General features: G+C 38.1%; 55 protein-coding genes and 1 tRNA gene (1 of these 56 only partly in view). 24 read left to right on the top strand and 32 right to left on the bottom strand.

What is annotated here, in order from left to right:
• Window positions 1-112 carry the 3' portion of a peptidoglycan-binding protein LysM gene (locus tag ACNI3T_RS14940; RefSeq protein WP_322300792.1) on the top strand. Its footprint begins 560 nt before the window's first position, so only the last 112 of its 672 coding nucleotides appear in the window; its start codon lies beyond the left edge, outside the window; the stop codon is at window positions 110-112.
• A gap of 2 nt (window positions 113-114) precedes the next feature.
• On the opposite strand, the gene ACNI3T_RS14935 is transcribed toward ACNI3T_RS14940, so the two are convergent.
• From ACNI3T_RS14935 to dnaA, 3 genes are read right to left on the bottom strand one after another with little or no spacing between them, the layout of a single operon-like run.
• Complete coding sequence (locus ACNI3T_RS14935) at window positions 115-843, bottom strand: SAM-dependent methyltransferase (RefSeq protein WP_418228506.1); 729 nt, start codon at window positions 841-843, stop codon at window positions 115-117.
• Window positions 840-1,307: a low molecular weight protein-tyrosine-phosphatase gene (locus ACNI3T_RS14930; RefSeq protein ID WP_418228505.1), complete on the bottom strand. Its 468-nt coding sequence runs from the start codon at window positions 1,305-1,307 to the stop codon at window positions 840-842. The genes ACNI3T_RS14935 and ACNI3T_RS14930 overlap by 4 nt, the downstream gene beginning before the upstream one ends.
• Before the next feature lie 12 nt (window positions 1,308-1,319).
• Entirely contained in the window at window positions 1,320-2,747 is a 1,428-nt protein-coding gene (gene dnaA / locus ACNI3T_RS14925) for a chromosomal replication initiator protein DnaA (protein ID WP_322300789.1), read from the bottom strand.
• 205 nt (window positions 2,748-2,952) lie between these two features.
• On the opposite strand from dnaA, the gene ACNI3T_RS14920 reads away from it, so the two are divergent.
• Window positions 2,953-3,351, top strand: coding sequence for an acyl-CoA thioesterase (locus tag ACNI3T_RS14920; protein WP_322300788.1), 399 nt, complete (start codon window positions 2,953-2,955; stop codon window positions 3,349-3,351).
• Here the strand turns inward: ACNI3T_RS14920 and ACNI3T_RS14915 are convergent.
• From ACNI3T_RS14915 to ribD, 4 genes are read right to left on the bottom strand one after another with little or no spacing between them, the layout of a single operon-like run.
• Complete coding sequence (locus ACNI3T_RS14915; RefSeq protein ID WP_418228504.1) at window positions 3,345-3,962, bottom strand: IMPACT family protein; 618 nt, start codon at window positions 3,960-3,962, stop codon at window positions 3,345-3,347. The two genes, ACNI3T_RS14920 and ACNI3T_RS14915, sit on opposite strands and share 7 nt — an antisense overlap.
• Window positions 3,959-4,831, bottom strand: coding sequence for an EamA family transporter (locus tag ACNI3T_RS14910; protein WP_418228503.1), 873 nt, complete (start codon window positions 4,829-4,831; stop codon window positions 3,959-3,961). Before ACNI3T_RS14910 ends, ACNI3T_RS14915 begins: the two co-directional genes overlap by 4 nt.
• Complete coding sequence (locus tag ACNI3T_RS14905) at window positions 4,828-5,436, bottom strand: HAD family hydrolase (RefSeq protein WP_418228502.1); 609 nt, start codon at window positions 5,434-5,436, stop codon at window positions 4,828-4,830. The genes ACNI3T_RS14910 and ACNI3T_RS14905 overlap by 4 nt, the downstream gene beginning before the upstream one ends.
• The gene (gene ribD / locus ACNI3T_RS14900) at window positions 5,429-6,478 is read right to left on the bottom strand and encodes a bifunctional diaminohydroxyphosphoribosylaminopyrimidine deaminase/5-amino-6-(5-phosphoribosylamino)uracil reductase RibD (protein WP_418228501.1); all 1,050 of its coding nucleotides are present in this window, start codon (window positions 6,476-6,478) and stop codon (window positions 5,429-5,431) included. Before ribD ends, ACNI3T_RS14905 begins: the two co-directional genes overlap by 8 nt.
• Before the next feature lie 28 nt (window positions 6,479-6,506).
• Here ribD and ACNI3T_RS14895 point away from each other — a divergent pair, with 28 nt between their 5' ends.
• Genes ACNI3T_RS14895 through ACNI3T_RS14870 form a run of 6 tightly spaced genes read left to right on the top strand, consistent with a single transcriptional unit; the run spans window position 6,507 to window position 11,813 of the window.
• Window positions 6,507-6,992, top strand: a complete 486-nt coding sequence (locus ACNI3T_RS14895) for a GNAT family N-acetyltransferase (RefSeq protein ID WP_322300783.1) — start codon at window positions 6,507-6,509, stop codon at window positions 6,990-6,992.
• A gap of 13 nt (window positions 6,993-7,005) precedes the next feature.
• Window positions 7,006-7,869, top strand: a complete 864-nt coding sequence (gene prmC / locus ACNI3T_RS14890; protein WP_418228500.1) for a peptide chain release factor N(5)-glutamine methyltransferase — start codon at window positions 7,006-7,008, stop codon at window positions 7,867-7,869.
• A complete protein-coding gene (locus ACNI3T_RS14885; protein ID WP_418228499.1) occupies window positions 7,853-8,455 on the top strand; it encodes an LOG family protein in 603 nt (200 codons plus the stop codon). The genes prmC and ACNI3T_RS14885 overlap by 17 nt, the downstream gene beginning before the upstream one ends.
• A 1-nt stretch (window position 8,456) precedes the next feature.
• Window positions 8,457-9,125: a VOC family protein gene (locus ACNI3T_RS14880; RefSeq protein ID WP_418228498.1), complete on the top strand. Its 669-nt coding sequence runs from the start codon at window positions 8,457-8,459 to the stop codon at window positions 9,123-9,125.
• A gap of 12 nt (window positions 9,126-9,137) precedes the next feature.
• Window positions 9,138-11,135, top strand: a complete 1,998-nt coding sequence (ligA, locus tag ACNI3T_RS14875; RefSeq protein ID WP_418228497.1) for an NAD-dependent DNA ligase LigA — start codon at window positions 9,138-9,140, stop codon at window positions 11,133-11,135.
• Window positions 11,136-11,141: 6 nt separating this feature from the next.
• A complete protein-coding gene (locus tag ACNI3T_RS14870) occupies window positions 11,142-11,813 on the top strand; it encodes a M15 family metallopeptidase (RefSeq protein ID WP_418228496.1) in 672 nt (223 codons plus the stop codon).
• On the opposite strand, the gene ACNI3T_RS14865 is transcribed toward ACNI3T_RS14870, so the two are convergent.
• Both ACNI3T_RS14865 and ACNI3T_RS14860 read right to left on the bottom strand, forming a co-directional pair.
• Complete coding sequence (locus tag ACNI3T_RS14865; RefSeq protein WP_418228495.1) at window positions 11,814-12,719, bottom strand: metallophosphoesterase; 906 nt, start codon at window positions 12,717-12,719, stop codon at window positions 11,814-11,816.
• A 1-nt stretch (window position 12,720) separates the two neighbouring features.
• Window positions 12,721-13,476, bottom strand: coding sequence for a 5'-nucleotidase C-terminal domain-containing protein (locus ACNI3T_RS14860; RefSeq protein WP_418228494.1), 756 nt, complete (start codon window positions 13,474-13,476; stop codon window positions 12,721-12,723).
• Window positions 13,477-13,839: 363 nt separating this feature from the next.
• Between ACNI3T_RS14860 and ACNI3T_RS14855 the strand changes: the two genes are divergently transcribed.
• From ACNI3T_RS14855 to ACNI3T_RS14790, 14 genes are all read left to right on the top strand, one after another.
• The gene (locus tag ACNI3T_RS14855; RefSeq protein WP_418228493.1) at window positions 13,840-14,346 is read left to right on the top strand and encodes a DUF6913 domain-containing protein; all 507 of its coding nucleotides are present in this window, start codon (window positions 13,840-13,842) and stop codon (window positions 14,344-14,346) included.
• A complete protein-coding gene (dapA, locus tag ACNI3T_RS14850; protein ID WP_418228492.1) occupies window positions 14,346-15,221 on the top strand; it encodes a 4-hydroxy-tetrahydrodipicolinate synthase in 876 nt (291 codons plus the stop codon). Before ACNI3T_RS14855 ends, dapA begins: the two co-directional genes overlap by 1 nt.
• A gap of 138 nt (window positions 15,222-15,359) precedes the next feature.
• Window positions 15,360-16,169: an outer membrane protein assembly factor BamD gene (locus tag ACNI3T_RS14845; protein WP_418228491.1), complete on the top strand. Its 810-nt coding sequence runs from the start codon at window positions 15,360-15,362 to the stop codon at window positions 16,167-16,169.
• A gap of 10 nt (window positions 16,170-16,179) precedes the next feature.
• Complete coding sequence (locus ACNI3T_RS14840; RefSeq protein WP_141879238.1) at window positions 16,180-16,506, top strand: DNA-directed RNA polymerase subunit omega; 327 nt, start codon at window positions 16,180-16,182, stop codon at window positions 16,504-16,506.
• A 15-nt stretch (window positions 16,507-16,521) separates the two neighbouring features.
• A complete protein-coding gene (coaBC, locus tag ACNI3T_RS14835; protein WP_418228490.1) occupies window positions 16,522-17,730 on the top strand; it encodes a bifunctional phosphopantothenoylcysteine decarboxylase/phosphopantothenate--cysteine ligase CoaBC in 1,209 nt (402 codons plus the stop codon).
• On the top strand, window positions 17,723-18,613 hold the full coding sequence (porD, locus tag ACNI3T_RS14830; protein WP_418228489.1) for a type IX secretion system protein PorD: 891 nt from the start codon (window positions 17,723-17,725) through the stop codon (window positions 18,611-18,613). Before coaBC ends, porD begins: the two co-directional genes overlap by 8 nt.
• 58 nt (window positions 18,614-18,671) lie before the next feature.
• Window positions 18,672-20,324 (top strand): DNA repair protein RecN, encoded by a 1,653-nt coding sequence (gene recN / locus ACNI3T_RS14825; protein WP_418228488.1) that lies wholly within the window; start codon window positions 18,672-18,674, stop codon window positions 20,322-20,324.
• An 87-nt stretch (window positions 20,325-20,411) separates the two neighbouring features.
• Window positions 20,412-21,233, top strand: coding sequence for an enoyl-ACP reductase FabI (locus ACNI3T_RS14820; RefSeq protein WP_418228487.1), 822 nt, complete (start codon window positions 20,412-20,414; stop codon window positions 21,231-21,233).
• A gap of 75 nt (window positions 21,234-21,308) precedes the next feature.
• Window positions 21,309-22,328, top strand: coding sequence for a glycosyltransferase family 2 protein (locus ACNI3T_RS14815; RefSeq protein ID WP_418228486.1), 1,020 nt, complete (start codon window positions 21,309-21,311; stop codon window positions 22,326-22,328).
• Window positions 22,312-23,259, top strand: coding sequence for a YbbR-like domain-containing protein (locus tag ACNI3T_RS14810; protein ID WP_418228485.1), 948 nt, complete (start codon window positions 22,312-22,314; stop codon window positions 23,257-23,259). Before ACNI3T_RS14815 ends, ACNI3T_RS14810 begins: the two co-directional genes overlap by 17 nt.
• Window positions 23,256-23,846, top strand: a complete 591-nt coding sequence (gene coaE / locus ACNI3T_RS14805) for a dephospho-CoA kinase (RefSeq protein ID WP_418228484.1) — start codon at window positions 23,256-23,258, stop codon at window positions 23,844-23,846. The genes ACNI3T_RS14810 and coaE overlap by 4 nt, the downstream gene beginning before the upstream one ends.
• A 67-nt stretch (window positions 23,847-23,913) precedes the next feature.
• Window positions 23,914-25,491: a sensor histidine kinase gene (locus ACNI3T_RS14800; RefSeq protein ID WP_418228483.1), complete on the top strand. Its 1,578-nt coding sequence runs from the start codon at window positions 23,914-23,916 to the stop codon at window positions 25,489-25,491.
• 3 nt (window positions 25,492-25,494) lie between these two features.
• Window positions 25,495-26,217, top strand: coding sequence for a response regulator transcription factor (locus ACNI3T_RS14795; RefSeq protein ID WP_418228482.1), 723 nt, complete (start codon window positions 25,495-25,497; stop codon window positions 26,215-26,217).
• Window positions 26,218-26,595: 378 nt separating this feature from the next.
• Window positions 26,596-31,350, top strand: coding sequence for an HYR domain-containing protein (locus tag ACNI3T_RS14790; RefSeq protein ID WP_418228481.1), 4,755 nt, complete (start codon window positions 26,596-26,598; stop codon window positions 31,348-31,350).
• On the opposite strand, the gene miaA is transcribed toward ACNI3T_RS14790, so the two are convergent.
• The 8 genes from miaA to ACNI3T_RS14750 all read right to left on the bottom strand — a co-directional run bounded on the left by miaA (window position 31,337) and on the right by ACNI3T_RS14750 (window position 40,406).
• Complete coding sequence (gene miaA / locus ACNI3T_RS14785) at window positions 31,337-32,248, bottom strand: tRNA (adenosine(37)-N6)-dimethylallyltransferase MiaA (protein ID WP_418228480.1); 912 nt, start codon at window positions 32,246-32,248, stop codon at window positions 31,337-31,339. The two genes, ACNI3T_RS14790 and miaA, sit on opposite strands and share 14 nt — an antisense overlap.
• Window positions 32,241-33,065: an ion transporter gene (locus ACNI3T_RS14780; protein WP_418228479.1), complete on the bottom strand. Its 825-nt coding sequence runs from the start codon at window positions 33,063-33,065 to the stop codon at window positions 32,241-32,243. Before ACNI3T_RS14780 ends, miaA begins: the two co-directional genes overlap by 8 nt.
• A gap of 24 nt (window positions 33,066-33,089) precedes the next feature.
• Complete coding sequence (locus tag ACNI3T_RS14775; protein ID WP_418228478.1) at window positions 33,090-35,069, bottom strand: DUF3857 domain-containing protein; 1,980 nt, start codon at window positions 35,067-35,069, stop codon at window positions 33,090-33,092.
• The gene (locus tag ACNI3T_RS14770) at window positions 35,062-36,435 is read right to left on the bottom strand and encodes an exonuclease domain-containing protein (protein WP_418228477.1); all 1,374 of its coding nucleotides are present in this window, start codon (window positions 36,433-36,435) and stop codon (window positions 35,062-35,064) included. The genes ACNI3T_RS14775 and ACNI3T_RS14770 overlap by 8 nt, the downstream gene beginning before the upstream one ends.
• 18 nt (window positions 36,436-36,453) lie before the next feature.
• A complete protein-coding gene (locus ACNI3T_RS14765; RefSeq protein ID WP_418228476.1) occupies window positions 36,454-37,113 on the bottom strand; it encodes a YggS family pyridoxal phosphate-dependent enzyme in 660 nt (219 codons plus the stop codon).
• A gap of 63 nt (window positions 37,114-37,176) precedes the next feature.
• The gene (locus tag ACNI3T_RS14760; protein WP_418228475.1) at window positions 37,177-38,412 is read right to left on the bottom strand and encodes a DUF1015 domain-containing protein; all 1,236 of its coding nucleotides are present in this window, start codon (window positions 38,410-38,412) and stop codon (window positions 37,177-37,179) included.
• Between the two features lie 73 nt (window positions 38,413-38,485).
• Window positions 38,486-39,376 carry a 3-hydroxyacyl-CoA dehydrogenase family protein gene (locus ACNI3T_RS14755; RefSeq protein WP_418228474.1) on the bottom strand — a complete coding sequence of 297 codons (891 nt, stop codon included), beginning with the start codon at window positions 39,374-39,376 and terminating at the stop codon, window positions 38,486-38,488.
• Window positions 39,377-39,440: 64 nt separating this feature from the next.
• A complete protein-coding gene (locus ACNI3T_RS14750; protein WP_418228519.1) occupies window positions 39,441-40,406 on the bottom strand; it encodes a Gfo/Idh/MocA family protein in 966 nt (321 codons plus the stop codon).
• 136 nt (window positions 40,407-40,542) lie between these two features.
• On the opposite strand from ACNI3T_RS14750, the gene ACNI3T_RS14745 reads away from it, so the two are divergent.
• Window positions 40,543-41,184 carry a protein-L-isoaspartate(D-aspartate) O-methyltransferase gene (locus tag ACNI3T_RS14745; protein ID WP_418228473.1) on the top strand — a complete coding sequence of 214 codons (642 nt, stop codon included), beginning with the start codon at window positions 40,543-40,545 and terminating at the stop codon, window positions 41,182-41,184.
• Between the two features lie 78 nt (window positions 41,185-41,262).
• On the opposite strand, the gene ACNI3T_RS14740 is transcribed toward ACNI3T_RS14745, so the two are convergent.
• The gene (locus tag ACNI3T_RS14740; RefSeq protein ID WP_418228472.1) at window positions 41,263-42,285 is read right to left on the bottom strand and encodes a M28 family metallopeptidase; all 1,023 of its coding nucleotides are present in this window, start codon (window positions 42,283-42,285) and stop codon (window positions 41,263-41,265) included.
• 196 nt (window positions 42,286-42,481) lie between these two features.
• Window positions 42,482-43,108: an SGNH/GDSL hydrolase family protein gene (locus ACNI3T_RS14735; RefSeq protein ID WP_418228471.1), complete on the bottom strand. Its 627-nt coding sequence runs from the start codon at window positions 43,106-43,108 to the stop codon at window positions 42,482-42,484.
• A 217-nt stretch (window positions 43,109-43,325) separates the two neighbouring features.
• Between ACNI3T_RS14735 and ACNI3T_RS14730 the strand changes: the two genes are divergently transcribed.
• Window positions 43,326-43,410, top strand: a tRNA-Ser gene (locus ACNI3T_RS14730).
• Window positions 43,411-43,493: 83 nt separating this feature from the next.
• Here ACNI3T_RS14730 and ACNI3T_RS14725 read toward each other — a convergent pair.
• The 13 genes from ACNI3T_RS14725 to ACNI3T_RS14665 form a co-directional block, all read right to left on the bottom strand.
• Window positions 43,494-44,753, bottom strand: coding sequence for a Y-family DNA polymerase (locus tag ACNI3T_RS14725; RefSeq protein ID WP_418228470.1), 1,260 nt, complete (start codon window positions 44,751-44,753; stop codon window positions 43,494-43,496).
• The gene (locus ACNI3T_RS14720; protein WP_418228469.1) at window positions 44,753-45,169 is read right to left on the bottom strand and encodes a LexA family protein; all 417 of its coding nucleotides are present in this window, start codon (window positions 45,167-45,169) and stop codon (window positions 44,753-44,755) included. Before ACNI3T_RS14720 ends, ACNI3T_RS14725 begins: the two co-directional genes overlap by 1 nt.
• A gap of 82 nt (window positions 45,170-45,251) precedes the next feature.
• On the bottom strand, window positions 45,252-48,110 hold the full coding sequence (locus ACNI3T_RS14715) for a DNA methyltransferase (RefSeq protein ID WP_418228468.1): 2,859 nt from the start codon (window positions 48,108-48,110) through the stop codon (window positions 45,252-45,254).
• An 84-nt stretch (window positions 48,111-48,194) separates the two neighbouring features.
• A complete protein-coding gene (locus ACNI3T_RS14710; protein WP_051201387.1) occupies window positions 48,195-48,683 on the bottom strand; it encodes a Mov34/MPN/PAD-1 family protein in 489 nt (162 codons plus the stop codon).
• Window positions 48,680-50,254: an E2/UBC family protein gene (locus tag ACNI3T_RS14705; protein WP_418228467.1), complete on the bottom strand. Its 1,575-nt coding sequence runs from the start codon at window positions 50,252-50,254 to the stop codon at window positions 48,680-48,682. Before ACNI3T_RS14705 ends, ACNI3T_RS14710 begins: the two co-directional genes overlap by 4 nt.
• A gap of 152 nt (window positions 50,255-50,406) precedes the next feature.
• Window positions 50,407-51,486, bottom strand: a complete 1,080-nt coding sequence (locus ACNI3T_RS14700; protein ID WP_051201386.1) for a CBASS cGAMP synthase — start codon at window positions 51,484-51,486, stop codon at window positions 50,407-50,409.
• Entirely contained in the window at window positions 51,473-52,543 is a 1,071-nt protein-coding gene (locus ACNI3T_RS14695) for a CBASS cGAMP-activated phospholipase (RefSeq protein WP_026914957.1), read from the bottom strand. Before ACNI3T_RS14695 ends, ACNI3T_RS14700 begins: the two co-directional genes overlap by 14 nt.
• A gap of 228 nt (window positions 52,544-52,771) precedes the next feature.
• The gene (locus tag ACNI3T_RS14690; RefSeq protein ID WP_418228466.1) at window positions 52,772-52,903 is read right to left on the bottom strand and encodes a hypothetical protein; all 132 of its coding nucleotides are present in this window, start codon (window positions 52,901-52,903) and stop codon (window positions 52,772-52,774) included.
• 708 nt (window positions 52,904-53,611) lie between these two features.
• Window positions 53,612-54,139: a hypothetical protein gene (locus ACNI3T_RS14685; RefSeq protein ID WP_026914955.1), complete on the bottom strand. Its 528-nt coding sequence runs from the start codon at window positions 54,137-54,139 to the stop codon at window positions 53,612-53,614.
• A 282-nt stretch (window positions 54,140-54,421) separates the two neighbouring features.
• Window positions 54,422-54,922 carry a cyclic-phosphate processing receiver domain-containing protein gene (locus ACNI3T_RS14680; RefSeq protein WP_418228465.1) on the bottom strand — a complete coding sequence of 167 codons (501 nt, stop codon included), beginning with the start codon at window positions 54,920-54,922 and terminating at the stop codon, window positions 54,422-54,424.
• A 454-nt stretch (window positions 54,923-55,376) separates the two neighbouring features.
• Window positions 55,377-55,784, bottom strand: a complete 408-nt coding sequence (locus ACNI3T_RS14675) for a hypothetical protein (RefSeq protein ID WP_418228464.1) — start codon at window positions 55,782-55,784, stop codon at window positions 55,377-55,379.
• On the bottom strand, window positions 55,756-56,196 hold the full coding sequence (locus ACNI3T_RS14670; RefSeq protein WP_026914951.1) for a GreA/GreB family elongation factor: 441 nt from the start codon (window positions 56,194-56,196) through the stop codon (window positions 55,756-55,758). Before ACNI3T_RS14670 ends, ACNI3T_RS14675 begins: the two co-directional genes overlap by 29 nt.
• 27 nt (window positions 56,197-56,223) lie before the next feature.
• Window positions 56,224-57,504 (bottom strand): Glu/Leu/Phe/Val family dehydrogenase, encoded by a 1,281-nt coding sequence (locus ACNI3T_RS14665; protein WP_418228463.1) that lies wholly within the window; start codon window positions 57,502-57,504, stop codon window positions 56,224-56,226.
• Window positions 57,505-57,671: the final 167 nt, after the last annotated feature.

Below are 57,671 nucleotides of genomic sequence, written 5' to 3'. Positions count from 1 at the left end.
ATTTGGTACTACAATAAAGACTTATATGAAGCGTTTTGGTGGTTACGATACATCATTTGTAACTACTACCAAAAATGCCAGAGTAGATTTTGGAAATTTAAACGAAGCTTAAAATTACAGATCCTTTTGGATGATAAATATAGCCGGTCTCTTATGGAGGTCGGCTTTTATATTTTTCCAGTCTGCTGCTGTTGCCGTTTTAATGAATTCAGTACTTAGGGTAAGATCGCAGGCAACGCATATCCTGGTAGCTGGATGTAGCGTTTGAACTAGGTCTTCCAGAAATTTATTATTCCTGTACGGCGTTTCTATAAAGATCTGAGCTTGATTTTTATCTGCTGAAATCCTTTCCAGGTTTTTGAGTTCGTTCTTCCTTTCTTTTTTATCGATAGGAAGATATCCATGAAAAGTAAAGCTTTGACCATTCATTCCGCTAGCCATCATAGCAAGTAGAATAGAACTGGGGCCTACCATTGGAACCACCTGTATGTTGGTGTCATGAGCCAGTCTTACAATTTCGGCACCTGGATCTGCTACTCCGGGACAACCCGCTTCACTCATTAATCCCATGTCTCTTCCGGCTTTAGCAGCATCAAGAAATGTTGTAATTTCTGAAGCTTCTGTAAATTTATTCAATGCTGAAAGATTAAGGGAAGGTTGTGATTTTTCAGGAATAATTTCTTTGATAAATCTTCTAGCGGTCTTTTCATTTTCGACAATAAAATCATCGATATTCGAAATGATTTCAGCGTTGATACCCGGGAAAATTTTATCTGCGTCTGAAGCGCCTAGACCAACGGGTATTAGGTAGAGTTTACCTGAATTTGAAGCATCAGAACTCATAATTCTCCGGATTCAAGTTTTCTTTTTAGTTCATCTGTTGCTTCATCCAACATCATATAAACGTTTTCAAAACCCTGATCACCTCCATGATATGGATCTGGTACATCTACATTTTCTGATGGGAATATTTCTTCGAGAATCAAATGTACTTTCTGGCGTTCCTCGTCAGTTTCTGCCATGGCGATCACATCCTTAAAATTAGAATTATCCATTACGAAAATATGATCGAAGTCCTGGAAATCTTTTTTGCTGAATTGTCTTCCTCTTTGCTGGGAAATATCGAGACCATTTTTGCTAGCAATGGCGATCGATCTTCTGTCTGGTTCAGAATCAACATGCCAGTCACCGGTTCCTGCAGAATCCACAAAAACAGTTTCTGGGTCAACTTTAGATTTAAGAATACCCTCGGCCAGCGGCGATCTGCAGATATTCCCGAGACACACCATCAATACCCTGGTTTTCATAAATATATAATTTTATAAAGTGAGCTTTTTGTTGAGGTCTTCAACAAATTTCTTGAATTGCTTATCTGTAGAGGCAAGATTATCTACGGTCTTACACGCATGTAGAACGGTAGCATGATCCCTGCTTCCAATTTGAGAACCAATACTTGCCAATGAAGCTTTTGTGAACTTCTTCGCAAAGAACATTGCAAGTTGCCTGGCTTGTACAATATGACGTTTTCTCGTTTTGGATTGTAAAGTATCTACATCCATTTGAAAGTAATCACTTACAACCTTCTGAATGTAGTCTATGGAAACTTCACGCTTCGTATTTTTCACGTAGTTATCTACGATCTTTTTCGCAAGTTCCAGAGTGATGTCTTTCTTATTAAAAGAGGAGTGAGCAATTAATGAAATAATAGCACCTTCCAGTTCCCTGATATTAGTTTTGATATTATTAGCCAAAAATTCCACGATATCTTCAGGCATTTCTACGCCATCACGATAAAGTTTATTTTTAATAATGGAAACGCGAGTTTCAAAATCTGGATTTTGAAGTTCAGCAGATAGTCCCCATTTAAATCTAGATAACAGGCGTTGTTCGATATCCTGCATGTCAACCGGAGCCTTGTCACTGGTTAAAATAACCTGTTTCCCGTTTTGATGTAAATGGTTGAAAATATGGAAGAACACGTCCTGTGTTCCTGCTTTCCCAGATAATAGCTGGATATCATCGACCACCAGAACATCTATGATCTGGTAGAAATGAATGAAATCATTACGATTATTCTTCTTGACAGATTCAATGTATTGCTGGGTAAATTTTTCCGCAGAAATATAAAGAACTGTTTTCTCTGGGTATTTATCTTTGATCTCAACACCAATAGCGTGCGCCAAATGCGTTTTCCCCAGTCCTACACCACCAAATATCAATAATGGGTTAAAGGAAGTCCCTCCGGGCTTATTCGCAACAGCGAGTCCAGCGGAGCGGGCAAGTCGGTTTGACTCACCTTCAAGGAAATTATCAAAATTATAATTTGGATTTAGCTGAGACTCGATCTTTACATTCCGAATTCCAGGAATAATGAAAGGATTCTTAAGTTCTGGACTCTTGTTCTTTACAGGGACATCTACTTCCTGAGAAGCCATCTGCGACCTTTGTGTGCTAGGGATCTTCTCTGTAAAAGGTAATTTGTTACCGTACGTATTCTCCATTTTGATCACATAGACCAATTTCGCCTTATCTCCTAGTTCACGTGTAAGAGAAACCTTTAATAACTTCACATAATGTTCTTCCAGCCATTCGTAGAAAAATTTAGAAGGCACCTGGATACTCAGGGCACAATCCGTTAGTTTCACTGCTTGGATAGGTTCAAACCATGTTTTGTAAGCTTGAGGTGTAATGTTATCCTGAATAAAAGACAGACAGTTATTCCAAACCGATTGCGCAGTTTTTGACATTATTAGTTAGACGTTATTTTAGGTTAGTAGAAAGTTCTAAAGTGGCTTTTGAAGCATATAAATCTTCAACTTGAGCAAAGCAAATATGTGAACAAATTATCTAATAAAAAAACCAAATTCGGGTTGAATTTTAAGAAAAATTATTGCATACTTGATTCTGAGCCTGAATATAAAAAACCTTTCCGTGAAAGGCGACAAAAATCACATGAAATCACACGAAACCTTTGTTAAAGTACGATATGCCGAAACCGATCAAATGGGAGTCGTACATCATAGTATTTATCCGCAATACCTTGAAATTGCTAGACTTAACTGGCTAGATACACTTGGCATCTCCTACAAAAGTATGGAAGAGGAAGGGATAATGTTGCCGGTATTCGAATTAAATTTAAAATATCACAAACCGGTTACTTTTGATGAAAATATCAGGATTGAGACCCGCCTTCGCGAAGAGCCAAATGTTAAAATTATATTCGACTATTCTCTTTACAATGAACAGGGAAATCTGGTAACTACCGGCTACACTGTGCTCGTATTTATGGATGCAAAAACCAGGAAGCCGGTTAGGTGTCCAAAATATATGTTAGAGGCGCTTGGTTATTGATCTTCCAATCTTGAAATCTCAACTTTATAGGTTTTGTCGAACTTATTATAAATGCTTTCGACGTCACTTTTTCTAACTGCTATAAAAATTTTGCAGTCCAATTCTAGTTTTTGGTCGATGACGTTCAAATTGTTTTTTTTGATCACTTGCATGACTTTGTTCATTTCAGGGTAATCGAATTTTATTACGAAAACCTCATCAATGGTTCGCTTTAGAATATTTGAAGATTCCAGAGCCATTTGCGCTGCAGTTTTATAGGCATTAATGAGTCCGCCAACACCTAGCTTGACTCCCCCGAAGTATCGAACTACGACAATCAGGATATTGGTGACGTCAAAACTTTGTATCTGTCCATAGATAGGCATTCCTGCCGAGTTTGAAGGCTCTCCATCATCATTCGCACGATAGTGATGGTCTTCTTCGGCCTTACCTGTTTGCCAGGCGTAACACCAGTGTCTTGCCTTGTGGTGGGAAGCACGTAATTCTTCCAGATGTTTAGCCGCTTCTTCTTCAGTTTTAATTGGAAATGCGTATCCGTAGAACTTGGAATTACGATCCTTAAATAAAACTTCCGGGGACGCCTCAGTAATAGTTTGATACGTGTCTTTCATATGGCTGAATTCGCTACTAGAATTATACTAATCATAGCTAGAATAAGGCCTATCCAGTTTTTCCGAATAAGTTTTTCTTTAAAAAGCACGATTCCTACGATCGTTGAAAGTGCGACTATACTCACGTGATTGATAGTAAATATGGTTGAGCTCTCGTATCCTTCACTTCTTAAAGCCAGAACAAGGAAGTAAATAGAGAAGTAATTTGGCACCCCTAAAGCTATGCCGCCTAGTAAATTTTTAAACTGAAGCTTTAATTCGCCCCGAACCGCCTGGAAGACCATCACCAGCACCCCAAGGATTCCAGCTGTTGCGAAGATTGTCGAACTAAAAAGACCTACATCGGTCTTCGAAACATAACTGGTTTCAAGAAATTTTAAACTGGTATCAATAATTCCGCTTCCCAGAAATACCAGCAGTGGAAAAATAAGATTTTGCCATCTTATACTTATTCCATCTTTGGTTTTTATAGAAGTTAGATAGACCGCCACTAGTGCAAGTAATATTCCAGCAATCTTCAGAACTCCGGTGCTTTCATTATAGAGGAATATTCCGCAGAAAACAGGAATAGCAACCGACATTTTTGTGGCTACTGCTACTACAGATAGTCCGCTTTTCTGGGTGGTGATCGCTGCGAGGTTAAAAACGGTTATAAATAGCACTCCTAGCATTAAGGCCCCGGGAAACCATTTTTCAGAAGGAACAGCAGTAAAATCTGAGCCTTCAATAAATCCAAAAAAACCTACAGTACAGGCAATAAAATAATTGATTACGATCGCCTGCAAAGTATTTACTTCGTACTTTTTGTAAAGTCTGAATACAATAAAAATGATCGTGGATGAAAGAACGCTTAGAAGCAGATAGATCAAAATAACTCTTTTTTAGTGGTGAATAGATCGATTACATCCTCGCGGGTTGGTTCAAGGTTCCATACGTGCATTCCCAATGCGGCCGCAGCCTGAGTATTCTCAGCAGTATCATCTATAAAAAGGCATTCCTCTGCAATGAGCTTATGTTGCTCGAGTACAAACTCGAATATCTCGGGATTGGGCTTGCGCATTCCTATTTCGTGTGACAGATAAAATGCATCAAAACAGCTTTTAAACTCCTCGTAAAATGGAATCCTTGACTTTATATTTTCAATATGATTGTCATTCGTGTTGCTCAGTAAAATGAGTTGGAACTTCTTTTTTTCTGCTACTTTCTGAAGAAACTGAAGTCGGTATTTCGGGAAGTCCAGTAAAATTGAATTCCAGGAATCTAGAAAATCTGAATGTTGTAATTGCGGAAATTCAGTTCTATAGATATTTGATATTTCATCTGAAGTAACAAATCCCTGCTCATAATCACGATTCCGGCTATGGATATGTTCTGGCAATTCATCTATCTGTATCTTTCTAAGGTTTTGCTGAGTCGCAGCTTTATCGAGATTGATAAACACATCCCCGAAATCAAATATTAGGGTCTTAATCATTGTCGCTATTTCTGAAGATTTCTAAAACATCTGTTTCGATTTGATGAGTAGAAGCTGGTTTTCCATCTAGTTTCGGAGCTTTAACACCATCACCAAAATAGTTATCACTTGTAAAAACTCGCGCTTCATCCCAAAGATTGGACGTAATAAATTGTTTTAGGATATTTGCTCCACCTTCTACGATAAGCGATTGGATTTCCTGTTCATAACAGATCCTGCAAATTTCCTTCGCGATATTCTCTGAAAATTCGATTTTCTGGTAAACAAGGTTTTCGTGCTTCTTCTCGGTTATTTTTTCGTTTAGAACGATTGTTTTTATTGACAGATCGAAAAGTGCCAGATCTTTGGGCAGTTTTAATTCCCGGTCAATAACCAGTCGAACAGGCGGAGTGCCGGACCAGTTTCTAACATCTAAACGAGGATTATCTGCCTTCGCCGTACCTGTGCCTACCAGGATTCCGCTTTCTTCACTACGCCACTTATGAACCAGTTGTTTGCTATACCTGTTCGAAATCCAGACTGGTCGGTTGGTTTCTTTAGTTTCTGGAGCAAGAAACAGGTCTCGGGTTTGGGCCCATTTTAGAATAATGTAAGGTCTTTGTTTTTTATGAAAAGTAAAAAATCGCTGATTGAGCGCATTGCATTTCTCTTCAAGAATCCCAACCTGAACCTCTTTTCCTGCCTCCAATAATTTTTTAATTCCGCGGCCGGCAACTTTTGCAAAGGGATCCATTGTGCCAATGACGACTTTCGGAATTCCCCTCTCAATTATGAGATCACTACAGGGTGGTGTTTTTCCAAAATGACTACACGGTTCCAGACTCACATAAATAGTGGAATCTTTTAATAGCTCCTGATCCTGAACCGAATTAATGGCATTTACCTCGGCATGAGCTTCGCCCGCTTTCTGGTGCCAACCTTCACCAATGACCCGGTTATTATGAACGATCACGCTGCCTACCAGCGGATTGGGATAGGTGCTTCCCAGGCCGTTTTCGGCCAGTTGTATACAGCGTTTAATGTATTTTTCGTGTATATTCACAGCACAAAAATAGAATTAATTAGGCAGAATGAATACATGGAAAATTCGGGAAATCAAAGCCGAAGATAATCAGCAGGTTAAGCATTTAATCCAAAGTGTGTTAGTAGAAATGGGAGTTCCTAAAGTTGGAACCGCGTATGAGGATAAAGCATTAGAGGATATGACCGCGGAATATGATGGAGACAGGAAAGCATATTTTATAGTCGAAGAGAACAATAAAGTTATAGGTGGAGCTGGCATTGCTGCTTTAAGAGGAACTGAAGAACCCATTTGTGAACTTCAGAAAATGTATTTCCTGCCTGAAGCGCGAGGTAGAGGAATTGGGACGAAAATGATCAATACCTGTATGGATTTTGGCAGGCAGCATTCTTTTGAGAAATGTTATATAGAAACACTTCCCTACATGGAAAACGCGCGTAAACTTTACCACAAAAGCGGATTTGAAACTGTGGAGAAGCCTGTAGGTGATACCGGTCATTATAATTGTACAGTTTATATGCTTAGAGATCTATAAGGCTGGAAAATTGATGCAATTATCAGATTTTAAAAAACTATTTTTCGAGGAGCTTTCAGAACTTTACCCTGAAACTGAAGTGCAATCGTTCTACTTTTTAATGACGCAGCATTACCTGGGGAAAACAAGGCTGGACCTGGCGCTCGAACCTAAATATGAGCTTTTAGAAGAGCAAAAGGAACAATTTCAGAAGGCATTGTTGAGGCTAAAGAAATATGAGCCTATTCAGCATATTCTTGGAGAGACAGAATTCTACGGACTCCGGTTCAAAGTTAGCAAAGATGTACTTATACCCAGACCGGAAACTGAAGAGCTGGTATCATGGATTCTTGAGGACCTTTCTTCTGAAGAGAAATGCATCAGGATCCTGGATATTGGATCGGGTAGTGGTTGTATCCCTGTAAGCTTGGCGAAAAATTTAAATACTGCGGAAGTACATTCCTGGGACGTTTCAGAAGAAGCTTTAAAAATTGCTGTTCTCAATGCTAAGATCAATAATGTACGCGTACATTTTCAGCTGAAGGATATTCTACAAACTGAAGATCTGGAACAGGAATATGATCTCATCGTTTCCAATCCGCCTTATGTGCGTAATTTGGAGAAGAAGGAGATGCATTCCAATGTGCTTGATCACGAACCTGCACTTGCGTTGTATGTGGAGGATGAAGATGCACTCTTATTTTACAGGAAAATTAGCGAATTGGCGGCCAAAAATCTTAAAATTGGAGGTAGTTTATATTTTGAGATCAACCAGTATCTGGGTAAAGAAACTTTAAGTCTGGTGCAAGAATTCGGTTTTGAAGCAGAGTTAAAAAAGGATATTTTTGGGAATGACCGAATGCTAAAAGCAATTAGAACTAATGGAGGAGAATTATAATATTATTGAAAATGTAGCGGTCTTTTGTGCGAGTAGCGATGGAGTAGATCCTGAAATATTTAAAATGGCCCGCATAGTAGGCGAAGTGCTCGCCAAAAGAGATATTCGGCTTATTTATGGTGGTAGTAAATTGGGGTTAATGGGTCAGGTTGCCGCAGGAGTTATGGAAAATGGCGGATTTGTAACAGGGGTTATTCCGGAGTTTCTAAAGACCAAAGAGGTAGTTCATACAGAACTTGACAGGTTAATTACTACTAAAGATATGCACGAGCGTAAATTGACCATGAACGAACTTAGCGACGCTTTTATCACGTTGCCCGGTGGTTATGGAACACTGGAAGAGTTATTCGAGATCGTTACCTGGTCTCAGCTTGGTTTGCATCGTAAACCTATTGGCTTGCTGAATATTAACGGCTTCTACGACGACCTTCTTAGTATGCTGAAAAATATGACAGCCAAGGGCCTACTCAAAGAGGAGAACCTGGAGATCTTGCTGGTAGCTGATTCTATTGAAGAATTACTGAAGCTGATGCATAATTATAAAGCAAGACCGGTTCCAAAATGGATGAATAAAAACCAAACCTGATATGAAGATCCATAATCTTTGCCTGTACACTTCAAATGTTGCACGCCAATACTCATTTTACAAAGATGATCTTGGAATGGAGATTCTCAATTATGAAGAAGATAGTTTTGAAGTACAATGCGGATTTTCAATTCTAAGATTCGAATTCAGGGAAAATAGTGTGCCAACGCATTTCGCATTTCACATACCAGACGAGCAGGAACAGGAGGCGCTTAACTGGTTGAAAACAGTAGTTCCGGTTCTAAAGTATAATGATGAGCAGATCATCGATTTCAGTAACTGGAATGCGAAGTCGGTTTATTTTTATGATAAAGATCGAAACATCGTGGAGTTTATTTCCCGTAGAAATTTCAGCAAACCTGAGCTCGGCGTTTTTACTGCTGAAAGTATCGTAGGAATTGCAGAAATAGGCCTGGCAACAACTAATATTAAAGAAGTATTTGAACAATTGAACGTAAAGAGTGATTTGCATAAATATGATGGAGATTACGAGCATTTTTGCGCAATTGGAGAAGATTCAGGCTTATTTATTGTCGTAAACAAGCATAACAAGGAATGGTTTCCCACAAATGATAGTGTAGATCCTTCAGATTTTCAACTGGATTTCGAGCATAAAAACAAGAACTTTCAGCTGAAGTTGGAGAATGATATAGTAAGTATTTCCGAATAAGAAAAAGAAAATATGGACGCGGAAAAAAGGATAAAGGCTTTAAGAGAAGAATTACAACAGCATAATTACAATTACTATGTGTTGGACAAGCCTCAAATAAGTGACTATGATTTTGATATGAAGCTGAAGGAATTGCAGCAGCTGGAAGATCAAAACCCAGATTTGTTCGATGAAAATTCACCTACTCAGCGGGTGGGTGGTGCGATCACTAAAAACTTTGAAACCATCGTGCATGATCAACGTATGTATTCGCTTTCAAATTCCTATTCTAAAGAAGAGCTGGAAGATTGGGAGAAACGGATTCGTAAAAGCGTGGATGGCGATATTTCTTATGTATGCGAGTTAAAATATGACGGTGCCTCTATAAGTCTTACTTATGAAAATGGTAAATTATCCCGTGCGGTAACACGTGGTGATGGATTTCAGGGTGATGAGGTTACCAGTAATGTTCGAACGATTCGCTCCGTTCCATTAAAACTGAAGGGCGATTTCCCGAAACGATTTGATATTCGAGGAGAGATCGTTTTGCCTTATGAAGGTTTTGCAAAAATGAATGCAGAGAGAGTGGAAGCCGGGGAAGAACCCTACGCAAATCCTAGAAATACAGCTTCCGGAAGTTTAAAGCTTCAGGATAGTGCCGAGGTGGCTCGTCGCCCGCTCGAATGTTTGCTTTACAGTATCGTTGGAAATAACCTGAAAATCAAAACACAATACGAAGGTCTTGAAATGGCCAGGAAATGGGGTTTTAAAGCTCCTGCAGAATCGGAATTGAAATCTTCTATTGAGGAAGTATTCGATTATATAAATTACTGGGATAAGCATCGCCACGATTTGCCATATGAAACAGATGGTGTTGTGATTAAAGTAAATGATCTCCATCAACAGGATGAGCTTGGCCATACTGCTAAATCCCCGCGATGGGCAATTGCTTACAAATTCAAGGCAGAACAGGAGTCTACCACGCTGGATAGAATAACTTACCAGGTTGGAAGAACCGGCGCGATCACACCTGTGGCAAACCTGCAGCCTGTGCAACTCGCCGGGACGGTAGTACGTCGTGCTTCCTTGCATAACGCAGATCAAATTGAAAAGCTGGACATCAGGGAAGGAGATACCGTTTATGTTGAAAAAGGCGGAGAAATTATTCCGAAGATCGTAGGTGTTGATTTTACTCAGCGCGATCCGGATTCCAGTCCTACAGAATATGCTTCTCGCTGCCCGGAGTGTGATACAGAACTTATCAGGAATGAAGGAGAAGCACAACATTATTGTCCAAATACCAATGGATGTCCTCCGCAAATCATAGGTAGAATTCAGCATTATATATCACGAAAGGCGATGGATATTGAGGGTCTTGGAGGAGAAACCGTTGCTTTGCTGGTCACCGCAGGCCTTATTAATAATTACGCAGATCTTTATACGCTCACTAAAGAGGACGTTCTTCCCCTGGAAAGAATGGCGGAAAAGTCGGCAGAGAATCTTATTACCGGTATAGAAAGATCCAGAGAAATCCCATTTGAAAGAGTCTTATTTGGATTAGGAATTAGATATGTAGGTGAAACGGTAGCTAAGAAACTGGCTAAACACTTCAAATCGGTCGAAGCATTGATGGCGGCCAGCAAAGAAGAGCTGGAGAATATTGATGAAATTGGAGAGCGTATTGCCTGGAGCGTTGGTGATTTCTTCAGTAATGCTGAAAACAGGAAGAATGTGGAGCGTCTGCGGGAATATGGGATACAAATGGAAATTTCCGCAGAGAAACTGGCGAATCAAACCAGTATTTTGGAAGGGAACACATTCGTCATTTCCGGAGTTTTTAACAAGGTTTCCAGAAATGATCTAAAAAAGCTCATTGGAGATAATGGCGGAAAAGTTTCCAGTTCGATCTCTTCTAAAACTAACTATTTGGTGGCCGGTGAAAATATGGGGCCGAGTAAGCTTGCCAAGGCAGAAAAGCTGGGTACTCAGATGTTGAGTGAAGATGAATTCCTGGCTATGCTGGATAAATAGATTGCTGTGAAGAAGTTATTCTTTTTTCTAATTTTTCTGCAAACTGGTTTCTTTTCCAGGGCACAGACTATCCCCGAAGATTTTGTGTACCTGAAAGACGTGCTGCCATTTGCGATCGAGGAAGTACGTTATGCAGGTGAGCATAATTTTACAGGCAGACCGGTTCCCGGATATGAGTCGGCGCGGATCATTCTGACTAAAAAAGCTGCGGAAGCCTTAAAAAAAGTACAGCAAGAACTTATTCAGAAGGATTTGATGGTAAAGGTCTTCGATGCTTACCGACCTCAGACTGCTGTTAATGAATTCGTAGCCTGGGCTCGAAAACCCGAAGATACCCTGGCGAAAAACGAATTTTATCCCGATGTTCAAAAAAGCAGGTTGTTTGAACTCGGTTATATCGCTTCAAAATCTGGACATTCCAGGGGTAGTACTGTAGATCTTACTTTGGTGAACGTAAACACCTGTAAAGAATTGGATATGGGTGGAGCCTATGATTTTTTCGGAGAAATATCTCATCATCGTTCAACTTCGGTCACTTCAGAACAAAAGGAAAACAGGGAGCTTTTAAGAACAGTTATGCTTAAAAATGGCTTCCGAAGTTACTCTGAAGAATGGTGGCATTATACCTTGAATGCCGAACCCTTTCCTTATCAATATTTCGACTTCCCGATAAAATAATTATATGGCAAGCTTTACACCGTCTGCGGAAGATTTTTTTCCATTTTGAAAGAAGAAATCAACTCTGCCCAGATAGACGCCATAGCAACCAACCTGGTTTACCAGTACCGGATTTCCTGCCTTATTAGTTTCTACAGTTGGTTTATCAAGAAACGTATGCGTATGTCCTCCAATGATCAGGTCAATACCTTCTGTAGCTTTTGCCAGTTTAATATCTCCGATCTTTTGAGATGAATATTTATAGCCAAGATGTGACAAACATATAACCAGGTCACAATTTTCTTCATTTTTAAGGATCCGGCTCATATCGGTCGCAATCTCAATTGGATCTAAATATTCAGTTTCCTTGTACAGTTTGTTGCTCACCAATCCCTCTAATTCGATCCCGATTCCAAAAACGCCGATCTTTATACCATCTTTCACGAACGTGCGGAACTTATCAGTTTTTCCATCCATGACGGTATTGCTGAAGTCGTAATTTGATATTACAAAGGGAAACTCTGCATGTGGTAGCTGGGCATATAGTCCATCGATACCATTATCAAAATCATGGTTTCCAAGAGTTGCAGCATCATACTTTAGCATACTCATTAATTTGAATTCCAGTTCGCCACCATAAAAATTGAAATAGGGCGTGCCCTGGAAAATATCTCCGGCATCCAGTAACAGGGTATTGGGATTTTCTCTACGTATTTTCTCCACCAGGGTAGCTCTTCTGGCTACGCCTCCAAGATTTGCATTTCTACCGGCATCTGGACCAAATGCCTCGATATGGCTATGTACATCGTTGGTGTGCAGGATCGTGATTTGTTGTCTTTCAGGTTTAAATGACAATGCTGAAAGTCCGCCCAGACTCACTAAAGCTGTAGCGGCTGCCGTACTCTGAATAAAATCTCTTCTCTTCATGTTACTGTCTTATATATCTGTCATCGATCACAGTTCTAATCGTATCGGTTTTACTAAAGTAGTCTATCATCACATTTCGAATCTTGTAATCACTGGAATGAATACTTACAGGATTGGCGAAAAATTTCATGTTATCACCACCACCCACAAGGTAATCTGAAGTCGCAACAAAGTAGGTGCTATCCTTCGAGATCTGCTGTTCATTGATCGTCGCATTTTTGATCATATAACTGCCATCAGCAACGATCTTGATTCCGCTTACAGGATGTGCAGTTTTGGCTTTGCTGAGGTAATCCATCATTTCCAGCATCTTTTCACCTTTCAGCTCAGCAATGACTACTTCATTTTCGAACGGCATTATCTGGTAAGCAGTCCTGGTGCTAACATTACCCACAAGGATTTCTGCACGTATCCCACCATGATTTAGTAAGACCATATCGATACTGTTTCCGGTGTTTTTTCTGAACAACGGATTCACCTGTTCCATCAGTGCATCTGCCATCAGGTTGCCAATGGCAGTATTCAGGTCTCCGTCGCTTTTGGAGAGAAATGAAGGATTGTAGCTAAGCGGCGAATCAAGAGTTTCGTTAAGGTGTTGCTTGTATGGAGCGATAAATTCAGCAATCTCTGAATCTTCTTCAATACTATTGTCGACAGCGATTCTTTTTCCATCTATCTGCTCTAAATGTTTAAACTCAGTTTTACAGGAGCTGAGCATAAGAACTGAAGCAAATATAATCGTGGTAAGGTGTTTCATTTAATTTTGAATTACTTTTCAAATATAATAAGAATAGCCGGTCAGTCCTGTATTCAGCTTATTGATAAGTTGAAACTTTATAAAGTTCTGGCTTCTGGCAATCCTATTCGGTTTCCAACATCCTGGTTACAAAATTGATTTTTAAAGTTAAGTCTTCTTTTAAAGTATGCGAACCTATCAATTACGATTCTCTGCTTTCTTTTTGTCTGGGAATTAAAATAGCTTATGTAGCTGACTTGGCTTGGTCTAAAATTTTACAAATTATAGAAAGCTGTTTAATCTGTAGAATCTTCTCTTCGGAAGCCACCTCAAGGCATAGTTTGCTTATAGAAATTATTTACATTTGCCCTCCGAAATCATTTAATGATCACAAATAAAATTAAATCGGTTCAGCTAAAAAAAGCTATTGAGAAACTGAAGCAGAAGAGACAATTCGGCGCTAATATTTCAAACCGGGTATTACTGGTTGTTTCTGAAGATAATTTTGAAAATTATGGGAGTCTTCAGAATCTCTGGAAAAGTTTAGGTCTGCACGAAAATGCTTATGATGTTGTGATCTGCGGAAATGTTCGTGATATTGATGATAAAGATCTGTTGCAGATTAGTTTAAAAGACTTAAGTCTTGATGGCGAGTTCAAAAACAAGGATCTCTCAGCGCTGCTGGAAAATGAATTTGGATCAGCAATCGTTATAAGCGGAGAAGAAACTTTGCTTTCAAATTATGTGGCTTTAAGATCTGGGGCAGCATTTTTGATGGGTAAATCTCCGGATCCATTTTCGATCCTGGATTTAGAAATTTTTGAAAATGATCCTTCTCTTCTGGAAGCAGAATTGATCAGATATTATAAAATATTAAAACATAAAAAGTAATGGAAGCTTTTATTGGTACCGGAGTAGCGCTGGTTACTCCATTTAATGATGATCTTAGTGTAGACACGAATGCCCTTTCAGCATTAGTGAAAGATCAGATAGAAAATGGGATCGAATACCTGGTGGTTCTAGGGACCACTGCAGAAAGTGCAACCCTTAGTAAAAAAGAGAAGGAGCTTGTAAAAACTGTGGTCAAAGAGGCAAACCAGGGGAAACTACCTTTAGTGCTTGGAATGGGAGGTAATGATACGGCTGGGCTGGTTGAAGAACTTATATCAGAAGATCTGGAAGGTTTTGATGCCATACTTTCAGTTTCTCCATTTTACAACAAACCAACACAGGAAGGGATTTACCGTCACTTTAAGGCAGTAGCTGAAGCTTCATCACTACCGGTGATTCTATATAATGTACCGGGTAGAACTGCGAGTAACATCCTGCCGGAAACCATCAACAGGATCGCCAGAGATTTTAAAAATGTGATCGGGGTAAAAGAAGCAGCCGGAGATATAGTGCAGGCTATGAAATTAATCTCGCTTGTTCCCGAAGATTTTCTGGTGATTTCAGGAGATGATATGATTACTTTGCCAATGACACTGGCAGGCGGGAAAGGTGTGATTTCGGTTATTGGTCAGGGCTTGCCTAAAGAATTTTCAGAAATGGTACGTCTGGGATTAAAAGGGGAAGTTAGAGAAGCTTATAAGTTACATTATCGCATTGCACCTTCTATAGACATGATCTTTGCTGAAGGGAATCCAGCTGGAATTAAAGCTATGCTACACAAAAGATCTCTAATTAAGAATAATCTGCGACTACCTTTAGTCGAAGCGACCGATGGTCTTTATGCTAGAATTTCAGCCTTCGTTGAAAGTTTCTAGTTCTTATTGCAGTAAAAATAAAATTTAAAAGACTTTCCTGATACAATAAATGCCCGTAAACAGGGTTATTTGAGTAGATTAGGAAAGTTTTTTTTATACTAACAAAAAATGTATTTTTGCCAGATGTTTTTACGTATCATGAAAAAAGGAATTCTAGCTCTAGGCCTGTTGATGGTCACTATATCCTGTAGTGAATATCAGTCATTGCTTAAAAATGAGGAAACTGTGCCTAAATATACGGCTGCAGAGGAATTATATACCGAAGGTAAAGAAGAAGATGATAATGGAAAGCTACGTAAGGCTTTACGATTATTGGAACAGATCGAGCCTGAGTATCGAGGAAAACCTCAGGGGGAACGCCTTGTTTATATTCTTGGAGATACGTATTACCAGTTAGGTGATTATTATAATGCGCCTTTCAATTTTGAACGTTTTGTTCAGTTGTATCCAAATAGCCAGAAGGTAGAAGAAGCCGAATATAAAACGGCGGTTAGCTATTACAATCGTTCTCCGCGCTTTAATCTGGATCAAACCGATACCAGAAAAGCGATCGAAGAACTTCAGGTTTATCTAAATAAGTATCCGGAAGGCGAATTTGTAGATTCAGCAAATGATTATGCGACAGAGTTGCGAGTGAAGCTGGAGAAGAAGGCTTACGAGATAGCAAAGCAGTATCACAAGACCAGATATTATAAGGCGGCAATCGCTTCTTTCAATAACTTCATTGCAGAATATCCGGGATCGCCGTTTAGAGAAGCTGCTTATTACTATCGATACGATTCAGCATACCAGCTAGCGATCAATAGCTTTGAAGTTTTAATGCAAGAAAGACTTGAAAATGCCAGGGAATTTTATAATTCCTATAATAAATATTATCCAGAAGGAGAGTTTACTCAGGACTCTGAGGCTTCCATGATGGAAATTGATAAAAGGTTAGAGAATTTTTAATAAAGGAATGATGGATTTTAAAAAAATTGATGCCCCGGTTAACACAACTACTATCAACAAGAATGAAGTAGATGCACCTACCGGAAACATTTACGAGGCGATATCTATCGTAGCGAAGAGAGCTGGACAGATTAATGGTGAAATCAAAAAAGAGCTTTTAGAGAAGCTTGATGAATTCGCTACTTATAACGATTCTCTTGACGAGATTTTTGAAAACAAAGAGCAGATCGAGGTTTCAAAATTCTACGAAAAACTTCCAAAACCGCAATCACTTGCGATCCAGGAGTGGCTTGATGATAAGATCTACTGGAGAAACACTATGGAAACCGAAGAATAGAATCGGTTAACTGATATGTCTGTACTTCAAGGCAAAAAAGTTTTACTCGGCATTACCGGAGGTATTGCTGCCTACAAAACTGCTTCACTGGTACGACTATTTGTGAAGTCTGGTGCAGAGGTGAGGGTTGTAATGACCCAGGCTGCAAAAGAATTTATCACTCCTCTTACACTTTCAACTCTTTCAAGGAATGAAGTTTATTCTTCATTTACTAGTGAAGAGGATGAGAATGAACAATGGAACAATCACGTGGAACTCGGCCTTTGGGCCGATTTCATGCTTTTAGCCCCAGCCACAGCGAGCACTCTATCTAAAATGGCTTCGGGAAATAGCGATAACATTTTGCTTGCTACTTATCTTTCAGCTAAATGTGAAGTTTTCTTTGCTCCGGCAATGGATCTTGACATGTATAAACACCCATCTACAACCAAAAGTTTCGAAACGCTCCAAGGATATGGCAATATCATGATTCCTTCGGGAACCGGTGAGTTAGCGAGCGGACTTTCAGGAAAAGGTAGAATGGCAGAGCCTGAAGAGATCATTAGCTTTATCGAAGATCACCTTTCTAAAGATCTTCCACTTCGGAACAAAAAAATTGTAATTACCGCCGGGCCAACTTATGAAGCCATAGACCCGGTACGATTTATTGGAAATCACTCCAGTGGTAAGATGGGCTTCGCAATTGCATTAAAGGCGGCAGAAGCTGGTGCTGAAGTTGTATTAATTACAGGTCCTACCCATCTTGATATCTCGCATGTAAATATTGAACTCAAAAGAGTGGTAAGTACCCGGGATATGTACGAAGCTGCTCATGCGGAGTTTGAGAACACCGATGTTTTTATTGCTGCGGCAGCTGTAGCCGATTACAGGCCTAAGACGGTTGCAGATCAAAAGATCAAAAAAAACGATCCATCCTTAAACCTGGAATTAACCAAAACTGAAGATATTCTTGCTTCTCTGGGAGCTATTAAGAAAGATCAGAAGTTGGTAGGTTTCGCTTTGGAAACCAATAATGAGGAAGAGAATGCAAGAAAAAAGCTGGAAAAGAAAAATCTAGATTTTATTGTCTTAAATTCCCTTCAGGATACCGGTGCAGGTTTCAAAGGAGATACTAATAAGATCAGGATCATTTATCCAGATAGAATCTTGGAATTTGACCTTAAAAGTAAAACCGAAGTTGCCCAGGATATCATTACAGAAGTAATTAAAATGTTTCATGCGTAGAATTGCCTTTCTAGTACTGTTCACTATGTTTTCCTATTCAGGAATTGCACAGCAATTAAGTTGCGAGGTAGTGGTTAATGCAGAACAAACAGGGCAGGCAAATCTTTCTGTTTTTAAAACGCTGGAAAGATCGCTGAATGAGTTTATCAACCAGACCACCTGGACAGACAGGCGTTTGCAGGATCATGAACGTATTAACTGTAGTATGTTCATTACCATTAACAGTTTTGAAGGCGAGAGCTTTAATGGAACAATCCAGGTCCAATCTTCAAGACCGGTTTATGGAACCAGTATGATCACTCCGGTTTTTAATTTTAACGACGAACAATTTAGTTTTAGTTACCGGGAGTATCAACCTTTAAATTATAGTCAGAATACTTATACCAATAATCTAGTTTCTGTTATTTCCTTTTACGTATATACTATTCTTGGACTTGATGCAGATACCTTTGCTCCGGAAGGCGGCACGGCTTTCTTTGAGGAAGCCAACAGAATCGTTACAACCGCCCAGCAGGGAAACTCGCAGGGTTGGAGAGGTTCAGACGGTCAACGTTCGCGTTTCCGGCTGAATGCAGATCTACTGGCGAACACTTATGCTGAATATCGTGAAGCACTTTACGACTATCACAGGTTGGGTCTCGATGTCATGCATACTGATGTAGTGGCTGGGAAAACTGCAATTGCCGAATCTTTGAATAAGCTGGAAGTGATGAACAATCGCAGAAATAACTCCCTACTGCTTCGAGCTTTCTTTGACTCCAAGGCAGATGAAATTGCGTCTGTCTATACCGGAGGGCCTGCTTATCCTGCTAAGAATGAACTTATCCAGACACTGAATAATATCGCAGCCAGGTATGCCCGTAGCTGGCGAAATATTCAGTAGGAATTTTGGTTGACTACGAGTATTTTCTCTCGTATATTTAGCACAAATTTTAACTGAATTGCTTACATCTCTTTCCATAAAGAATTACGCGCTTATTGAAGATATTACGATGGATCTTCAATCTGGTTTTACGATTATTACCGGGGAAACCGGTGCCGGGAAATCTATCATGCTTGGTGCACTTGGTTTGTTGCTGGGAGATCGCGCAGACTTCAGTAGTATTAGAAATACTGAAAAGAAATGCGTTATCGAAGGTCATTTTAGCATTAAAGATTATGCTTTACAGCAATTCTTTGAAAAAGAAGATCTGGATTATGAGCAGACCAGTATCATTCGGCGTGAAATTTTACCCTCCGGGAAATCCCGTGCATTTATCAATGATACACCGGTGAAGATCACTTCTTTGCAAAAGCTGGGAACTTCCCTTATCGATATTCATAGTCAGCATGAGACCCTTAGTCTGGGAAATTCAGATTATCAATTCAATGTTATTGATACTATCGCAAAAAATGAAGGAAGTATACTTCAGTATAAAGCAGAATTGAGGGAGTACCGAAAATTTCAGAAGAGATTTGAAGAGTTAAAAGAAGAACAGGCGCAGGCATCAAAGGAATATGATTACAATCTTTTTCTTCTGAATGAACTGCAAGAAGCAAGGTTGAAATCAGGAATGCTGGAAGATCTCGAAGAACGCTATGAATCTTTGAACAATGTAGAGGAGCTTACTGAAAATCTAAGTGCGGCATTAAGCTCAATACAACAAGAAGAAATAGGAAGCCTGGAGACATTGAAGTCGGCTCGGTCCCATATTTCGAGAATAGCTAAATTCTCCGGAATTTATGATAATTTTCATGAAAGATTACAGAGTGCGATCATTGAACTCGACGATTTGGAAGCTGAAATGACAGATGCACTGGAAGCTGTGGAAGCAAATCCGGAAGAGCTGGAAAAAGTGAATCAGCAGCTGCAGGTGATCTATAATTTACAAAAAAAGCATAACGCTGAAAGTGTAGAAGAACTATTACAAATTGCGGAAGATCTTCAGGAGAAGGTTTCGGTAACAGAAAATGCGGAAGCTGCTTTGGAAGAAGCTGAGAAAGCGATCAAAAAACAATTTATCGTAATATCTGCTACTGCCGAGAAACTACATAAGAATCGTTTAAAAATCATCCCGGCCTTTATAGAACAGACGGAAATCATACTGAAAGATCTGGGAATGCCGAATGCGAGACTTTATATTGAGCTTAGTAGCACAAAAGAGTTTTTAAGTAACGGGAGCGATAAGCTCGAATGGTTCCTGGCGGCTAATAAAGGCGGAAGTTTTAAAGAGATCAAGAAAGCAGCGTCGGGTGGAGAACTTTCCAGAATTATGCTCGCAGTAAAAAGCATACTTGCAGCACAAAGTAAACTGCCAACGATCATTTTTGATGAAATTGATACTGGTGTTTCTGGAGATATTGCGCATAAAATGGGTGAGATTCTTGCCAGAATGGGCGCTAATATGCAGGTGATCGCGATCACTCATTTACCACAGATAGCCGGGAAGGGAAGTTCACATTTTAAGATATTTAAGGAGGACAGCGAGGTTGCAACTCAAACCAAGATCATAAAGCTGGAACAGGATCAAAGAATCGATGAACTGGCGATGATGCTTGGAGGTACTAGTGGAAGTGATTCTGCACGTGCCCATGCAAAAGCCCTGCTGAATTAATACCATATCATCTGAAGCCTAAAAGGCGGAGGATTTATTTCAACTTTGCTATATTTACAGGCTTAACAACCACAAAAAATAAATCACATGTCATATAACCTGCTAAAAGGTAAAAGAGGTATCATATTTGGTGCACTGGACGAAAATTCAATTGCCTGGAAAACAGCGGAAAGAGTTCACGAAGAAGGTGGAACTTTCGTGCTAACGAATGCTCCAATCGCAATGAGAATGGGAAGTATCAATCAACTGGCTGAAAAAACAGGTTCTGAGATCATTCCTGCAGATGCTACCAAAGTAGAAGATCTGGAAAATCTTGTAGAGAAGTCCATGGAGATCCTTGGAGGGAAGATCGATTTCGTTCTTCATTCTATCGGGATGTCTGTGAATGTTCGTAAAGGAAAACATTATACAGATATGAACTATGAATTCACGACCAAAGGTTGGGATGTTTCAGCTGTTTCTTTCCACAAAACTATGCAGGTATTGTATAAGAAAGATGCAATGAACGAGTGGGGAAGCATTGTAGCGCTAAGTTATATGGCGGCACAACGTGTATTCCCGGACTATAATGACATGGCTGATAACAAAGCATATCTGGAGTCTATTGCGCGTAGTTTTGGTTACTTCTTCGGAAAGGATAAAAAAGTAAGAGTGAATACTATTTCTCAATCTCCAACGCCAACTACCGCAGGAACTGGAGTTAAAGGCTTCGATGGTTTTATTGCATTTGCAGAAAAAATGTCTCCGCTTGGAAATGCTACCGCTTTAGAATGTGCAGATTACACCCTGACTTTATTCTCAGATCTTACCAGGAAGGTAACTCTTCAAAATCTATTCCATGATGGTGGATTCTCGAATACGGGGGTTAGCCAGGAAGTAATGGAGACTTTTGTTAAGGATTCAGAATAGTCATATTCCATATATAAACTGCCGGAACCTGAACAATATGTTCGGCTTCCGGCAGTTCTATTTTAAATAATCAACATGCAACCAGAATATTCATTTGTGATCCCTGTGTATAACAGACCTGACGAGATCAGGGAGTTATTGCAGAGCATGCTAAAGATGCGTGCCCCGGTTCCATTTGAAGTAGTGATTGTTGAAGATGGCTCTACAAATTCTTCAGAAGATGTTGTTGCTGAATTTCAGGATCAATTATTTATTAGTTATTATTATAAGAAAAATTCCGGCCCGGGTGATAGCAGGAACTACGGGATGAGAAAAGCCCAGGCTTCCTATTTCTTAATTCTGGATTCAGACGTGCTGATGCCTGAAGATTACCTCGAGGAGGTTCATGGATTTTTAACTGGCAATTTTCACGATTGTTTTGGAGGGCCAGATGCAGCCCATGAATCTTTTTCGAACACCCAGAAGGCGATAGATTACAGTATGACATCCTTGTTTACCACTGGTGGTATACGTGGAGGTAAGAAAGCAGTGGATGAATTCCAGCCCCGCAGTTTTAATATGGGCTTGAGTAAAAAAGCATTTGAACTCAGTGGTGGATTTGGCAGGATCCATCCCGGGGAAGACCCGGATTTGAGTTTAAGGTTAAAGAAATCGGGAATTAAAAGTTGTTTGATTCCAAAGGCCCGGGTGTTCCATAAGCGACGAATAGACTGGAAAAAGTTCTTTGTACAGGTTAAGAAGTTCGGGATGGTTCGGCCAATTTTGAATAAATGGCATCCTGGATCTGCAAAGATCACTTATTGGTTTCCTTCGTTATTCATAATGGGGCTTATACTTTCCATCCTCCTTTTATTTGCAGGCTTAAGTTTTTTTATAGGCTGTTATCTTATTTATTTCCTAATTATAGCTGTAGATGCAGCGATACGAAATAAAAGTCTATATATTGGATTGCTGGCTGTAAAAGCGGTGATCATCCAGTTTTCAGGATATGGTTATGGTTTTATAGTGTCCAATTATCGTATAAATATTCAGAAGCAAAAACCGGAAGTGGCATTTCCTCAATTATTTTTCATAAAGCATGGCAGCCAGGAATAGAAGAAGATTTAAGAAATCAAGCATAAAAACATTCGGTTTTTTCCTGATCTTTTCTGCGATCGTGTGGGTACTGGTCCAGTTTTCTAAAACGTATACTCAGGTGATCGAAGTACCTGTGAATTATCTTAATGTTCCCCTGGATAAAAGTATTTCTGAAGAGCGACCTGACCATGTGGATCTTCAGCTTCAGGATAATGGCTTCAGTATCTACTATTATAAGATCTTCAATCCGAAGCTTGATATAGATCTTTCCGAAGCTATTGAAAGTGATAAGAACCTGATCTATTCTATTGAGAATCATATAACGGCAATTGAACAACAACTAAAGGTAACCCTGGAAGATTCAAGGATAATCCAGGACGAGATCGTGATTCCGTTTCAATTTAAAAAAGAAAAAATGCTAAAGATCATCTCAAATGTTGAGGTGAGTTATGCAGTAGGTTATTCGGCAGACGAGCCTCTTCAACTAGTTCCCGATTCAGTAAAAGTTAGTGGACCCGAGGAAGTGATAGCCAAATTGAGTTCCATACCAACATTAAGTAAAAAACTGGAAAATGTAAATTCAGATGTTGACGGGAGTGTTAAACTGGACACTACGGGCTATGGTGAATTAAGTTTCTACGAAAATAGCGTACGGTATACCCAGGAAGTTGAAAAATTTACTGAAGGAAAAGCTGAAATCCCGGTAGAGGTCATTAACGTTCCAGATAATCTCAACCTGGCTTATTTCCCGAAGTCGGTTGTGGTGTATTACCAGGTAAACCTTGAAGATTTTGAAAATGTTGGGGCTTCCGACTTTTCCGTAGTATGCGATTATAAGAGTGTGAAGGAAGGTGACGATTATATGATCGCACAGATCAAAAGCAAACCGAAATTCGTTAATAATATTCGGCTAAACGAACGTAGAATTCAATTTGTGATCAAACGATGAAAATAGTAGGTCTTACCGGAGGAATTGGAAGTGGAAAAACTACAGTGGCGGGCTTTTTTAAAGATCTGGGTATTCCGGTCTATATCGCAGATGATGCAGGGAAAAGATTGCTGGCAGAAAATTCAGATATAAGAGAAAAGGTTAGCAAATTATTAGGTGTAGCTGCATACAATGAGCAAGTACCCGATAGAAAGTATATCGCAAATAAGGTATTTAAAGATAAGGACCTGCTTGAAAAATTGAATGCTATTATACATCCGGCAGTTGCTAGCGACTTTCAGGATTGGGTCTCAAAGCAAACTTCAGAATATATCATATACGAAGCAGCTATTCTGTTTGAAGCTGGAGGATATAAGAAATGCGATCTCAGCATTCTGGTGACTGCTCCACAGGAGTTAAAAATTGGAAGACTTCAAAAAAGAGATGATAGTACGGTAGAGGAAATTGAAGCCAGAATGGGACACCAGTGGCCAGATGAAAAGAAAGCTAAACTTGCCGATTTTCTTATAGAAAACAAGGATTTGCAGCAAACCAAACAAGAGGTTAGCGATATCCATATCCAAATCTTAAAAGCACGCGAAAATTGACGGAAGTTCTGTTAACATTTGGTTAAACAGCTTAAGCTCTAAATGTTAAAATATTACTTTTGACCGCATGAATAAGAAGCTTTTTGTCCTTCTCGTAGCGCTGATGAGCTTGTCTTTAATAGGCATCATATTCGTTCAGGGATATTGGATAAAGAGTACGATCGATGACAGGGAAGAGCAATTCTCCTATAACGCGAAACAGGCACTGATAAAGGTTTCCGAAGAAATTCAGAATTCAGAATTTGAACGTTATTACTTTCAGTTTAAGAATCCGGATAGTATCAATAGCACGTTAAGTGATCGCACACTTACTGAATATTTCTACTCGAACAAGGACGAAAACAGGAACGAAACCTATTTTAATTCTGAAACTATTTTAGAAGAAGATTATAAGGTTTCCTCAGGCTTTTTGCAGTTTGCCGAAGACAGTATCAAGTTCACTAAAATGATCAACAAGAAAGTGACAGATATTGTTCAGGAGAATAATCTTGAAGGCGGGAATTTAAGTGCAAGACAGCGAATTGAGCATATAGAGAGACTATCCAGGATGGAAGAGGTAGAGAAGGATATTCTTAGATCTGCGATTTCAGAACTGGTTGTAAGGATTCCTATTCATAACAGGGTTTCAGAAGATAAGATCAGGGAATTACTGGAAGAGCAGCTTGCAGAGAGAAACTTAAAGACCGCATTCGAATTTGGGATCTTTAATAATTCCATAGCTACTACGGTACATTCAGAAAATTTTAGTCTGGATCATCCAGCTACCTATGCTGTACCACTTTTTGTAGATTCTGCAGGAAGAAGCGGCTATCAGTTACTGGTAAACCTTACGAACCGAAAAGAAGCAGTTCTTTCTTCAGTAATATTAATGGCTTGTTTGTCGATCATTTTCACACTGATCATTGTAATCGCTTATTCCAGTGCATTATCTCAGCTAATTAAACAGAGACAGATCTCACAGATTAAAACTGACTTTATTAATAATATGACGCATGAGTTCAAGACTCCTATTGCGACGATAAATCTGGCCCTGGACGCGATTAAGAATCCTAAAGTAATCGAAGATCGTTCCAAGGTGAATAGATATTTACAGATGATCAGGGATGAGAATAAGAGAATGCACGCCCAGGTTGAAAATGTTCTACGGATTTCAAAACTGGAGAAAAACGAGCTGGATCTTAAGAAGGAAAGACACCAGTTGCACGATATTATTCTGGATGCGATCACGCATGTAGAGTTGATTATAGAAGACCGTGGCGGTTATGTACAGACTCATTTTGGAGCTTTACGTTCTTCGGTTCTTGCAAACCAGGATCATTTTACGAATGTTGTTGTAAATATATTGGATAACGCGATCAAATATTCAGAAGATGCTCCGAAAATCGATATCTATACAACGAACGTTAAGAATTATATCTATTGTGAAATAAGAGATCAGGGAGTCGGCATGACGAAACTGGTTCAAAAGAAAATATTTGAAAAATTTTATCGTGAACATACCGGTGATATCCATAATGTAAAGGGTCACGGACTTGGATTGGCTTATGCCAGACAGATCGTGGACGACCATCATGGACAGATCACCGTAACCAGCGAAAAAGGGAAGGGTAGTACCTTCATCATTAAATTACCACTAATATCTTAAAATATGGAAACTGAAAACAAAAAAATTCTATTAGTAGAGGATGATCCAAATTTTGGAACTGTCCTTAAAGATTACCTTGCGATGAACGATTACGAGGTGATTCACGCCAAAAATGGTATGGAAGGATTCGAAAAATTCAAAAAAGATGATTTCGATCTTTGTATCCTGGATGTGATGATGCCTTATAAAGATGGTTTTACTCTTGCTAAAGAGATTCGTGAGAAGAACGAAGAAGTGCCGATCATCTTTTTAACGGCTAAAGCCATGAAAGAAGATGTATTGAAAGGTTACAAGGTTGGAGCAGATGATTACCTGAATAAGCCTTTTGATTCTGAAGTACTTCTAATGAAGATCAAAGCAATCATGCAGCGTAAGGCTACAGATAGCGTTGCAGATTCCAAGCAATTTGAATTCGAAATTGGTGGTTTTCACCTGAATTCCAAACTTAGATTCTTAACCTTTAGAGATGAAGAGCCTCAGAAGCTTTCTCCAAAAGAAAACGAATTATTGAGACTACTTGCTTTGCATGAAAATGATTTGATGCCTAGAGAGTTGGCCTTAACTAAGATATGGAGAGACGATAACTACTTTACTTCAAGAAGTATGGATGTTTATATCGCTAAACTAAGAAAGTATCTTAAGAAAGATGAAAATGTGGAAATTCTGAATATCCACGGTGAAGGTTTTAGACTTGTGATCAAGAACAAGGAAGAGACCGAAGCATAATAAAAATTATTCAGTTTCCGGGAGGTGCTGCATCATAACACTCGTTATGATGCGGTATCATTTCTCGTGATGGCTTTTTTCTAGCTATCGAAGGAGTTTCTCTAAATACGAAAATTTACCTACCGCCGCATTCTTAACATGAAAATAAGAGCGGTTTTCTTACAATATGTATCTTTACGGCATTCCATAAAATGCCCTAGATTGATAAATGCAGCAGATATACCTACCTACAGGAGTTCTTTTCTAAGAAAAGTCTGCATTAGCTTATTCTTAATTTTATTTTTTAGCGTCAATAGTTTTGGGCAGGATCCAACTGAGGCTGTTCCTTCTCATGATTGGCTCAATAAAGTTGATCTTGTTAATCAGACTTTAACTAGTTTGGATACAGATGAAATTCCTATTAGTATTGATGTGTCACCCGATAACTTTCTTTACATTCTAACCTTCGGAAATGGAATTCAGAAAAGAAATTCCGATGGTACAATCGTTACATCTAATTTCATAACCGGACTTAGTAGTCCGCTGGATTTCGTAATTGATAACGAAGGTTTTTTTTACGTTGCAGATTATTCTGAAGATGGTTCTTGTTCGGAAAATGGTAAAATAAGAATCTTCAACCCTGATGGCTCTTTCGATAGAATTATATACACTGGATTTTATCGGCCACTAGGAATTGATGTTGATAGTGACGGTAATTTATATGTGGCTGAATATAATCCTCCCGGTAATGGTTGTGAAGGTGATGAACTTAGCAGAGTAAGCATCTACAGTCAAAATGGGATTAGAATTGCACAGAATAGAAATGTTGAACGACCATATAGAATTGCTGTTAGTGCAGAAAAGAATGTTTATTTAAGTCAGGAAGGTGCAGGTGATCCCGCAGTTCTTACTTTAGATAGCAATTTGGATATAACTGGTTTGTTACCGAATATTCAATCTCCCGGAAGTATAAATATAGATTTATTTGGCTTTATACATGTAATAGAGTATGCAGGTAGAATTGATTTCAGTCAATTTATAAATTTTGAAAATTTAAGTTTTGGAGAAATTCAGGATATCGCTGAAGAGATAGATGATGGGATAGATGATAATTCATATTTCATCAGAATATATGATCAGGCTGAGAATTTTGAGAGAAAAGTAACTGAAAAGATTGAATTTCCCGTTGATCTTGCTTTTGGGAATTGTAACCGGATGTATGTAGACAATGCGTATGCTGATGGTAGAAATACAATCTTTGGATATCTTCCGGAAGAATTTGAATTCGATCTTGAGATATACCAAAGAACCCCTGTATTTGACAATGAAGTTCCAATAATTACATGTCCTGAAAATTTAGTATTGGAAATTGCTGAGGGAGAAAATGAGGTTGAGGTTACTTATTCTATACCAATTGCTACAGATCAAAATAATGTTGAAGTAGAACTTATTGCCGGGCCAGAATCGGGTGATTTTAGGGCTACAGGTATTTACAATGTCGTTTATGAAGCTACAGATCTTTGCGGCAATAAAGCTAGGTGTACTTTTAAGGTCACAGTAAATGCACCAGATGTACAAGACACACCACCAGAATTCGACAATTGCCCACCAAATATTACTGAAGAAAATGATCCCGGAGAATGTGGAGCCGTAGTAAGATTTGATACTCCAACGGCTACTGATGAAAATGGAAATGTTCAAGTTACTAGAATAGACGAAAATACAGATCTGGTTTCAGGAAGTTTTTATCCAGTTGGAACCACAACGATTACTTTTCAGGCAGATGATGGAACGAACGATCCGGTCCAATGCAGTTTTGAGATCGTAGTTCAGGATATTGAAGGTCCTGATTTGATAAGCTGTCCATCAAATATTAATGAAACTGTTCCTTTTGGGGAGACTGGAAAAGTTATTGATTACGAAAATCCAACCTTTGATGATAATTGTCCCGGAGCGACTATCATACAAACTGCAGGTCTACCATCAGGTTCTGAGTTTCCATTAGGCTCTACTACAAATACTTTCGTAATCACAGATAAGAATGAGAATGCTGAAACCTGTAGTTTTACAGTTACGATTACTGAGGAACCAGAAGATACACCACCAGAATTTGACAATTGCCCAACCCAAGATATTGAAGAAGCCAATGATCCCGGTGAATGTGGAGCCGTAGTAACATTTGTTAGTCCAACGGCAAGCGATGAAAATGGAAATGTTGAGGTCACTAGAATAGACGAAAATACAGATTTAGTTTCCGGAAGTTTATTCCCCGTTGGAACCACAACGATTATTTTTCAGGCAAATGATGGAACAAACGATCCCGTTACCTGCAGTTTTGATATCGTAGTTCAGGATACTGAAGCTCCAATATTAACTTGCGTACCAGACATTACTGCTCAGGCAACACCTGGATCTGATTCAAAAACTATAAATTTCTCGCTACCTACAGTTCGAGATTTATGTGATGGGGTTTTACAATCCAGGGTTTCTGAGGGAAGCTTGATATCTGGAAGCAATTTCCCGATTGGTTCTACTGATGTAGTTTTTCAGGCAACTGATTCCAACGGTAATGTTGGCTTCTGTACTTTAAATGTTAATATTCTTCCTCCCAATTTTGCACCTTCAATAGAATGTCCTGATGATATTTCCATTAACAATGACAGCGGAATTTGCGGAGCAATAGTAGAATTTGAAGAACCGTCTGTGACCGATCCTGAAGGCGATGATCTTACAATTATCCGTACCGATAATTTAGATCTTGATTCAGGCGATGTGTTTCCAGTAGGCATCACTACGATTGCTTATGAGGTTGCCGATGGAATTAATGATCCCGTCTCCTGTAGCTTCACAATTACTGTTGAAAATACAGAACAACCTAATTTCACTTTCTGTCCCAATGATATTTCAGAGTTACTGGAAGCTTCAGAATCTGGAAAGATCATCACGTTTGATCTTCCGCAATTTGAGGATAACTGTTCAGAAGCAGAATTGTTTCAAACTGAAGGACCTACATCTGGAGAGTTTTTTGGGATTGGTGAAACTGAAGTCCGATTTGAGTTGCGTGTGAATAATACGGTGGTAGATCAGTGCTCCTTTTCAGTTAATCTAGTCCGCCAGACAGCAACCTTTCAATGCATCGAATCGATCACGGTAAACCTTGGAGAAGATTCTCAGAATTCACCGGTGACAGAAATACCAACTTCAGAATTTATTCTGTCTGATAGCTCTAATCTTGATTTTGAACTAAATGTTCAGCAATTCACTTGCGAGGATATTGGGACTTTTGAGCTGCCTATCACAGCAACAGACATTAATACAGGTGAACAATTTTCATGTACAGTAGAGGTTACAGTTCGCGATGTTGGCGCACCACTTATTATTTGTCCGGCAGATATTCAGCAACGGGTAATACCTGCAGGAGGAGATTTCGTATTACCGGAGGTAACCGATCGCTTTACTGTTACCGATAATTGTACCGCTTTTGAAGATCTGGAAATCGTTCAGAATCCGCAGGCGGGTACTACATATTCAGAAGCAGGGGATTATATAGTGATAATCACGGCTACCGATTCTGCTGGAAATACTGAAGAGTGCCAGGTAACGTACAGATTGACCCTGGACGAAGAGCCCGAAGAATTTGCGCTCAATTGTCCGCAGAATGAAAGTGTAATCAAAGCTGATGATAACTGTGAATACATAGTACCTGATTTTTCGAGTACTATCATTTACTCACCTGCTAATGCAACTTTCTCCCAATCTATACCAGCAGGAACGAGAATAGAACAGTCAACGAGCATTGAAATTACCGCAAGTTTTGAAGGAGAATCAGACTCCTGTACTTTCGAACTTGTATTAAAAGACAATACATCACCCATGCTTAGTTGTCCTGATAATCGAATGATAGTAGTTGCAGAAGGTGAAAGTGTTGAAATCCCGGACTATCGAGGGGAATTGGAGGTAAGCGACAATTGCGGACTGGCGGAGATTATTCAGGAACCGGCACCCGGGACGCAAATTTCAGAAGATACTGAGGTGAGTTTCATAGCTTATGACACCTCAAATACTAACAATGCTTCAGAATGTAGTTTCATGCTGACCTTAGCTGTCGATACTGAAGGAAACGATATTCCTATTGCGAATGAGGATTTCTATTCCACACCCGTCAACACCATCTTAAATATTTCCGCAGAAGAAGGAGTTCTGGCGAATGATATGGATGCAGATGGAGATGAGCTTACGGCAACGCTTGTTGAAGATGTAACCAATGGAACGCTTCAGTTAAATCCTGATGGGTCTTTTGTCTATACTCCAAATGATGGATATATTGGTGACGACACTTTTGTATACTATGTTTTCGATGGTTTTACTGAAGTTGAAACGACGGTTTCTATTAGTGTAGTGTCAGTAGACACCGGAGGATTTCAGTGTGTAGAGTCTTATGTTCTCGAACTGGATGAAAACGGGATAGCTAAGCTCCAGATTACTGAATTGTACACTGGTGATGCCTCAGGAGTCAGTTTTAGCCTAGATAAGGAGAATTTCGACTGTGACGACCTTGGAGCTAATCAGGTTATATTAAGCTATTCAGGAGATGAAAATGGTTCCTGTGACATAAGTATCGAAGTGGTTGATCGAATCAAACCCGAAATTGAAGTTCAGAATATCGGTATCGATCTTGATCTTACCGGAACTGCAACTATTACTCCGCGGGACGTACTTGTCAATTTCAGCGATAATTGTGACAACGATCTTAGCTATGAATTAAGCCGAAGTACTTTTAGTTGCAAGGACCTTGGATGGAATGAGATTAACGTGATCGCAACAGATGCCAGCGGAAACTCCAGTACAACTTCTGTAGAAGTACAGGTTTTTGCTGAAAGCGGAATTTGCGATGACACTACAGAAGGTTCAGAATACATCTTTATATATCCCAACCCAAATCAAGGTAGTTTTAAAGTAGCAACCCCAGCCGATGTCACTATTTCCAGGATCGAAGTATTCGATCACCGGGGAAGATTTATCACCGGTAAAGATTTTGCTCCAACCGTTGGAGAATACGCAATTAGTACCGGGCCATTGCAGGAAGCTGTGTACGTGGTCAAAATCATCACCAACGAGGGTGAAAAAACCAAACGATTTATTATAAAGAATTGATCTTTTCCTGCAGGTGTGCTGCTATCAATTCGAAATTGGTAGTACGATCAAACCAGGTAATAGTTTCATCTTTTCTAAACCAGGTCAATTGTCTTTTTGCAAACCTTCGCGTATTTTTTTTGATCTCACCAACGGCAGTTTCGAAATCCCATTGATCATCAAAGTAGGTAAACAACTCTTTGTAGCCCACCGTATTCAAGGCATTGTATTTTCTGGAAGGATATAGTTGTCTGGCCTCTTCTACTAAACCATTTTCGATCATGAGGTCCACCCTTTGGTTGATACGGTCATATATTTCTTCTCTTTCGGCAGTTAAACCAATAGAAATTGTCTCAAAATTTCTGGCGTTCTTTTTCTTCTTTAGAAAAGATGAAAAAGCTTTACCGGTGCCTATGCAAATTTCTAGAGCACGAATAAGGCGATGTGGATTTTGAATATCGGCTACTGCATAATATTCCGGATCCATCTTCTGTAGCTTTTGCTGAAGTGATTGCAGACCGTGTTTTGACAATTCTTCATTCAGTTTAATACGAATATTGCCATCTATTTCGGGGAAATGATCGAGACCTTCCACCACAGCTTTGGTGTACAATCCGCTGCCGCCTACCATTACCACAACATTATGTTTTTCGAAAAGTTCATCTAGTTTTGTAAGTGCTTCCCTTTCAAAATCTCCAACATTGTAATCTTCAGTAATTGATCTGTGCTGAATAAAATGATGCTGAGCTGCTGCGAGTTCTTCCGGTTCGGGTACTGCCGTTCCAATCGACATTTCCTCATAGAACTGCCGCGAATCTGCTGATAATACTTCAGTTTTGAAAAGGTTCGCAATTTTGATCGAGAGTGCAGTTTTCCCAATAGCAGTAGGACCCACAATATTGATAAGTGTCTTAGTCATTTAATTCGTATCCACAACTATGACAGTATTCAGCGTCATCCAAGTGCTTTGTTTCATTGCAATTAGGACAAGCCTGAGTATTTTTTGGAGCATCGGTTGCCTTGCTATATTCTGCGCTCACAATGCCCGTAGGAACTGCAATTATTCCGTATCCCGTGATCATAATTACTGAAGCGATCAGTCTGCCCACCGGCGTGACCGGGGCTATATCACCAAATCCAACCGTAGTTAATGTTACGATACACCAGTAAATTGAAAGAGGGATATTATTGAATCCGCCATTCTCGCCTTCAACAAGGTGCATTAAGGTCCCGGCGATAATACAAATGATTAAAACCGCGAATAAAAAGACAAGAATTTTCGCTTTGGAATTCTTTAATGCAGAGACCAGTTTCTGAGATTCTCCAACATAACGGGTAATTTTTAGTACTCTGAATACTCTTAGTAATCGCAGTGCTCTAATGGCAAACAAAAGGTTGGCGCCTCCAAACAAGAACCCGATATAACTAGGGATCGTAGATAGAAGGTCCACCATTCCGAAGAAACTGAAGATATAACGCTTCGGTTTATTGATCGTAATGATCCTTAGAACGTACTCAATGGTAAAGATCACCGTGATCACCCATTCAGCAATGTAGAATTCGGTCGCATATTTTTCCAGCATCCACGAGACGCTTTCCATCATTACTAACGCAACGCTAATAAGAATAACCAGCAAAATTGCCACATCGAAGGTTTTACCAGCCGGAGTATCGGCTTCGTAAATCACCTCATGCAGCTTGTGTTTCCAATCGGGAAGTTTTTCTTTATTATTCAAAATCTACGATTAATAAGGTCTAATTTAACTATTTTCCTCGAGTACAATGAGCGACTGACTTTGAACTGTCATCAATTCATTAAAGAATTTTTTGAGTCCGTCGTAGTATTCCGGAGTATATAGCGTTTGAGAAAGCGTCATTCGGCATTGAACCATGACTACATTTTCAGAAAAACTAACGGCATTAAAGATCAAAGCTCCTCCGTTCCCCGGTAACCTGATGGCCTTTTGCTCCGGAAGTTCTTTTACTGAATAGCCTTTTGGAATATGAATTTCTGCGGAATAGCTAAAAGCATTCCTGTATCCGAAGTCAATTGGATAGGTACGCTCATCCAGATTAAAAGGATTTTTTTCGAAAAACTGAAAGCTGAAAGGATTCAAATAGATAAGATCATTGATCTTCTGACTCACATTTTCAAGCGTGTATTCGATCTGGAGTCCGTTTTCAACATCATCAAGGTTTTCTACCGTGATATCTGTAGATCTCGTGAATTGCTGTGCTTTAGAAAGGTCCTGGAATATCTTGTCTTTACCGTTTTCCTTGATCTTATTTCTGAAATTCACGGCATGATAACCACTCAAATGCTGATTAGATGTTCCTGAAGCTGTACCATCCTTGTGCACTTTTATAGAATCTCTAAAAGCGTAATTGCTAAAGTCATTTGGTTCGATCGACATCCAGTCACTGGAACCATCCAGGTTTACTTTACGCGCATAGGCATTTAGGGCGCGAAATGGGAGTCGGCCAAAATCCAGCTGCTCATCGGTTAGGTCGAGATTGTATTCCTTTCCATCTAGATTTAGCTGAATGAAGAAATAATTATATTCTGAAATTGCAGGATGAACCCTTGGAGCGAAACCGTTTCTTCGGGTTGAAGCCAGCACAGGAAAAACATTAAATTCTTCTGCGGCATATACATTATGCAACAGACTATTAATTTCAAGAACACTTCCAGATTTACTATCTACGATATCTTTGATGTTCATATCACCATGAATGTCGTATTCGCCGTTCCACTTGTAATTCTCCTGAATAAAGTAGTATATCTTTTTTGCCTTTTCCAGCGTATTTGGAAGACTGCTAATTGCTTCAGGAAGTACATCCTTTACGGCATTGTCTTTTTTCCACTGTTTTCCCCAATTGCTGGATGTTCTAATCTCTTTATCTGCATCATCCCAGGTTAGGGTGTATTTACGTTCAAAACCATCGGTTCTGGTGACCTGCTTCAATTCGTACTCGATCTTAGCGATATAATTGTCTTCGCTGGTCATGTAATCTTCCTCAATAAACGCAGGAATATCTTTCATTACATACAAGGTTTCTACGCAATCTGCCATGGAAGAAGTAATACCGAAACTAATACAATGTTCGAGGACTTTATCTTCATGTTTGTGCAACTTCCTTCCTCCGGTAAGCGTAGTGTGATATTCATAATTTGCTGGGATCTTCGACGTGAACTGCGAATGCATCTTCGGAATATCCTCCTGAAATTCCCAGGTTCTGAAATTAAATGTAAATGGAGAAACGATCTTATATGAAAGCTGAATGACATCTCCCGGTTCCACATCTGGAAACGCGAAAGAAAATTCGTTGTAGAACTTATGCTCGCTTTCGAAAGTAGCCGATGTTTCTACTTTTTTCTTGATGATACGACCGTCAACTAATTTAAACGTATGAGCTTTAAGATCTTTCAATTCCATAGCCTTTTCGCTATCTCTATTCTTTCCCAGCTGCACTTTTATAGTAGCATAATCAATTCCTTGCTTATCCAGAATCTTGATCTTCGCCTTATAATTGGTTACCAGATCGTGATCTTCGTCTGGATCAAATTCAGTAAAACCGGACTCGTAGATATAAACAGCATGCGCCGTGGTATCTGGGGCGTAATTAGTTGCTAATAGGTCTTCTCTTGATACTTCAAATTCTTCAGTAGAATAATTAGAATTCTGTGCAGGAACAAAGCTGATACATAATAAAAATACCAGCGTAAAAAATTTACTCATGAATGGATAATTGGATGATTTTAAATTGATGCTTTTTTCTTAAAAAGCTTTGGATAATATGTTCAGCATCACGGTTATTATTCATGGGTGTGATAATAGACCTGATGATGTCCAGATTGTTGATCTGGTGATTTAAATTGAAGTAACCTACGCCTTTAAATTCGCCATCCTCGATCAATAAAGCGCTCTTTTCATCTACTTCTCTTCCACGACCCACCAATAGCATATCCTTGTTTTCGTAAGAATAGCGATCAATAAGTTCACGCACTCGTTCATTATAGGTTTCTGGTTGTTCCTCTTCCACGCAGGCACCGTGGCAGCTCTTGATAGTATGTGCAAAGCAATTTCCACTGCCCCCGTGTAATCCAGATAATCTCTCACACAATTCATATTCCTCAACCCATTTGGTTAAAGAGTTCTTCGCAGAACGCAAAGAACTGAAGGTGGTGATACGATCCCTGGAATTTACAGCCTTACCGATTTTTAAATTGATATAGCCTTTTTCGTCTACTGAATGATATAAAGCATGACTGAAAATATCTCTTTTTAAAGCCCGGTTATATTTAGGTTTTATCTGTTTTATTTCCTGGTTCTCTTTTAATAGCGCAATGAGCTCATTGCCGGTAAGTTCAAAAGATACTGAAGCTACCTTTTTCTGCATTTCCCGCGACTTTGGATTGTCATTGGTAAAATGCTGATTTACTCTTTTCCTGATATTTCTCGACTTCCCAACATAGATGATATCTCCATTCTCATTATGGAAATAGTAAACACCTGTTTCTGAAGGAAGTTCTTCCAGTATGAATACCAGCTTTGTATCGAGGTTTTTTTTTGGTTCTTTTCGAACATGCTCCTTCATAATGTCTTTTTCGACATCTTTCGCAAGAAGCATTTTAAATAATTTGATAGTCGCCTGTGCATCGCCTGAAGCCCTGTGACGATCACTCAATGGAATCCCCAGCGATCTTACCAGTTTGCCTAAGCTATAAGAAGGCTGACCGGGAATTAACTTCTGAGAAAGTTCCACGGTGCAAAGACTCTGGCGTTCGTATTCGAAGCCTAGTCTTCTAAATTCAGTTCTTAGGATTCGGTAATCGAATTTAGCGTTATGCGCAACCAGGATACAATCTTTGGTGATTTCTACTATTCGTTTAGCTACTTCATAGAACTTAGGAGCATTCCGAAGCATATCATTATTGATCCCGGTTAGATTAACCACGAACGGCTGGATAGGCTGTTCTGGATTTACCAGGCTAATGAATTGATCCACGACCTTAAGGCCATCGAACTTATAAATTGCTATTTCGGTGATCCCTTCCTCATTATATTTCCCACCGGTGGTTTCTATGTCTAGTATAGCGTACAAATACTCTCTCCTCTTATATTAATTATAGTTGCGTTCTCCAAAGATGCTGCTGCCAATTCTCACCATGGTAGAACCGCATTCAATGGCAATTTTGTAATCGCCGCTCATACCCATAGAGATCTCTTTAAGTTCAGGGAAATCCTGGCTAAAATCATCGAAAGCGGACTTTAAACGATCAAATTCTTCGCGGACCTGTTTCTCATCTTCAGTAAATGTTGCCATTCCCATTAATCCAACGATATTGACATGATTCATTTCAGCATAAGCTTCAGATTCCAGGATTTCATGAGCTTCCTGCCTGCTTATCCCGAATTTTGAATCTTCTTCAGCGATCTTAATCTGTAATAAACAATCGATGGAACGCTCATTCTGCTTCGCGCGTTTATTGATCTCCTTCAACAATTTAAGGCTATCCACCGCGTGAATTAAATTCACATAGGGTGCCATGTACTTTACTTTATTGCGCTGTACGTGACCAACCATATGCCATTCAATATCTTTGGGAAGTTCTTCCCATTTATCGGTCATTTCCTGAATCTTGTTCTCTCCAAAAATTCGTTGACCAGCTTCATAAGCTTCCATAAGATCTTCATTAGGCTTGGTCTTGGAAATAGCGACCAGCTTCACATCCTCAGGAAGTTCACTTCTGTATTTTTTTATATTTTCTGAAACACTCATCCTTTATAACTTTAATTAAGGATATAAAATCCCTGGTAGGGCAGGTTGGTTATTGCGCTGAAGTCAAAATTCATAAATGGTAAGACCACTTCGCAATTTCGGCTCAATATAAGTACTTTTTGGCGGCATGGTCAAATTTTCATCGGCAATTTGCTTGATTTCTTCGATACCGGCAGGTAACATTCCAAATCCGACTTCAAATTCCCCGCTATCTACCCTTGTTTTTAATTCAATTAGATCATTGCGACCATGAATATACGCGATGCGTTTGTCGTAACGAAGATCCTCAATTCCCAGAATAGGCTTCAGAATCTTCTCGTACAATATGTAGGAATCCAGCTCACTTAGTGAATCTGTAAACTTTGCGTTATGCTTCCGAAGGTATAAAGAATAGAACTCGCCATCCAGATACATATTAAAATGATGCTTTTTGGAGGGTTTGTAAATATCGATCCCGCGATTTTCTATTCTGAACCATTCATCCAGCAGGATCAGGAATTCTTCTTTTGAATGTCCGTTCAGGTCTTTTATGAGTCGGCTAAATTCGAAAATTCGAAGGTTGCTTTCAGAGATGAGGTAGCTCATAAAGAAATTATAGGCTTCTTTTCCTGTATGGTCAGGGTTTTGATCTCTGCTTTCCTTCGCCAGTAACCAGGAAGATGCACTACGATGATGACCATCTGCAATATACAATTGTTCGATCGCAGCAAACTGTTGCTTGATCTTTTCAATGTTTTCAGGTTCATCGATAAGCCATAGCGAATGGATTTCCTTATTCGCCGTTGCAAATTCATATTCTGGCCTTGATCTCATTCTTTCCTCCAGCAACTCATTGATCACGGGATCATCTGGATAGGTAAGCAGTACCGGTTCTGTATTAAACCCAACGACCTTCAGATATTCCTTAAATAATTCTTCCCGGTGCGCGATGGTATCTTCATGCCGTTTGATGATGTTTTTTTCGTAATCTTCAACACTTGCCGCTGCAATGATTCCGCAGCAATCCCCATCACGGGTATGAATCTTATAAATATAATAGGAGGGAAGTTCGTCCTGTATAAAAGTGCAGTCTTCACGAAACTCGAGGTAACGGTTCTTGACCATTCCAAATCGCTTTTCACCGCCAATTTCATGCTGAAATTTATACCCGGGATTTATGATGTGTAGAAATGAATAAGGATTGAATTCCAGCTGAGCCTTCAGTTCCTCCTCATTATAATCCTCATATGAACGGGATGCGACAAGCCCGGCAAATTCTCTTGCCGGGCGAACCGCTTTAAAAGGTAATATTTTTGTCAATTTTTAAATGCTATTTCCAGGCTGCATATATTTCAGTATAACCTAAAATTAAGCCCTAATAATTTCAGCAGTTCTAGCTGCTAAATTGTTCCGAAACTTTTTCAGCTTTTCTGCCTTCAGAATAATCATAGAAACCTTCACCAGATTTTACCCCAATCTTGCCTGCGCGAACCATATTGGTAAGTAGTGGGCAAGGTGCATATTTTGGGTTTTTAAAGCCATCATACATTACTTCCAGAATAGAGTGACAAACATCAAGACCAATAAAATCTGCCAGTTGCAGTGGTCCCATAGGATGTGCCATTCCAAGCTTCATCACAGTGTCGATCTCGTAAACTCCTGCAACGCCATTGTAAAGAGTTTCGATCGCCTCGTTGATCATAGGCATTAGAATTCTGTTTGCCACAAATCCCGGGTAATCATTCACCTCTACCGGTACTTTATTTAATTTCTTCGAAAGCTCCATGATCGTATTGGTGATCTCATCGCTGGTATTGTAACCGCGTATGATCTCTACTAACTTCATGATTGGCACAGGATTCATAAAGTGCATTCCAATCACTCTTTCAGGATTAGAAACTGCAGCGGCGATCTGGGTAATCGAAATAGAACTGGTGTTTGTCGCCAGGATAGTTTTTGCTTCAGTATTCGCATCAAGATCCTTAAAGATCTTCAGTTTAAGGTCTGTGTTTTCTGTCGCGGCCTCTACAACAAGGTCTACATCTTTAACTCCTGCAGCAATGCTGGTAAAAGTGCTAACGTTAGATAAGGTCTTTTTTTTGTCATCTTCGGAGATCTTTTCTTTGGACACCATACGATCAAGGTTCTTGGAAATAGTATCCATTCCTCGTTTCAGGCTGTCTTCAGAAATATCGATCAAATGTACTTTATATCCGCTTTGGGCAAAGGTATGTGCGATCCCATTTCCCATTGTTCCGGCTCCTATTACGGCAATATTTTTCATAGAAATATAGATTTTAAGTGTTCCGGATTGCTTCTCTTCGGAAACATCCTGAACAGTTTTTAGTTTAAATATTAAAATTGGCGATCACCTGGTTGGCAACTTTAAGGGCATTTGCCGCCTGTTGCATGGTCACCACCGGTTCGGTATCATTATGGATCGCTTCAGCAAAACTTTCCAGTTCTTCAAGTATCGCGTTGTTGGCTGAAACATCTGGATTATCAAAATAGATCTGTTTCTTTACTCCTTCAGCATTCTGAAGGATCATCGCAAAATCGTCAGGATCTTGAGGAGCATCCTTCATTTTAACGACCTCGCATTTTTTCTCCAGAAAATCTACTGAAATATAGGCATCCCGCTGAAAGAATCTCGATTTTCTCATATTCTTCATAGAGATCCTGCTCGCGGTAAGATTTGCTACGCAACCATTTTCGAATTCTATACGCGCATTCGCGATATCTGGAGTGTCACTAATTACTGAAACTCCGCTGGCATTGATCTTTACTACTTCAGATTTTACTACGCTCATCACCGCATCAATATCGTGGATCATAAGGTCAAGCACCACCGGCACATCTGTCCCACGCGGATTAAATTCAGCTAAACGATGTGCTTCAATGAACATTGGGTTTTCAATGCGATCTTTAACCGCCTGAAATGCAGGATTGAATCTCTCTACGTGACCAACCTGTCCTTTTACTCCATGCTCTTTAGCAAGTTTGATGAGTTCTTCTGCTTCCTCGTAGGTATTGGTAATGGGTTTTTCGATAAATAAATGTTTACCGGCAGTAATCACTTTTTTTGCAACATCAAAATGCGCGAGGGTAGGAGTGACCACATCGATTACATCTGCATCTGCAATAAGTTCATCCAGATTATCATACATTTTGTAGCCAAATTCTTCTGAGATCTTTTTTGCATTTTCAGCATTCGCATCATAAAACCCGATGAGATCATATTTATCTGACTGCTGTAATAATTTAAGATGAATTTTCCCGAGATGACCTGCACCCAGAACCCCTGCTTTCAGCATATATTTTGCATTTTTCACAAAAATAGCATTTTGATATTAAATACTTTACAATTACAGGCCAAATTGGGAGTGCAAATTACTTGGGAATAGTCGGCTTCTTTGCCTAATTTTATACCCGCAACAAAGCAAACCGGACTTGAAAGATACTTACAGACATCAGGGAAAAAGACAGCAATTAGTAAGAACGGTGGAGAAAAAGGGAATCACCGATAAGAAAGTGCTGGCTGCCATTGGAAAGATCCCAAGGCATCTGTTCATGGATAGCAGTTTTGAAGATCATGCATACCAGGACAAGGCATTCCCGATTGCGGCAGATCAAACTATTTCACAACCTTATACGGTTGCATTTCAATCTGAACTTCTGGAATTAAAGCCGGGTGAAAAGGTGCTCGAAGTTGGAACTGGTAGTGGTTATCAAACGGCGGTTCTTTGCCTGCTTGGCGCTAAGGTTTATAGTATTGAAAGACAAAGAGAATTATATAAAAAGACCAAAACCTTTCTAGCTAAGATCGGTTACAGACCTAAATATCTGAGTTTTGGGGATGGTTATAAAGGAATCCCGGAATATGCACCTTATGACAAGATCATTGTTACGGCTGGAGCACCAGAAGTTCCTATGGATCTGCTGAGTCAGTTAAAAGTCGGGGGGCGCCTGGTCATCCCGGTAGGAACAGATGTGCAGATCATGACCCTGTTCATTCGGAAATCTCCAAAAGAGTTTGATAAAACCGAATATGGGAACTTCAGATTTGTTCCATTGCTTCAGAATAAAAACTAGATAATATTTCGCAAGTTGAGATCAAAGCATAAAAAAAGCTCCTGTGAAGGAGCTTTTTAGTTATATGTTATTCAGCAATTATTCTGAATCTTTTTCGATCGGTTTATCAACCACGATTCTTTCATCACGATTAGCGATCTCCCATGCAGTAAGAAATACCAATTGTGCACGTTTGGCCAACAGATCGTATTCGATCTTATCTGGAGTATCGGTCATTTTGTGATAATCGGCATGAGTCCCATTAAAATAGAAAATAATCGGAATGTTGTTTTTGGCGAAGTTATAGTGGTCACTTCGGTAATAGAATCTGTTTGGATCGTTCTCGTCGTTATACTTGTAGTCAAGATCCATATTCACAAATTTAGAGTTTACGTTCTCACTTAATTCATGAAGATCTGTGCTTAGCTTATCACTTCCAATTAGATATACATAGTCTTCTTTCCCTTCATGATTAGGATCGATTCTACCAATCATATCGATATTAAGGTTTGCCACCGTATTAGCAAGTGGGAAAATTGGTTCATCTGTATAAAATTTAGAACCAACCAGTCCTTTTTCTTCACCAGTTACATTCAGGAAAAGAATAGAACGTTTTGGAGTGTATCCATCTTTTCTTGCTTCAACAAAAGCTTCAGCGATTTCAAGAACCCCAACGGTACCAGAACCATCATCATCTGCACCATTATAAACATTTCCTTCATCGTCCATTCCAACATGATCATAGTGAGAAGAAATGACAAGGATCTCATCAGGCTTTTCAGAACCTTTTAAAAAGGCAACGACATTTTCTGTTGGTTTCACATTCCCTCTTCTAAAATAACTTACAGGTACCTCCTGGTAATAGTCATCACCGCCAATTGGAGAAGGCAGGTTGAGACTTTTATATTCGTTCTTAAGATATTCTGCAGCCATTTTCTGACCAGGTTCTCCAGTCTCCCGACCTTCGAATTCATCACTGGCAAAAGTGTAAAGATGTTCTTTAAGTTCTTCGGAAGTGATCGTGTTAGCATATTCCATAGGATCTGCGTTCTCGATCTTCTTGTTATGGGCGCTACATGCGGCTAAAAGGGCAGGTAAAGCCAGAAACCAAATTTTTCTCATATTATAAATTAGTTATTCGTTAATCCCGCCAATATAGCGGTTTTGTTATCAAGGACGTGAATGTCCCTCAGTTAAATAGACTAAGATGATCTTAAAAGGTTTAAATTGAATTTCATGCGTATAGAAGAAATTAATTAAAATTCTATAGAATTTTTATATCATACAGACTGTTGAAGATAAGAATTTTCGAATTTTTCTAACTTTCTCTTGTTGCCTTTTTGATAGCTTCTATAGCTAAAGGCGCCATGATTCGATATGCGATGGAATTAGGATGCACTCCATCTTCGGAAAATTTTTTCGGCAATGCCTTATTTTCATCATGCAAAGAGTCAAAATAATCAAGATAGACATATCCATTCTCTTGCGTAAAATTCTGAAGCCAAGCATTCAGTTCTTCTATTTTGGAAATAGGTTTGAAACTGGGTCGCCATGGATATTCGTAGACTGGAAGTACCGAACTAAGTATCACTTTAATATTTTTCTTTTCTGCCAGGTATGCCATGGCTTTAATATTATCAGTAATCATTTTGATGGAAGAAATATTCGTGTTTTCGGCGATATCATTAGTTCCAGCCAAAATTACTACAGCCTTTGGATTTAGATCCAATACATCTGCCGTGAATCTTATAAGCATTTGTGGAGTGGTTTGACCGCCAATACCTCTACCAAGGTAATTGTTGCGGATGAAAAATTGTGGATCAAGATTCGTCCATGCTTCTGTAATAGAGTCGCCCATAAAAACCACCTCCGGCCATTTTGAGTTTTGTAAAACCTCTTTGTTCTCTTCTCGATACCTATTTAAGGATGCCCAGTCATGCTCCATTATTTTGATATAATTTCTTTTGAGATTGAAAGAAAAGCAAATAAAAATAGAAGCTAAAACTTAAACTGAATTTTTCAAAGTAAATTCTGGATACGAAATTAACTGATACAGAAGCAGCTACGAAAAAAGAGGAAAAAGTTTGGAAATTAGTTGTTGAAAATTAAAAAAGCTTGTTATATTTGCACCCGCAATCAGCAAATAGCTGATGAGACACTCAGGAGAAATGGCAGAGTGGTCGAATGCGGCAGTCTTGAAAACTGTTGAGGGTCACACCTCCGGGGGTTCGAATCCCTCTTTCTCCGCAATGTCAACTGATTATCAGTAACTTATGGAGTTGACACCCAAATTCACACCCAATTCTATAAAGGATTGGGTGTTTTTTTGTTTATACTTTTATTATTATTAATTCTTGCATTCTTGTACTATACCTGTTAGATAATCTCTCTTGCTTGATCTTCCAGGTTCGCCCAAGGTCCTGACCTCCAAATTTCACTTTACCATTTTCCCTGAAGTTTAACTGATCTACCACTTTCATTAATTGTTCGTGCTTTGGGTTTTCTTCTGAGAATAATTTGAACTGTTTTTGTTTTGCCGGAGTGAGTTTCATAGCAATAATACCAGCCTTTTTATACTGGTAACCTTCTTTGTAGATCATCTGGAGACCAGTTAAAGCTGTTTTGACTAATGTAATGCTTGAGTTAGTTGGAATAGGAGTATATACTGATATCCTTGCTCGATACTGCTTAAGATCATTCCTGAATGGATTTGTAAATAAGAATATCTGTAGTAGAGAACAATTGCTATCCTGCCTCCTGAGTTTTTCTCCAATCTTTATAGCATATGTAGAGACTCTTTCTTTCAATTCTGCATAATCACTGTACATACTTTCAAAAGCCCTGGTGACTGCAATATTCTTTTTAAGCGGAGTAGCTTCTAACGACAAAGTGGTTAGTCCTGCTAGATCTCTTTTTAGTCGCAGGCCGACAACTGAAAATTCTTTCCGGACATATTCATCATGTAATTCTACAAACTGCTGAGCATTTTTGATATTAAGAGCTAATAGTCTCTTTTCGTATTGTCGCCCAATGCCCCACACCTCACCAATCTTAGTCCACATAAGGGCTTTCCTGGTTTTTATTGGGTCATTGATGATATAAACTCCACCCGTACGATCTGCAAATTTTTTCGCAATCTTATTCGCAACTTTTGCCAAGGCCTTTGTGGGTGCAATGCCGATACTAATCGGAATACCAGTTTTACTTCGAACAGCTTTAATCATTTCTTTACCGTAAGAATTGAGATCAAAATGTCCTTCAAATCCTTCCAGGAGTAGAAATGCTTCGTCGATAGAATAAATCTCAATATCTGGAGTGAACCTGGAAAGTATATTCATTACTCTTCTGCTCATATCTCCGTAGAGAGCATAATTGGAACTGAAAACATATACTCCATTCTTTTCAAATAGCTTTTCAATCTGAAATGCCGGAGCACCCATGGGTATATCCAAGGCTTTAGCTTCGTTACTTCGAGCAATGACACATCCATCATTATTGGACAGAACTACCACCGGTTTATTTTCCAGAGAGGGATTGAAAACCCTTTCACAGGAGGCATAAAAATTATTGCAGTCTACCAGTGCGTACATTACACATACTTGATTACGTTGGTAACTATTCCCCAGATCAGGAAGTCATTTTCTGCCGTAACCTTTATAGGTTGGTATTTCTGATTCTCAGCAACTAACCAGATGACATCTTTTTCAATTTTGATGCGCTTTACAGTAAATTCCCCATCGATAAAACATACGGCTATTTTACCATTCCTAGGCTCCAACCCTTTAGTTATGACTAAAAGATCCCCGTGTTCTATACCAGCACCAGTCATTGAATCACCTTCGACTCTTCCAAAAAAGGTAGCATCTCGATCTTTAATTATTTCAGAATTGAGATCTATAGATTTATCCAGATGGTCATCTGCAGGTGAGGGAAAGCCGGCTGTTATACTACCAATAAATGGAAAACTGAAAATTCTGGGAATGGCTAAATGAAGCAATAATTTCATGCTTCAAATGTAATAAAATTGGATTTAATCCAAAAAATAGGAATATATCCATTTTAAGATGATTCTTCACTTTTTGGTTTTATTAATCCAATATTTTTACACAGTCCTGACTAATAAATTCTTTCTTGTTATTAATGCATTTTGGTAAACCTGGACTTTCCACATGTTCACCCCTTTTAATTTTATCTGCAACTTCAAAATTAAGTTCAAGTAATTGAATAAGTAAAGTTTTTCGTTTGCTAAATCCGTAAGCAGCAAAAACAGAATCGTCCAGTTTTTTATGCAAATCCTTTAGGGGGCTAGCTCCAGGTTGTTCAATAATTCGATAAATATCACGTAATGAGTAATCATATTTATTCATTATTTCATTTCGCTTTTCTCTCAATTCTCTACCAGCTAAAGCTACTCTTTTAACATCTTTAGGTTTTGGATCTTGTGGAAAGGGAAAGGTGTCCCAAATTGTGTTGGGAGTATAACTAGGGTCTCCTTTTAGGGTAGCTCCTTTTTCATGGTACCATGCTATATGAATAGAAGATTGAATTATACCAAATGTATAATCATCTTCATATGCAAAAACCATAATTGAATCATTAGGGTTAATTTTAGAAGAAATAAATTCAAAAATTGGTCGTGATGATACTCTCGAACAGGCTATAAACCTACTGATTTTAGAAAGTTCGGATTTCATGTCTTTTCTCCCGTAAGAAAGTTGCCACCAGCTTTTCAAAAAATTGATATGATGTTTATTAACCTTAGCCGTTGGATTTTTTTCAAGTAATTTCTTATTTTTTTCTTCCTGGTCATTTGCCTTTTTTTCTCTATCAGGTAAAACCGTTTGTTGGATTCTATTAAAAGGTCCAGTATAACTAGCGGCCTCCATTATATCAATTCCTGTAAAATCAATAACAAATCGTTTTGGTTGACTACCTTTAGAAGAAACAAGTTCTCTTCCAATTAAAATAGGTTTCAAAACAGAATTATTATTTTCAGATTGTTTTAAAATTTCTTTAGCCTCCTCAGTTGCCAATAGAAACCCTGCATGACCATGAGTTTGTCCTTGAAAAACCTTTTTTGGTTTTCGGTTAATCTCCAAAATCTTTGCTCCGGATACGTCAGCATTTAATGAGAGGCTACTATTTATTTCTGAAACCTCATGTTCAATTTGTTCGCCATATTTATCCTCGATGTAAAGTTTTTTCTTACCGTTAAAATGTCCCTTAGTCCAGTTGGCAATAGAAACAAAAACTACTGCATCACCTGACCAGGGCTGGGAAGAAACAGCATTAAAGATTACTCCATTGTTCTTACATATATAATCTAATCCACCTTCCCTACTATAGTTTTGTCTTATGGTATTCGTACCTATCAATCCCGCAAATCCACCATCTTTCAGTACATGATGTGCTTTGTAAAACCAGTAAACACAATAATCAGCACGACCGGGGATATCCTGATAAGCACTACGCAATTTGTTTACATATTCTCCTCCATACTCATCCTGCATATTTTTATTGGATTGAAATGGCGGATTTCCAATTATTACATTAGCATCTATCCAATCTATGAACAGTGCATCTGCAAATATTATATTTTCGTCCATATTATCTAATGGCAAGGTTTCCTCCATTTGAAATCCAAGCCCAAATTGCATTGTGTCCACCCAATCTTTCGTTTCTCTAATAGCTATTTCTTTAGCGAGCATTAGAGTTACTTTTGCTAATTCAACAGCAAACCTGTTATAATCTAAACCATGAAACTGTTTGATTCTAACAATTGACTGCGTACCGATTTCAGCTGCACTTTTCGGAAAATCTTTATGTATTCTATTGAGCAATTCCATTTCGATCCGTTTCAATTCACGAAAAGCAACGTATAGAAAATTTCCACTACCACATGCGGGATCAAGAACCTTAAATTCAGCTAACTCTCTACGGAGTTGCTTCATATCTTTTAGTGTTTTAGCTTTCGCTATCTTTTCGCGCCATGGTTGAATAATAGTAGGGTGAACTATTTTGAGAATATCTAGTTCAGTTGTAAAATGTGCTCCAAATGCATGGCGCGCCTTTTCGCCCATGCTACTTTGAAAAATAGTTCCAAAAATCGCTGGATTTACTTTGTTCCACTTTTGAGAAGCGGCTGAAAAAAGCATAGCTAATTCTTCATCCGTCAGTTCCATTGATTCAGGATTGGCAAACAGACCTCCGTTAAAATATTTCACATCCCGGAACCGTCCACCTCGTGCCTGTTCTTTAGTATTCATCTGCTGAAATAATGAGTAAATTAGATCATAAGAATTACCTTTTCCACTCTTGCAATCAAGGAGAATTTGAGTAAATATATCTTTAGGTAAAAGCTGATAATCCTCAGCAAACATTGTGAAAATGGATTGTAAAATAAAACGTTGAGCACAATTTCTATCTTCTCCTCTTTCTAATAAGGAATTAAAAACTTTAGCTACCAGGTCAGCAGTTTCCCGAGTTGCTTCTTCAAGGTTATTCTCAAATATTGGTGTAGCTGGTTTTGGCAGCATAAAATTAAATGCTGTATAACGGTCTGGAAGTTCTTCAAGCTTAATGCGATCAAGGGGTTCATCTTGTAAAGAAAAGTCGTATATAATGAACTCCTTGAAATTACAGAGAATTGAATACTTTGGTTGATCAGGTCTAAGCTTCCACCAATAATCAAATATTTGAGTTCTATGACTTGGTAAGTGAGCACCCTTTTTTTTCATTTCAATCAACACCTTGTTTTTCCAAAGCAAATCTGCAAAATTTGTGGTGTTTTTAGATTTCACACGAAATTCTAAAGTAGCTCCTGCTTCCTTATAACCGTCATGACCAAATGCTTGAAAAAACCTATCACAATAAACTTGGGCTTCCCCCTTTTCGTCACCATCTAAGGTTAATGCGTACTTTAAAAATTTATCAATTTGTTCTTTCATACAACGATTTAAGGCTTTTTTATGGTAGCAATCTAACTAAATTCTATCTTCTCCTATGAATTGATTTTTGATTGTTGATAGATCTTAATCATTACAATTTGGAGTATCATTAAAATTTACATTTTTTTCGTATTGGTTTTCTGGTGATAATAATTTGAGATAAACTTGTTCAACACCGATAATACACTGAATTACATATGGGTATTGCAAATCATTTTCTTTTAACTGACTAGAGATCATTTTAATATCTGTAGGAGAAGGTGCAGGTTTTGGTTCCGGATGAGTATGCCATTCTCCTAGGTATGTGATAGTTTTTCCACTATTCCAGAACTCATAATTTATTAATAGCTGGGCTATTTTTTTATTTCGCTGAAATGAGTGCCGTGTAGCTTTATCGAAAGAAGAGGGGAGCGAGGCTCGATTTATATAAATATGCTGGTCTCTTACCTGACCCATTAAAATTCCTCCTGCCTCTTTATCTCTTTTTTTGAGCTGGCGGTATTTCTTAAAAATTTCCAAGGTCTCTCTATTCAAAATAAGAGTATAGGGACCAAGCTTTACTTGCTTTGTCATTCAATAATTCTCTTTTCTCCAAAATAATAATTCGCTGTTTCAGCTTTTAGAGTAATTTCTAATTCTTTTGCGATTTCCAGATTTCCAATCCAAGAAAAAACATGAGTTTTATAAGCATCGGGATTTTTTAAAATTTTCGTGATATGTGGTACAAGAGCCCCTAAAAAGAATTGAACCGAATTAGGTGCATATGGGGTATAAATACTTTGACATCCTGCTTCCTGTTTGGCTAGTGCCTCGTGGGACAAGTCCTCAATTAAACTATGAATGAAGTTACCATTATTGTGATATCGTTGATAATCGGGATTCTCTGGATGGAGAAAAATACAATGGCCTGCAATGCCATACGGTTCAACCCATAGGAGAAATGTAGGTCTTGAAAAAATTTTGTACTGAAGTGCCTTGGCTATTGTTTGTTCCTTATTATATTCTCCAATACAAACAAAGAGTGCATTAGTTCTTTGGATAAAATTCGAATCCTTCTCTAAAACTTCCAATACGGATTCTGTTTTTACTTTTATAGATCGCAGGGGGTGTCGCAGGGTGAGATAATCCTTTAAAGCTTCTGTCTTTTTCCAATTAATGTATTGAAAACCTAATAGATGGCGACCAGTATTTTCTAGGCTTAAATAATCCGTATCAATCAAATGAAGTAGGATTCCAGGACCATCCAAAAAATGAATTAAATGTGAGCCTATACTTCCCAGTCCGGCAATAGTATAAGATGGAGCCTCGGTCATGGGGAGACCAACAGATCGGTCCATTAATCGGGAGATAGAATAGACTTGTGGATAAATTCTTATAATGTGCTGAGTAGGTTTCACTTTAAGGAGAAACTCAAATTTTTCATTTACAGTTTTTGCCTGGAAACCCGTAACCTTTCGCAAAGGCTGATGACGCCAGCCGAAGTAACGTGTAGTTTCATTTATCACCTTTTGAAAAATAAAAAATCGAGAGTCTGGATTTTGATTATAAAAATTGATAAAATTTTTATAAAGCGCTGAATCAAAATTTTCTAGATTCTTCTTTAGTTGAATATTTGTTAAGTGGAAAGGCGGCTTCCTGAAGAAAGGTAGCTCCCCAAATACAAAAACGGGATACTGATTATATTTGATATTCTGACGTTGAAGCATTTCCTTAAAAGGCTTTATCAGGGCCTCATCCTGATAAATAACTTTCTTAAGGCTAATTGGGTTTTTATCCAGCAAAAGAACTTGAGTAAATTTACCTAAAGGTTTTTCCGCTATAATAAGATATTTATATTCTACCTGATCTTTTTTTCCGTAGGTCTGAGACCAATAAGATTCAAATTCCTCCTCGTAAGCTGACGTTGGAATTTCTTCGAGGGCTTCTTCCAAAATAGTATGAGCCCTGTTCAGGGCTTCTTTAAGCACTCGAACAGGTTCAGTCATAATTGGTTGCGCCTGATTTGAAAAAAGACATATTTTGCCATCAGATTCAACGTGAGGCCCAAATTCAAATTTTGGATAATCTACCTTGGAAACAAAGACTCTTGGAAATACTACTGGATATTCACTGGGAAACTGCACCCATAATTTAACGGGCTTCATAGAACCATCTGGAAAAATTATTTTGGAAGCTACCTCCCATAATTCCAGATCCTGTTCAAAATCAAATTTGTTTTTATGATATGATTCCAGGACTCGATATCTGATTCCTCTAAGTGCTGTTTTTAGAGCATCTATGGCTTCCTGGTAGTTGTTCATGCACTTTTATCTCTTGAACTGTTAATAATTACCGGATTGGATTGGGTATCTGAGCCTTCCATCTTATCTTTTGCCAGCTGGCAAGGGAAGCGTTTTCCTAGGTGTTCTTTCCACTTTCGACAAGCTTCCTTTTGGTTTTCAGCTGCCATTGCTTCTTTGGCGCTTTCTATAAAGGCATCAAGTCGTTCCTTAAAAAAGTTTTTCTGTTCTTGATTATAAGAGGCGAAAAGGTCTTCACCTACCGGAGATGTTGGTCTTGGACACTGAAACCCATTATTTTCAAGAAACCTTGCGATTTCTTCAAGGGTGAGTGTCATTGATTCATCATCTCGATCTGCAGGGCAGTAATTTCTGCCTGCTAAAATAGTCATAGCAATTCCGGGAGGCATATCATTATCAATATGATCTCCCCAAGCTTTAAGATAACGTACAATACGACGCAATTGGTGATCTTTTTTACGAATATCATTCAACCAATCTTTATACTCACCATAGAATTTTTCTCTCTCAAGAATAAATTCCTGTTTAAATCCTGATTCAGTTTTTTCTTCGAACCAGATTATAAATGCTACAGGATTACTTTCCGGCCACTCTTCATTTAGATGTGCTAATTCCGGTCTATGAATCTCCCGAGCGTAATATATTGGAATATCAACATGATAGTTAAAGTCATTTCCGGGACTACGGAAATGTACACGAACGCAAGGAGGTTTATCTTTAATTTCTTCATAGTTACGATCGGACTTTCCTTGTTCGATTGCACGGATTACCCAATTATGAAAGGTCTGAGCTTTAGGTCTTTGATGTTTTGATAATTGTCCGAAAAAGTATAGTCCATCATCTAAGTCATATTCACAATCCTTATTTTCTGGATTAATAATTGTATCCATAACATAAGAACCCTGACTTTGAAAGGTAATATCATGCCTGGTTTCTCCAGAAGATTTGATGATATTATAACCCGATTGAATACGTTTCCTCAGGTCATTTCGACGTTTTCGTAATTTCTTTCTTCTTTTATCGGTGAGTCGGATTTCTTTGTTGAATTCAATAAATAAATTATTACAATTGGCCATCTACTTTTGTTTTGTATGATTTTTCTGTTTCGAAATAGGCTTTTATTTCTTCTGTTTTCTTATATATGTCAGCTTGATCCTTTCCTTTTCCTTCCATGAGATCAAGCGCATCAGGAGTGGCTACATCTAATTGTACCAGGCTTTCTTGTTGACTGCTAACTTTAAAACTAGGAATTCTGTTATACTCAATATTTAAATCGGGTAATTTCTGAAGTTTCGACATGAAGAAATCAGTAAAAAAACTTTGTCCAGTGAGTGAAGTCTCAAATAGGTCATTTCCCCAATGATAAAATGATCTTTCTCGTTTCATCCGAGTAGGTTTTCCATCTGTTAAGGTTAAACTACTTAGTGATAGTATTTTTACAGAATCATATTTTTTAGGTAAATTTTTTTTATCAAATCCTTCTCCTACAAAATAATCCAGAGCCTCTAATAAACCTGTTAAAGTTGGGTTGTTTGACCAAACTCCCCCGTCTACAAATTGTTTATTGTTGTACAGAGGGATATCGACCATTGGGAAGTATGTTGGTGCGGCAGAAGTAGCCAATGCTACGTCTACCATCTTACATTCATTATCCCGATCTAAATCTCCTTCGGGATGGTCATATTTAAAGACAAAAGGCCTAGCTTCCGTAACAGTATAAGTAGGTATGCATAGAAGATTATGTGAATCTCCTATAGTATGTTCTCCAAAAATGTTTTCGAGAGCCTTTCGCAGGGGTTTGTCAGAATATTTTCCTGTACCAATAATTTGACTTAGAAAACGACGAGATACTTTTTTTCCGAAAAAATTATAATTTTTTGATTCAGGAAAAATTTTTGGTCCTTCTTTCTTATAAAATTCAACTAAATCTCTTGCTGGAATTTTTAAGGAGAGCCCTAAAGCAATTAGTCCACCAGTAGATGTACCACAAATCATATCAAAATGATCCGATATATGACAATTAAATTTAGATTCAAATTCTCGTAGAATGGTTGCAGAGTACAGGCCTTTAATTCCTCCACCATCAATAGATAATATTTTAAAATTCTTTTTTTTTTGATTTCCAGTATCCATTATCTAATAAGTATTTTAAAGGAAGTTATTCCTTTGGAAAGAAACATGTCAAGAGTATTAAAACAGTCAAAAAAGTAATTCTATCAATAAGGTTTATTTGAGTTTTGGTATAAAAAATCAGAACTTATTCTTTTCTTTTTTATGATTGCTGATTGAAATAGCGACCCTGAAAAACGAAAGTTCCATTGTACAAATAGAATACAGATATACTTTTTTTTTTAACAATATTTAATCTCCTTTTCTATGTTTATGCGGTTTAAGAGAAGATGTATTACCCGGGGTCTTTTTATTATCACGTTGACGCCTGTCCGGTTTACCGGTTGATTTAGCAGTCCTTTTTGGACCTGGCTTAATTCCCATAAGATTATTTTTTTGTTAAATAAAGATTGCAAAGCATAAAATTAAAGGAAAATTTCAATGCTTCTATAAAAGATTTGCATGACTTCTCAACATTTTCTTAGAATTATTAACTAAAATTGATTCCAAAGTTGTTAGCAATATTAGATTGATAGATTTCACAGCAATTACATAGCAGATCACCAGACTGTAGGAATTTGTAGAGTTCTTCCCTATTGCGAACAATAATATGAAATGAGTTTTGGCAAGTTTTACAATCATTAATTTCATAAACTGCATAGAATTTTGCATTTCTGAACTCATTAAACGAATAGGTGTTTTTATACCTATTCAGAAATTCTTCTTCTGAATAAATAAAACCTTCAATCGTACTAACGGTTTTAATTGCAAAATACATGTCAACCATCTTTTGAGTTTCTAAATTGAGACTGGGACCGATATAAACTTCTTTCTGTTTCTTGATTTTACTTTAAAATGATAATATGTTTTTACAATATTGTGATTTTAATGGAATACTATAAAGCAATAAAGAGGCATTAAAGCAATACTATATTATTGTAATATAGGTTTATAGTTTTATTTCAATATGGCGTTTGATAATGTTTTTAAATGACTCAAATTAATTGATTTCGCTTCGCTCAATAGGTTTTCCCTATCGTTTTTTAAGCAAAAGCATGATTGGCTAGGAAAGCCTTTCTATAATCTATAGCATCATTTTTCAAATGTAGTTGGGTGAAAGATATGCTTGATGATAGATACATTCTTATTTGTATATCCATGTTTTCTATAATGGTTAAGGTAACTATCATCTTTATAAGAAGATTTGTAAGGGGCACTGAAAATATTAAATCTATGTTGAACCCAGAAGGTATCATAGCCTCTCTCACTTAATTCCTCCAGTTTGGCGTATGAAAGTCGCTTATTTCGGCTGTCAAGTTCAATTGCAATTTTTCTACCGTTAGGATTAATAATTATAAAATCTACAATACCGTATTTCTTCTTGTATTTATTTTTCAGGCTCTCTGAGAAGTCAAAATCTTCCTCACATTTCAATCCTAATTCAAGCCTTTCACACGTTTCTTTTATAGATAATTCAATAGCGCGGGTACATCTTTTTTTCAGGGTAGGGTATTCATCTTTATCAATTTTTTCGGGATCAGCCTTTTCAATATCGTCCATTATCTGGATCATTATTTCAAAGGAAGTTAATGTTGGTGTTTGTGGATTCAGGTAATTCATAATATTCAGTTTTAAATTAGTTAGACTTCAATCCTTTCTTTTTTCGTGCATAACTAAAAAGCCTGTTAAATCCTGATAAAGACGTATATAAAACGCAGTGGCTTTATGCCGTCTTCAGGATTTTACAGGCTAGTTTTGCTAAAGAAAAAAGAGGTGAAGTCTACTATAAACTGGACTACTATAAATTTACCAATTGCTAAAAATATAATTATTCATCAAAGATTTATTCAAAATAATAAACAGATAGATATAGAATTTGAATCATGTCTTCTAATTTAAAATCTATGATAACGGATAACTTTGTTTCAGGAATCTCTTGATTTTTGCCTTTTCATCAGGATCTGTACTCTGAGAACTCCAGGTTGGAGGTTTTAAACCTTGATCCTTGCAGTAAGTTACTAGCCACCTAGCACAGGCTAAGCCATTGTTTACCGAATCACCAAGGTCGGTATCAAAACATATAGCGTCGGGTAATCCATTTTTTAGTATCCAGTTTTTGAACTCAAATTTATTTTTCACCCAGACTGCATCAACGTTACGCCCGATGGGGCTATAGGATAACCAGTCCATTCTCTTATCCAATGGGTTTAGGCGATCGTCTAACCATAAAAGAGTCTTAGGTTTAGTTTTATTAATAAATAATTTTTTTTTCTGCTTTTCTGGTTTTACGAAGGTTCTGATTCTTGTTCTTTGAAAAAGATTATAGATTTCAGAAAATAAACCATTAAAATTGGCACAAATAAATAGAGATCTTATTAGGATTCTTTTGCTAAACACACTCATTAAAAATATCGTTTAATAGCTATCCTGCTTACACCGATTTGTTACTATACTTATATTTATTTCTTATTTAAGTTCTAATAAAATGATTTTGGGGTAAAAATTTGGGAAGTCACTTGTTAGTAGATATTATTATTTTTCTTCTTTTATTTTTTCAAGCTTGTTGAATCGGATTAATAATATTATTAATAATGTGAAAATTGATCCTATAAATAAAATTGTAAGTTTATTTTCATTCCAAATAGTTAGATAAAAATCTCGGTGGAGATAAAGTGATCTACAAATAACTACCATTAAGACTAACCCTAAACTTTTAAAAGCATTATTCTCCATAATATTTCTTTAAAAAGCAGATAGCTCGAAATGTGCTTGAAAATTTAACCCCTTTGAAAATCAGTGAGAAGTATTTATTTCGAACCATCTGGATAAACTAATACAAACTTTTTATCACGTATTTTTAAATTGTATTTCTTAAATATTCAAATGCTGAAAGTTTGATACGTCGAACTTTATTTAAATGGTTTTCAATTTTTAAACGCAATAGTACATGTTCGTTTAAAAATGCGTGGTCGCATTGAATATCTTCGCATTCCTTTTTTTCTTCCAATTTGGGTTGGAATGTTTTACAAGCTTGTTTAATTATACCACTAGATACTTTTAAGTCTTTGAATTGATTTAAAAGATGATTAGCATCTGTTTTAGAAGCTTTTGTTTCTTTAACTATCAAAGAATTAAGAATTTCTAGATAAAAATTAATTTCTTGCGCAATAAAATCTAATTCAGATTTCCACTGATTAATTTCATTTTGAAGTCTTATCACTTCTATTTCTTCTTCATTATGATGTTCCTGAATGCTGTTTACCATAATTCACTTTCATTAATTCCGGTTCAATTTGTTTTACTTTTTTAATATGTATATGGCTTTCTCCTAGTGGGAATGTCCATGTGATATTATCGCCTTGTGCATAACCAAATAGTGCCAACCCCATTGGAGCCAGGACAGATATTTTATCTTTTCTGATGTCTCCTTTTTCGGGCGTAACAATTTGGTATGTTCTCTCAACTGCGAAAGGTGTTTCTATAGTTACCAGGGAATTTAGACGAATCACATCTATAGGCATTTTGGCATTAGAAATAATCCTCGCATCTTTTAATTCCTCACTTAATTTATATATTGAAGCCTTATAGGAATTATCCTTATAATATTTGGCAAGGGACATGATTTGTTTTAGAAATTCATATTCTTTCTTATCAACAATTAATTCTCCGTATTTCATTTTAGTTTTTCTTTAATTCAACATTATCTATGGAAATATTCCTCTTTGTTTATAAGCGGTTTCTACCCTAGATATGGCCAGAATAAAAGCAGCTGTTCTCCAATCAACATTGCGTTTATTTACTTCTGAATGAATCTTATGGAAATTCTCGGTAAGTTTTTTCTCAATTTTCGCCATCACTTCTTCTAATTGCCACAACTCCCCATTTCTATTCTGTAACCATTCAAAATAACTTCCAATTACTCCGCCTGAATTGCAGAAAATGTCTGGTATAATGGTTACACCTTTCTCTATCAAGATTTGTTCTCCTTCCTTATCAGTAGGTCCATTAGCGCCTTCAGCCAGAATAGAAGCTTTTATTTTAAAAGCATTTTCAGCAGTGATTTGGTTTCCTAATGCTGCAGGAATTACAATATCACAGTCCAATCCAAAAAACTCATTAGATTCGATTTCATCTGCACCTTGAAACCCTTTTATTGATCCTTTCCTTGGTTCACAATGTTGCGCTAGAGCTTGTGTATCTATTCCACCTTCATTATAAAGTGTAGCGTGTGCATCCTGCACAGCGATTAATTTAGCACCATCTTTGGTCAAAAAATGAGAAGCCCAATACCCAACATTACCAAATCCCTGGACTATAAATTTCTTATTACTTAAATCCTTTTCTTCTGCTGCCAGCAATAATTTTATAGATAGATAAACCCCAAATCCGGTAGCACGGTCTCTACCTTCTAATCCCCCTGCACCAACAGGCTTTCCCGTTACCACATGTTGATTATGCGATCGCTCTGAAGATGATATGGTTGACATATAAGTATCTACGATCCATGCCATGGTTTGTGGATTGGTATTAACATCTGGAGCCGGAATATCATGCTCTGGGCCAATATTTTCACCTAATGCATAAGTGAAACGCCTAGTGATCCTTTCTAATTCCGAATCTGAATAATTTCGAGGATCTATTTTGATGCCCCCTTTAGCACCTCCAAAAGGAAGACCAGCCAATGATGTTTTCCAGGTCATCCACATCGCAAGTGCCTTGGCGGCATCAATATCCACGGTATCGTGGTAACGTAAACCTCCTTTGTAGGGCCCTAATGCGTTGTTATGCTGCACTCGGTAACCTGTAAAAACTTCAACTTTTCCATTATCCATTTTTACTGGAAAATGCACGATAATTTCATTGTTAGTAATACCCAAAATCTTTCTAATGTTGGGATTCAAATCTATCATATCGGCCGTTTTATTGAACTGATGCATCACGGTCTCGTACATAGATTGTTTAATGGCTTTTTTAGTGTTTATCATTATATATTATTGAAAGTGTTCACAAAATAATTTCCTGTTATCTTTCCAGGTGCAGGTTCTGCGATGGTCGCAATTAAAGCACAGCCCTTTAAGCATATCCTGGGGTAATCCTTTTAAGTGCTTTTTATGTGGAATGTTGGCCTTTATTTTTCCGTTAGTCAAATTCA

The organism is Christiangramia qingdaonensis, assembly GCF_048381525.1.
In the GTDB taxonomy this organism is placed as follows: Bacteria; Bacteroidota; Bacteroidia; order Flavobacteriales; family Flavobacteriaceae; genus Christiangramia.
This window is presented reverse-complemented; position numbering and strand designations above follow the sequence as displayed.

Excerpts from the sequence above, each read along its gene's own strand:
- ACNI3T_RS14935 (WP_418228506.1), bottom strand. The coding sequence starts at position 843 with ATGAGTTCTGATGCTTCAAATTCAGGTAAACTCTACCTAATACCCGTT.
- ACNI3T_RS14930 (WP_418228505.1), bottom strand. The coding sequence starts at position 1,307 with ATGAAAACCAGGGTATTGATGGTGTGTCTCGGGAATATCTGCAGATCG.
- dnaA (WP_322300789.1), bottom strand. The coding sequence starts at position 2,747 with ATGTCAAAAACTGCGCAATCGGTTTGGAATAACTGTCTGTCTTTTATT.
- ACNI3T_RS14920 (WP_322300788.1), top strand. The coding sequence starts at position 2,953 with ATGAAATCACACGAAACCTTTGTTAAAGTACGATATGCCGAAACCGAT.
- ACNI3T_RS14915 (WP_418228504.1), bottom strand. The coding sequence starts at position 3,962 with ATGAAAGACACGTATCAAACTATTACTGAGGCGTCCCCGGAAGTTTTA.
- ACNI3T_RS14905 (WP_418228502.1), bottom strand. The coding sequence starts at position 5,436 with ATGATTAAGACCCTAATATTTGATTTCGGGGATGTGTTTATCAATCTC.
- ACNI3T_RS14895 (WP_322300783.1), top strand. The coding sequence starts at position 6,507 with ATGAATACATGGAAAATTCGGGAAATCAAAGCCGAAGATAATCAGCAG.
- prmC (WP_418228500.1), top strand. The coding sequence starts at position 7,006 with ATGCAATTATCAGATTTTAAAAAACTATTTTTCGAGGAGCTTTCAGAA.
- ACNI3T_RS14885 (WP_418228499.1), top strand. The coding sequence starts at position 7,853 with ATGGAGGAGAATTATAATATTATTGAAAATGTAGCGGTCTTTTGTGCG.
- ACNI3T_RS14880 (WP_418228498.1), top strand. The coding sequence starts at position 8,457 with ATGAAGATCCATAATCTTTGCCTGTACACTTCAAATGTTGCACGCCAA.
- ligA (WP_418228497.1), top strand. The coding sequence starts at position 9,138 with ATGGACGCGGAAAAAAGGATAAAGGCTTTAAGAGAAGAATTACAACAG.
- ACNI3T_RS14865 (WP_418228495.1), bottom strand. The coding sequence starts at position 12,719 with ATGAAGAGAAGAGATTTTATTCAGAGTACGGCAGCCGCTACAGCTTTA.
- ACNI3T_RS14860 (WP_418228494.1), bottom strand. The coding sequence starts at position 13,476 with ATGAAACACCTTACCACGATTATATTTGCTTCAGTTCTTATGCTCAGC.
- ACNI3T_RS14855 (WP_418228493.1), top strand. The coding sequence starts at position 13,840 with ATGATCACAAATAAAATTAAATCGGTTCAGCTAAAAAAAGCTATTGAG.
- dapA (WP_418228492.1), top strand. The coding sequence starts at position 14,346 with ATGGAAGCTTTTATTGGTACCGGAGTAGCGCTGGTTACTCCATTTAAT.
- ACNI3T_RS14845 (WP_418228491.1), top strand. The coding sequence starts at position 15,360 with ATGAAAAAAGGAATTCTAGCTCTAGGCCTGTTGATGGTCACTATATCC.
- ACNI3T_RS14840 (WP_141879238.1), top strand. The coding sequence starts at position 16,180 with ATGGATTTTAAAAAAATTGATGCCCCGGTTAACACAACTACTATCAAC.
- coaBC (WP_418228490.1), top strand. The coding sequence starts at position 16,522 with ATGTCTGTACTTCAAGGCAAAAAAGTTTTACTCGGCATTACCGGAGGT.
- porD (WP_418228489.1), top strand. The coding sequence starts at position 17,723 with ATGCGTAGAATTGCCTTTCTAGTACTGTTCACTATGTTTTCCTATTCA.
- ACNI3T_RS14820 (WP_418228487.1), top strand. The coding sequence starts at position 20,412 with ATGTCATATAACCTGCTAAAAGGTAAAAGAGGTATCATATTTGGTGCA.
- ACNI3T_RS14815 (WP_418228486.1), top strand. The coding sequence starts at position 21,309 with ATGCAACCAGAATATTCATTTGTGATCCCTGTGTATAACAGACCTGAC.
- ACNI3T_RS14810 (WP_418228485.1), top strand. The coding sequence starts at position 22,312 with ATGGCAGCCAGGAATAGAAGAAGATTTAAGAAATCAAGCATAAAAACA.
- coaE (WP_418228484.1), top strand. The coding sequence starts at position 23,256 with ATGAAAATAGTAGGTCTTACCGGAGGAATTGGAAGTGGAAAAACTACA.
- ACNI3T_RS14800 (WP_418228483.1), top strand. The coding sequence starts at position 23,914 with ATGAATAAGAAGCTTTTTGTCCTTCTCGTAGCGCTGATGAGCTTGTCT.
- ACNI3T_RS14795 (WP_418228482.1), top strand. The coding sequence starts at position 25,495 with ATGGAAACTGAAAACAAAAAAATTCTATTAGTAGAGGATGATCCAAAT.
- miaA (WP_418228480.1), bottom strand. The coding sequence starts at position 32,248 with ATGACTAAGACACTTATCAATATTGTGGGTCCTACTGCTATTGGGAAA.
- ACNI3T_RS14775 (WP_418228478.1), bottom strand. The coding sequence starts at position 35,069 with ATGAGTAAATTTTTTACGCTGGTATTTTTATTATGTATCAGCTTTGTT.
- ACNI3T_RS14765 (WP_418228476.1), bottom strand. The coding sequence starts at position 37,113 with ATGAGTGTTTCAGAAAATATAAAAAAATACAGAAGTGAACTTCCTGAG.
- ACNI3T_RS14755 (WP_418228474.1), bottom strand. The coding sequence starts at position 39,376 with ATGAAAAATATTGCCGTAATAGGAGCCGGAACAATGGGAAATGGGATC.
- ACNI3T_RS14750 (WP_418228519.1), bottom strand. The coding sequence starts at position 40,406 with ATGCTGAAAGCAGGGGTTCTGGGTGCAGGTCATCTCGGGAAAATTCAT.
- ACNI3T_RS14740 (WP_418228472.1), bottom strand. The coding sequence starts at position 42,285 with ATGAGAAAAATTTGGTTTCTGGCTTTACCTGCCCTTTTAGCCGCATGT.
- ACNI3T_RS14735 (WP_418228471.1), bottom strand. The coding sequence starts at position 43,108 with ATGGAGCATGACTGGGCATCCTTAAATAGGTATCGAGAAGAGAACAAA.
- ACNI3T_RS14725 (WP_418228470.1), bottom strand. The coding sequence starts at position 44,753 with ATGTACGCACTGGTAGACTGCAATAATTTTTATGCCTCCTGTGAAAGG.
- ACNI3T_RS14720 (WP_418228469.1), bottom strand. The coding sequence starts at position 45,169 with ATGAAATTATTGCTTCATTTAGCCATTCCCAGAATTTTCAGTTTTCCA.
- ACNI3T_RS14715 (WP_418228468.1), bottom strand. The coding sequence starts at position 48,110 with ATGAAAGAACAAATTGATAAATTTTTAAAGTACGCATTAACCTTAGAT.
- ACNI3T_RS14710 (WP_051201387.1), bottom strand. The coding sequence starts at position 48,683 with ATGACAAAGCAAGTAAAGCTTGGTCCCTATACTCTTATTTTGAATAGA.
- ACNI3T_RS14705 (WP_418228467.1), bottom strand. The coding sequence starts at position 50,254 with ATGAAGCCCGTTAAATTATGGGTGCAGTTTCCCAGTGAATATCCAGTA.
- ACNI3T_RS14700 (WP_051201386.1), bottom strand. The coding sequence starts at position 51,486 with ATGGCCAATTGTAATAATTTATTTATTGAATTCAACAAAGAAATCCGA.
- ACNI3T_RS14695 (WP_026914957.1), bottom strand. The coding sequence starts at position 52,543 with ATGGATACTGGAAATCAAAAAAAAAAGAATTTTAAAATATTATCTATT.
- ACNI3T_RS14690 (WP_418228466.1), bottom strand. The coding sequence starts at position 52,903 with ATGGGAATTAAGCCAGGTCCAAAAAGGACTGCTAAATCAACCGGTAAA.
- ACNI3T_RS14685 (WP_026914955.1), bottom strand. The coding sequence starts at position 54,139 with ATGAATTACCTGAATCCACAAACACCAACATTAACTTCCTTTGAAATA.
- ACNI3T_RS14680 (WP_418228465.1), bottom strand. The coding sequence starts at position 54,922 with ATGAGTGTGTTTAGCAAAAGAATCCTAATAAGATCTCTATTTATTTGT.
- ACNI3T_RS14675 (WP_418228464.1), bottom strand. The coding sequence starts at position 55,784 with ATGGTAAACAGCATTCAGGAACATCATAATGAAGAAGAAATAGAAGTG.
- ACNI3T_RS14670 (WP_026914951.1), bottom strand. The coding sequence starts at position 56,196 with ATGAAATACGGAGAATTAATTGTTGATAAGAAAGAATATGAATTTCTA.
- ACNI3T_RS14665 (WP_418228463.1), bottom strand. The coding sequence starts at position 57,504 with ATGATAAACACTAAAAAAGCCATTAAACAATCTATGTACGAGACCGTG.